At 43.9% G+C, this 52,764-nt stretch carries 32 protein-coding genes; 23 read left to right on the plus strand and 9 right to left on the minus strand.

What is annotated here, in order from left to right:
• From KTR06_RS19010 to KTR06_RS19040, 7 genes are all read left to right on the plus strand, one after another.
• The coding region (locus tag KTR06_RS19010; RefSeq protein WP_217290708.1) for a response regulator at positions 1 to 3,281 on the plus strand (3,281 nt) is incomplete at its 5' end.
• A 188-nt stretch (positions 3,282 to 3,469) separates the two neighbouring features.
• Complete coding sequence (locus KTR06_RS19015; RefSeq protein ID WP_120067064.1) at positions 3,470 to 5,443, plus strand: LamG-like jellyroll fold domain-containing protein; 1,974 nt, start codon at positions 3,470 to 3,472, stop codon at positions 5,441 to 5,443.
• An 18-nt stretch (positions 5,444 to 5,461) separates the two neighbouring features.
• Positions 5,462 to 6,709, plus strand: coding sequence for a SusE domain-containing protein (locus KTR06_RS19020; protein ID WP_008018369.1), 1,248 nt, complete (start codon positions 5,462 to 5,464; stop codon positions 6,707 to 6,709).
• A 14-nt stretch (positions 6,710 to 6,723) separates the two neighbouring features.
• Complete coding sequence (locus KTR06_RS19025; RefSeq protein ID WP_004313036.1) at positions 6,724 to 8,115, plus strand: glycoside hydrolase family 76 protein; 1,392 nt, start codon at positions 6,724 to 6,726, stop codon at positions 8,113 to 8,115.
• Between the two features lie 36 nt (positions 8,116 to 8,151).
• The gene (locus tag KTR06_RS19030; protein WP_004313037.1) at positions 8,152 to 11,397 is read left to right on the plus strand and encodes a TonB-dependent receptor; all 3,246 of its coding nucleotides are present in this window, start codon (positions 8,152 to 8,154) and stop codon (positions 11,395 to 11,397) included.
• Between the two features lie 13 nt (positions 11,398 to 11,410).
• Positions 11,411 to 13,339 (plus strand): RagB/SusD family nutrient uptake outer membrane protein, encoded by a 1,929-nt coding sequence (locus KTR06_RS19035; protein WP_004313038.1) that lies wholly within the window; start codon positions 11,411 to 11,413, stop codon positions 13,337 to 13,339.
• A 36-nt stretch (positions 13,340 to 13,375) separates the two neighbouring features.
• The gene (locus tag KTR06_RS19040) at positions 13,376 to 14,947 is read left to right on the plus strand and encodes a LamG domain-containing protein (protein WP_004310443.1); all 1,572 of its coding nucleotides are present in this window, start codon (positions 13,376 to 13,378) and stop codon (positions 14,945 to 14,947) included.
• 119 nt (positions 14,948 to 15,066) lie between these two features.
• Here KTR06_RS19040 and KTR06_RS19045 read toward each other — a convergent pair whose 3' ends face one another.
• From KTR06_RS19045 to KTR06_RS19055, 3 genes are all read right to left on the minus strand, one after another.
• Entirely contained in the window at positions 15,067 to 15,333 is a 267-nt protein-coding gene (locus tag KTR06_RS19045) for a hypothetical protein (RefSeq protein ID WP_004299920.1), read from the minus strand.
• Positions 15,334 to 15,607: 274 nt separating this feature from the next.
• Positions 15,608 to 17,164, minus strand: a complete 1,557-nt coding sequence (locus KTR06_RS19050; RefSeq protein ID WP_118419219.1) for a sulfatase — start codon at positions 17,162 to 17,164, stop codon at positions 15,608 to 15,610.
• Between the two features lie 215 nt (positions 17,165 to 17,379).
• Positions 17,380 to 18,753, minus strand: a complete 1,374-nt coding sequence (locus tag KTR06_RS19055; protein ID WP_217290709.1) for a sigma-54 dependent transcriptional regulator — start codon at positions 18,751 to 18,753, stop codon at positions 17,380 to 17,382.
• Between the two features lie 87 nt (positions 18,754 to 18,840).
• On the opposite strand from KTR06_RS19055, the gene KTR06_RS19060 reads away from it, so the two are divergent.
• From KTR06_RS19060 to rodA, 15 genes are all read left to right on the plus strand, one after another.
• Positions 18,841 to 19,680, plus strand: a complete 840-nt coding sequence (locus tag KTR06_RS19060) for a peptidylprolyl isomerase (RefSeq protein WP_117809424.1) — start codon at positions 18,841 to 18,843, stop codon at positions 19,678 to 19,680.
• A gap of 5 nt (positions 19,681 to 19,685) precedes the next feature.
• Positions 19,686 to 20,924 carry a pitrilysin family protein gene (locus KTR06_RS19065; protein ID WP_004299932.1) on the plus strand — a complete coding sequence of 413 codons (1,239 nt, stop codon included), beginning with the start codon at positions 19,686 to 19,688 and terminating at the stop codon, positions 20,922 to 20,924.
• A gap of 85 nt (positions 20,925 to 21,009) precedes the next feature.
• A complete protein-coding gene (locus tag KTR06_RS19070; RefSeq protein ID WP_004313043.1) occupies positions 21,010 to 22,368 on the plus strand; it encodes an MATE family efflux transporter in 1,359 nt (452 codons plus the stop codon).
• A gap of 34 nt (positions 22,369 to 22,402) precedes the next feature.
• Positions 22,403 to 24,721, plus strand: coding sequence for an ATP-binding protein (locus KTR06_RS19075; protein ID WP_117809425.1), 2,319 nt, complete (start codon positions 22,403 to 22,405; stop codon positions 24,719 to 24,721).
• Between the two features lie 114 nt (positions 24,722 to 24,835).
• Complete coding sequence (locus KTR06_RS19080; protein WP_165861860.1) at positions 24,836 to 29,347, plus strand: translocation/assembly module TamB domain-containing protein; 4,512 nt, start codon at positions 24,836 to 24,838, stop codon at positions 29,345 to 29,347.
• Positions 29,348 to 29,349: 2 nt separating this feature from the next.
• Positions 29,350 to 31,692: a BamA/TamA family outer membrane protein gene (locus KTR06_RS19085; RefSeq protein WP_217290710.1), complete on the plus strand. Its 2,343-nt coding sequence runs from the start codon at positions 29,350 to 29,352 to the stop codon at positions 31,690 to 31,692.
• 524 nt (positions 31,693 to 32,216) lie between these two features.
• Positions 32,217 to 33,128 (plus strand): hypothetical protein, encoded by a 912-nt coding sequence (locus KTR06_RS19090; RefSeq protein ID WP_004299937.1) that lies wholly within the window; start codon positions 32,217 to 32,219, stop codon positions 33,126 to 33,128.
• Positions 33,129 to 33,270: 142 nt separating this feature from the next.
• A complete protein-coding gene (locus tag KTR06_RS19095) occupies positions 33,271 to 35,226 on the plus strand; it encodes an ABC-F family ATP-binding cassette domain-containing protein (protein WP_004314402.1) in 1,956 nt (651 codons plus the stop codon).
• A gap of 209 nt (positions 35,227 to 35,435) precedes the next feature.
• Entirely contained in the window at positions 35,436 to 37,472 is a 2,037-nt protein-coding gene (locus KTR06_RS19100; protein WP_203462838.1) for a M13 family metallopeptidase, read from the plus strand.
• Between the two features lie 151 nt (positions 37,473 to 37,623).
• Positions 37,624 to 39,147, plus strand: a complete 1,524-nt coding sequence (purH, locus tag KTR06_RS19105; protein ID WP_008645257.1) for a bifunctional phosphoribosylaminoimidazolecarboxamide formyltransferase/IMP cyclohydrolase — start codon at positions 37,624 to 37,626, stop codon at positions 39,145 to 39,147.
• A 126-nt stretch (positions 39,148 to 39,273) separates the two neighbouring features.
• A complete protein-coding gene (locus tag KTR06_RS19110; RefSeq protein WP_004304915.1) occupies positions 39,274 to 40,296 on the plus strand; it encodes a rod shape-determining protein in 1,023 nt (340 codons plus the stop codon).
• 7 nt (positions 40,297 to 40,303) lie between these two features.
• The gene (gene mreC / locus KTR06_RS19115; RefSeq protein ID WP_004304914.1) at positions 40,304 to 41,149 is read left to right on the plus strand and encodes a rod shape-determining protein MreC; all 846 of its coding nucleotides are present in this window, start codon (positions 40,304 to 40,306) and stop codon (positions 41,147 to 41,149) included.
• Complete coding sequence (mreD, locus tag KTR06_RS19120; RefSeq protein WP_004304913.1) at positions 41,146 to 41,643, plus strand: rod shape-determining protein MreD; 498 nt, start codon at positions 41,146 to 41,148, stop codon at positions 41,641 to 41,643. The genes mreC and mreD overlap by 4 nt, the downstream gene beginning before the upstream one ends.
• Positions 41,644 to 41,645: 2 nt before the next feature.
• The gene (gene mrdA / locus KTR06_RS19125; RefSeq protein ID WP_004324644.1) at positions 41,646 to 43,508 is read left to right on the plus strand and encodes a penicillin-binding protein 2; all 1,863 of its coding nucleotides are present in this window, start codon (positions 41,646 to 41,648) and stop codon (positions 43,506 to 43,508) included.
• Positions 43,489 to 44,946 carry a rod shape-determining protein RodA gene (gene rodA / locus KTR06_RS19130; RefSeq protein ID WP_004304911.1) on the plus strand — a complete coding sequence of 486 codons (1,458 nt, stop codon included), beginning with the start codon at positions 43,489 to 43,491 and terminating at the stop codon, positions 44,944 to 44,946. The genes mrdA and rodA overlap by 20 nt, the downstream gene beginning before the upstream one ends.
• A gap of 2 nt (positions 44,947 to 44,948) precedes the next feature.
• Here the strand turns inward: rodA and gldH are convergent, their stop codons facing one another.
• The 6 genes from gldH to KTR06_RS19160 all read right to left on the minus strand — a co-directional run bounded on the left by gldH (position 44,949) and on the right by KTR06_RS19160 (position 52,050).
• On the minus strand, positions 44,949 to 45,422 hold the full coding sequence (gene gldH / locus KTR06_RS19135) for a gliding motility lipoprotein GldH (RefSeq protein WP_087322922.1): 474 nt from the start codon (positions 45,420 to 45,422) through the stop codon (positions 44,949 to 44,951).
• Positions 45,400 to 46,914, minus strand: coding sequence for a regulatory iron-sulfur-containing complex subunit RicT (locus KTR06_RS19140; protein WP_008776373.1), 1,515 nt, complete (start codon positions 46,912 to 46,914; stop codon positions 45,400 to 45,402). The genes gldH and KTR06_RS19140 overlap by 23 nt, the downstream gene beginning before the upstream one ends.
• A gap of 15 nt (positions 46,915 to 46,929) precedes the next feature.
• Entirely contained in the window at positions 46,930 to 48,054 is a 1,125-nt protein-coding gene (locus KTR06_RS19145; protein WP_004304908.1) for a DNA polymerase III subunit, read from the minus strand.
• A 1-nt stretch (position 48,055) separates the two neighbouring features.
• Positions 48,056 to 49,009 (minus strand): methylenetetrahydrofolate reductase [NAD(P)H], encoded by a 954-nt coding sequence (gene metF / locus KTR06_RS19150; protein WP_004304907.1) that lies wholly within the window; start codon positions 49,007 to 49,009, stop codon positions 48,056 to 48,058.
• Between the two features lie 186 nt (positions 49,010 to 49,195).
• Positions 49,196 to 49,708, minus strand: a complete 513-nt coding sequence (locus tag KTR06_RS19155) for a ferritin-like domain-containing protein (protein WP_004304906.1) — start codon at positions 49,706 to 49,708, stop codon at positions 49,196 to 49,198.
• 245 nt (positions 49,709 to 49,953) lie between these two features.
• Positions 49,954 to 52,050 carry a BT4734/BF3469 family protein gene (locus tag KTR06_RS19160; protein WP_217290711.1) on the minus strand — a complete coding sequence of 699 codons (2,097 nt, stop codon included), beginning with the start codon at positions 52,048 to 52,050 and terminating at the stop codon, positions 49,954 to 49,956.
• Between the two features lie 137 nt (positions 52,051 to 52,187).
• Here KTR06_RS19160 and KTR06_RS19165 point away from each other — a divergent pair, with 137 nt between their 5' ends.
• Positions 52,188 to 52,625 (plus strand): DUF6078 family protein, encoded by a 438-nt coding sequence (locus tag KTR06_RS19165; RefSeq protein WP_117809427.1) that lies wholly within the window; start codon positions 52,188 to 52,190, stop codon positions 52,623 to 52,625.
• The last annotated feature ends 139 nt before the right edge of the window (positions 52,626 to 52,764 follow it).

A 52,764-nucleotide genomic window follows, 5' to 3' on the forward strand; every position in this document is an offset into this window, starting at 1 on the left:
GTGGCAAAATTTCATCCATTGTTCATTATCATAACAGCTATTTTGTGGGCTTTTTGATGGACGGTATTCTGTTACTGGAGAAACAAAAGGACGCGAATCATTATCAGGTTCAACCGTTACCTGTCAACAGCGGTGTCTTCTGTCTCAAGAAAGATCGTTTTCAGGATGTTGTCTGGATTGGTACCGACGGACAGGGCGTTTATCTTTATTCGAACCCGCTTTATTCTATCAAGTCAATGGTGCTTAGCAACTATACCGAGAAAATTGAACGTCCCGTACGTGCCTTGTATCTTGATGATGACCGTACTTTCTGGGTAGGAACCAAAGGAAACGGGATTCTTAAAATCTATGATTACGAATTTGATAAAAACATCTCCGACTGTCGGGCGGAGGTGTTGACTACCTCTAATAGTGCTTTGAGTAGTAATGCCGTTTATTGTTTTGCCAAGAGCCACCGGAATTTGCTTTGGATAGGAGACGAAGAAGGATTAACTTATTATTCATATCGGGAAAAACGTATCAAGAGTATACCAATACGGATCGGTAACGAAGATTTCAAATACATCCATGACATTTACGAAACAGCAGATTCCGAACTGTGGCTGGCGAGTGTCGGCATGGGAGTGGTGAAAGCTCGTATTGCCGGAACACCGGACAATCCGGTGATTGTGGATGCGCAACGTTACATCATCAATGACGGCGAACTGGGATCGAACTATTTCTTTACTATTTATGCGGAGAATGAAGCCAACCTGTTGTTTGGCAATAAAGGATATGGGGTATTCCGCTATAACGAAACGACGAATGGCCTGGAACCGGTGTCTACTCACAAATACGAAAACATGACCCTGAATAATATTCTCGCTATCAGTAAAGACAGCAGCAATAACTATCTTTTCGGAACGAGCTACGGATTGATAAAGTACACATCGGAAACCTCTTATCAGCTCTTCAATGCCAAGAATGGTTTCCTGAATAATACCATTCATGCAATTCTTAGAAACTCGTCCGACGACTTCTGGTTGAGCACCAATCTTGGATTAATCAATTTCGATACGAAAAGGAATGTCTTTCGTTCATACGGTTTTGGAGATGGTTTAAAGGTGGTAGAGTTTAGTGACGGAGCCGCTTTTCGGGATTCCCAGACTGGTACTCTGTTCTTTGGCGGAATCAATGGAGTCGTAGCTATCCGGGCGGATGGCCGTCCGGAGCAGCTTTATATGCCTCCTGTTTATTTTGATAAGCTGTCTATCTTCGGTGAACAATACAATCTGGGCGAATTTCTCACCCGGAAAAAAGAAACTGAAGTCTTGAATTTGCAGTATGACCAGAATTTCTTTTCTGTTTCATTTGCCTCTGTGGATTATCTGAATGGTAATAACTGTACCTATTTCTATAAACTAAAAGGATTGAGTGACCAATGGGTAAACAATGGTTCGGAAAGCGGAGTCTCTTTTACGAATATGGCTCCCGGCGAATATACCTTACTGGTGAAATATTACAATAGTGTCTTTGATAAAGAGAGTGATGTCTATTCTCTGGTGATTCGTATAGGTGATCCGTGGTATGCTTCCTGGTGGGCTTATTTGATTTATGCCCTGTGTCTGCTTTTACTGGCAGCCTTGCTGATACGTTCCTTTATCCTGCGCTCCAAACGTAAAAAGCAGGAATTGCTGAACGAGATAGAGAAACGCCATCAAAAGAATGTCTTTGAGTCCAAACTTCGTTTCTTTACTAATATCGCACATGAATTTTGTACTCCGCTGACTTTGATTTATGGTCCTTGCGGACGAATCCTTTCATCGAAGGGACTTAGTAAATTTGTCGTGGACTACGTACAGATGATTCAGACGAATGCGGAGCGTCTCAACAACCTGATTCATGAGTTGATCGAATTCCGTCGGATTGAAACGGGAAACAGGGAAGTGCGGGTTGAGTCATTGAATGTGTCTTCCATTGTGAAAGGAATAGCCAAAACGTTTGTTGAAATGGCTAAATCCAGAAACATCACTTTCTTGAGCAAGATACCCGAGCAGGTGATGTGGAACTCGGACAAAGGATTCCTGAATACAATTATTATTAATCTGATTTCTAATGCCTTTAAATATACTCCCGACGGACAGAGTATCAAGATTGAAGTGGATACGAGCCGGGAAAATATGCTGGCTCTTCGTGTAGCAAATGAAGGAAGTACCATCAAGGAAAAGGATTTTCAGTATATTTTTAATCGGTATGCCATTTTGGATAATTTCGAGAATCAGGATGAAAAGAACTTTTCACGGAACGGACTGGGGCTAGCCATCTCTTATAATATGGCAAAGTTGCTGAATGGTACGTTGAAAGTGGAAAATACTCCTGACGGATGGGTGATGTTTACACTAACCTTGCCGGTCGTGGAACTGACTACCGGAGTGGTGGAAACCAAGCGGCTCACAGCGGAATACATCCCTAAGATAGATACTCAATCGATACTGAAACTTCCCCAGTATGAGTTTGATAAGATGCGTCCTACGCTTTTGGTTGTCGATGATGAAATCGAAATGCTATGGTTTATTGGAGAAATCTTCTCGGCTGACTTCAATGTGGTAACCTTGCAAGACCCTGAACGGCTGGATCAGGTGATGAATGAGGTTTATCCGAATGTGATTATCTGTGATGTCATGATGCCGGGAATGGGTGGCATTGAACTGACCAGGCGGATTAAATCGGTGAAAGAGACGGCGCATATTCCTATTATTGTGGTTTCCGGACGACACGAGATGGAACAACAGATGGAAGCCCTTTCTGCCGGTGCGGAAATGTATATCACAAAACCGTTTAGTGCGGAGTATCTTCGTATCTCTGTCTGTCAGGTGATAGAACGGAAAGAGGTGTTGAAAAATTATTTCAGTTCGCCGATCAGTTCTTTTGAAAAGTCGGACGGGAAGTTGACGCATAAAGAGTCGAAGAAGTTCCTTCAGTCGGTTTTGAAGATTATCAATGATAATATAACGAACAAAGATTTGACTCCGCGTTATATCGCCGATCGACTGGCAATCAGTCCCCGGAGTCTTTATCGGAAGATGGAAGAGATAGGAGAGGATAGCCCGACCGATCTGATTAAGGAATGTCGTTTGCACATAGCGAAAGATTTATTGCTGACCACTAAAAAGACGATTGATGAAGTTGTATTCGATTCGGGATTCTCGAACAAAGTTACTTTCTTTAAGGTGTTCCGTGAAAAGTATGAGTGCACGCCAAAAGAGTTTCGGATGAAACATTTGGAAGAGGTTCAGCAGTAGCCTGTGGCGGGAATTTTTAAAGAAAAAGAAGAAGTAAATATCCGTGTTAATATAGTAAATATCCGTGCCAAAAGGTAAAAAAGGATAGTTAATTTTCTTTTGGTAGAGTTTAGTGATTTTATCTTTGTCTCATCGAAGTTTTTAAGTAGATAAACTTGAAAAGTATTAATTTATTAATCTTTAATCTAATGAAAAGGAAACTTAGTTTTTTATTTCTTTCAGCATTGACCATTCCATTTTTTATGGGTTCGTGCAGTGATGATAAAGAAGAACAGGAAGTGAAACCGGCAACAGATCTGGTTGTCGATAATAATTCGGTGACACTACTACAAGGAGACGAAATTACGGTGAGTATCACCTCCGGTAATGGCGATTATTATGTGAAGCCATTTGATGAAAACGTGGCGACGGCTACAATCAATGGTAATAAGGTGACTATTAAAGCTACCGAAAATAGCCAGTTGGAAGAAAATAACCGTACGGAAACTACTATATTAATAGTAGATGGACGTAAGAAAGTGGCTAGAGTGCTGGTTCGGGTAGCAAAACTCTGGGATTTGACGGTAGATGCACCGGAAGAAGGTTTTGACCTTTTTATCGGTGAAAAGAGACTGGTGAAGATTTTGACCGGTAACGGAGATTATCAGATTTCCATACCGGAAGGTGCTGATAAGTTTTTGGAAGTGGGTGAACTATCCGGACAAGTTATTCCGTTGACTGCCAAGTTCGAGACTGGAGCCGATCCGGTAAATATTACGATAACAGATAAGAAAGGTAAGACAATCACTATTCCTGTGGTAGTGAACATCGTGGATCTGACACTGAAAAGTAATGAAGCCACTTTTGCCGAACCGGATGCCGAATCTCAATATATCTCTATTGAGAGAGGTAATGGCGGATATAGTTTCACTTATCAGGTGGGAGACAGCGAGCCTACTACGGATGCAACGATTGTGGAAGCTACTGAAAAAGAGAACTTGATTACCTTGAAACCCAAAGCTAGAGGTGATGTGAAAGTGATTGTGACAGACCAGAAAGGTTCTGTGGAGGAGATTTCGGTGAAAGTGAATCCATATAACCTTAAACTGGAAAATGAAGCAACTTCTTTAATCATCGGTGGTTATGAGGCATCTACAGAAATAGCTATTACCAGAGGAAATGGTGATTATAAGTTGGCACAACTCACAGATGATAATAAAACCTATTTGAAAACCGCAGAATTGATTACGGAAGACGGGGCTACCAAGTTAAAACTAACAGGAAAGAAGCTCGGGGCTACCACACTGGAACTGTCTGATGCGGCAGGTCAGAAATTGACGTTACCAGTTTATGTGAATCCGGTATGTTATCGTATGGAATATGACGTATGCTTTAAAATTGATATTAAAAAGTATGCCGAATCACATTCAGAGGTAAAAAGTATGAATCAGCTTACTTTTGAGGTTGTGTTCTACCCGACTTATACTCGTTCTATGCAATCGTTTATAGGTTTGGAAAGTGTATTCCTGCTTCGTGCAGAAGCTAAGGATGTGAATCCGCGTTTTGAAATAGCCACTAAAATTAATGGTAAGAGTGATCCCCGTTTCCGTAGTCAGCAAACTATTTATTGCGATGATTCGGAAGGTGGACGTAAGACTCCGGGTAAATGGTATCATATAGCCATTGTATATGATGGAACGAAATCAAGTACTAAAGAGGCTTATAAAATGTATATAAACGGGGTGAGAGAAACGTTGACTCCTGCAGATAACTCTTATGAGGATTGTGCCCCTAATTCATCTCTCAATCTGACAGATGTAGGTGGAAATGATAAAGCACTGTTGATTGGACGTTCCGGAGATTCATATCGGGTAGGATATTGCAAAGTTTATCAGGCACGGATGTGGAAGAGAGCGTTGGACGAAAGTGAAATTAAAGCGAATATGTGCAAAATCCTTAATGCAGAAGAACACTCTGACTTGATGGGATATTGGGTATTCTCGAAAGGTGTCGGAGGTACTACAGTTTTTGAAAATTGGGGAAATGGCGGCAACGGATTGGATGCGCAAGTTTGTTTGCAGAATATAAGCGAAAATAAACCTGCCTGGGGAGCGGAACTTCCTGCAACTTATAATGGAGATAAGAGCCGCTTTGAACCAATTGAATGTCCTCATTCATACTAAAACTAGGAATATAATAATATGAGAAACAATATGATAACAAAAAAACTAATCAAATTTGCCCTGCTGTTTTTTCTTATCGGACTGACGGCTTGTGACAATAAACTGAATCCGGGATTTGATCCGGATGATTATGAACCGATTGTTCCGCCTGAACCTGTTAGAACCATGGATGCAATGGCTAGTGGCGAGCGGGTAGTACTTTCGGGTGCTTCGTTGACAGATATTGTTCTGAAATGGACGCCTACCGAAAAACACGGAAATACAGTATATCGTTATGAAGTATTGATTGATACGATCGGGGGCGACTTTACCAAACCGGTAGAAACGATCTTTTCTGACAATAACGGTTTGGAATCACAGTTGACTTTAACCCATTATCAGGCAAACACAATAGGTAAACTGGCTAAATTCCGTTGCAATACCAACGGCACACTGCGTTGGAAGGTGCGTGCTTATTGCGGATTGGATCAGGCTCTTAGTAGTCTGGAAGGCTATTTCGTGATCTTCATGATGGATGGCATCGATGATATGCCTGCTGAAAATGACCCGGTTTACATCACGGGTGTGGGTACGGAAGATGATGGTGATGAAGCGGAAGCACAACAAATGCTCCGTCAGAATGAAGGAATCTATCAGACTTTCACTCAATTGAAAGCCAACCAGCCGTTTGTCTTTATGTCTACTGTCGAAGGTCGTAAGTGTTATTATTATGTAGACGATAATGGAGTGCTGCGTGAACGTAACGATGGTGAAGAATATACGGTGACTGTCCCTCAATCGGGTATTTATCGTATTACCATCAATATGGGTGAACAAACCATCAGTTATGATGAGATAGGAGCCGTATATCTTTATAACCAGTCTGGAGGGTACAGACAAAACTTCGACTATCTGGGATATGGCAAATGGGGCGTGAAGAATTATACAGCACGTAAGCAAAAAGAGGATTGGGCAGGAAGCGGTGAAACCCGTCATAGCTTTAAGATGGAGATCAACGGAACGACTTACCGTTGGGGACATAAGGAAAGAGATAAGGGACAGCCTAATTTGGATACCGATAAGAGTTATTATAATCTATATCAATTAGCATTGGGTACTGATGCCTGGGATTATAGTTTCCGTTTCTGCGACGAATTACTGCAGTGGGGTGCTATACAGGGAAATGTATATTATGCTACGGTGAAAACCGATGTAACCCTTTATTTCAACGCAGAGCTTGGAACGTATACCCACCGTTGGGTAGCTTCGGAAACGAATGAAGATTAAAACTTAATAATAATATGAAGAACTATATAGTATCATTATCAAAAAGAGTTTTGCTGTTAAGCGGTGCACTGGCAATATTCGCAGCTTGTGACGATGGCGATTTGGGAGACATCTACAAAGGTAACTCATCCGGCGAATATGTGTCGGATGTGAACTGGACGGATGCAGCCGACAAAAGTACAGGAACATATATCAAATATTTCTATGAGAATGCCAGTGGACGGAATACCTTTTGCGGAAGCATCTATTGGGAAAAACCGAATACACCGGAAACCGGAGAACCAACAAGTACAGGCGGTAGCGGTGGTTGGTCACAGGGACATGCATTGGATGTTATCACCGATGCTTATATCCGCCATGCGAACAATCCCGAATATCAGACTTATTTGTATGAAAACATCATGAAACCTTTCCTGCCGGCTTTTGATGACTGGAATGAGCATTGCGGTTATGGTGGCAAGGATTTTTGGAATAACTTCTATGATGATATGGAATGGATGGCACTAGCTTCCCTGCGGGTATACGAGTTGACTGGTGATCCTGATTATTACAGTGCATTGATGAAGATGTGGAATCATATCAAGGGAGCAAAGAATGACTACAAAGGGGCAGGAGGAATGGCATGGAAAACGGATGCGCCGGCTTCGCGTATGTCTTGTTCCAATGGTCCCGGTTGCCTGTTGGCTATGAAGTTATATCAGCTCACCATTAAGGAGGCTAAAGACGGTTGGGAAGAGCAGGCTGCTTATTACCTGAACTTCGCCAAAGAGGTATACAACTGGATGACGGCTTATCTGTGTGATATTTCCACCGGACAGGTATATGATAATTTGAGTATTAAAGATGACGGTACACCGGGAGATCCTGATAAAGTAGCTTTGTCTTATAATCAGGGAACATTTATGGCGGCTGCCTTGGAATTGTACAATGCTACCGGTGAGGAGGAATATCTTCGTAATGCGGTTGCTTTCGGCTCTTATCAGGTAAATAAGAAAATGGACTCTAACTATCCGGTATTCAGTGGTGAAGGAAATTCGGGAGATAATCTTTTATTCCGTGGAATATTTGTCCGTTACTTCCTGGATATGGTGAAACAGCCGACTAACAGCCTTTATCCGGAAAAGACCAAGAATAAGTTTATCGCTGCATTGCGCAGCTGTTCTGATGTGCTTTGGACGTTGGCTCATCCCGAAGGCTATTATGTGTGGGAGTACGACTGGGCAAAAGCACCGGCCTTTGGTAATCGCGACAACAGGGAAGATCGCCTGACAATCTCCTTGAATGCGGAAGTCCCGGGAGCAACAATGATTGAAATCCGTGCCCGTTATGAAGACTGGGTGCAAGGTAAAGCAACGGAAAAGGCCAACTGGGTCGGACCGGATTTCGGTAAGAAAGCAGAGGAATAAGATTGATTTATTACACATAGAAAATCGAAAAGAAAGATGATACATATAAAAAGAAATATTTGTCTGGTGGCTGTTTCTTGCACTCTTCTTGCAGGTATACCTTTGCAGGGTGTGGCGCAAACGGGAAGAACGGCAAAGGTGCAGGCCACACAAAGCAATAAGATAACAGTGTCGGGTACGGTATTGGACAAGACGACAAATGATCCGTTGATCGGTGTGTCTGTTGTCGTGAAAGGAGTAGCCAATGCAGGTACGATTACGGATATGGATGGTAAGTTTACGCTTAAACTGCCTTATGCGGAAGCTCCGTTGGTGTTTTCTTATCTGGGTTACCAGCCACAGGAGATTGTTCCCGGTGCAAAGAAAGAACTGACTGTCTTATTGCAGGAAGATACGAAAGCATTGCAGGAAGTGGTTGTAGTTGGTTATACCAAACAACGTAAAGAAACGATGATCGGTTCTGTTGCTACCATCACGACAAAAGATCTGACGCAAAGTCCTACTGCCAATATCAACAATGCGCTTGCCGGACGTCTGCCGGGGTTGATTGTAAACCAGTATGCGGGTGGTGAACCGGGTGTGGATCAAAGTGAATTGTTTATCCGTGGTAAGGCAACTTACGGTAACCAGAGTGCCATTGTCATTGTCGATGGAATCGAACGTGACATGAGTTACCTCGCACCGGATGAAATTGAAACATTCACTATCCTGAAAGATGCTTCCGCCACTGCCGCTTATGGTATCCGTGGTGCAAATGGTGTAATCGTTATTACTACCAAACGTGGTAAGGCAGCGGAAAAGGCAACCGTGAACCTGAAAGCCTCTATCGGTATTAACCAGCCGATCGGTTTCCCCGAATATTTAGGCTCTGCCGATTATGCAACTTTATATAATGAAGCCAGATTGAACGATGCCAAGATGACGGGCGCAGACATCAGCAGTTTGAACCTTTTCTCTCAACAGGCGATTGACAATTTCCGCCGTGCGAAAGGAGACAACTCCGATGGTTTGGGATATGACTGGGATTATTATGATTTTGCTTTCAAACCCGGTTTGCAGGAAGATGTCAGCCTCTCCATCCGTGGCGGTACGGACAAGGTACGTTATTATGTATTGGCCAATTACTTTTCACAAGGCGGTAACTACAAATATTCGAATGCCGGTGAATATGACTCGCAAACCAAGTTCACCCGTTACAACTTCCGTTCGAACATCGATATCAACATTAATCGTTATTTGAGTACCCGTTTGGATTTGGGGGCCCGTATTACCGACCGTAATGCACCGGGTACAACAGCCGGTCGCCTGATGACCATCTGTGCTACCCAGCCTCCATATCTGCCCATTCTGGTGGAAGAAAATGCGCATCCGCAGAATGAGGAATACATTCAGCAAAATCCTCGTGGTATGCTTTATGGTGACAATATCTACCGTTACAATCTTCTGGGTGAATTGAGCCGTACCGGTTATCTGAATGAAAAGAACACGTATCTGAATGGTAGTTTTGCCATGAATCTGGATATGGAATTTCTGACGAAAGGATTAAAAGCGGAAGTGATGTTCTCTTATGATGCTTCTGAAGGACGATGGATTAATCGCAAACTGGATACTTACAAAGACGGTTATCGTGAATATCCGAAATATGCGACGTTTATGCCGATCGAAGGTTCGGATGCTTATATGGCAGGCGGACACTATACGGGTGCTTACAAAACGGGTAACAAATATGATATTGACCAGACTATCGGCAACGGATTCAGTCATAACGCTTCTGACGGACGTACTTATATACAGGCACGTTTGGATTACAACCGTTTGTTTAGCAACCGCCACGAAGTGACAGCCATGTTATTGGCAAACCGTGGTAACCGTACTGTTAACAATGAATTGGCTTATCATAGCCAGGGTATCACCGGACGCTTTGCTTATTATTATAATCAGAAGTATCTGATGGAATTTAACTTCGGTTACAATGGTTCCGAGAACTTCGCTCCGGGCAAACGTTACGGGTTCTTCCCAGCTGGTTCAATCGGTTGGGTAGTCTCTGAAGAGGAATTTATGAAAAAGGCTTCCTGGATTGACTTCCTGAAAGTAAGAGCCTCCTATGGTTTGGTAGGTAGTGACAACGTCAGCAGCCGTTTCCCATATCTGGCTTTCTACGGTGGTGGTAGCGGTTATGATTTCGGTAATAACTTTGGTACGAATGTAGGCGGAACTTCCGAAGGTAATTTGGCTAATGCGAATCTGACTTGGGAAAAAGCACGTAAACTGAATGTCGGTATCGACTTTACTACCCTGAATCAACGCTTGGCATTGACGATAGATGCATTTTACGAATATCGTTTTGACATTATTACAGATATGAACAGTGACGGTATCATGGGATATCCGGACATTGTAGGTAAAGATGCAGCTTTACAGAATCTGGGTGAAGTAAGCAACCGTGGTGTGGATATCGAATTGAGCTGGAATGATAAGATTGGAAAGGATTTCCGTTACTATATTCGTCCGAACCTGACTTTCTCCCGTAACCGTCTGGAATATAAAGCGGAAGTTGCCCGCAAGAACTCCTGGCGTAAAGAAACCGGTAAACGTTTATACGAAAACTTCGTCTATGTGTTCGATCATTTTGTAGCCGATCAGGAAGAGGCTGACCGTTTGAACAAGATCGGTTATCAGCCGTGGGGACAATTAATTCCGGGAGATGTTGTTTATAAGGATTTGGATCGTAACGGAGTGATTGATGATGAAGACCGTACGGTAATGGGAAATCCGCGTAGTCCGGAACTGATGTTCGGTATTCCTTTCGGTTTCCAGTATAAGAACTTTGATTTTAGTGTATTATTGCAAGGTGCGACAAAATCATCTATTCTGTTGAATGGGGCTGCTGTATTTGACTTCCCGCAATTTGAACAGGATAAGATCGGACGTGTGAAGAAAATGCATCTGGACCGTTGGACACCGGAAACGGCTGCTACTGCCAAATATCCGGCATTGCATTATGGAACACATGATAACAACAAGAATGGAAACAGTAGTTTGTTTTTGTATGATGCTTCCTACCTGCGTCTTAAGAATGTGGAAATTGGTTACAATGTATCGCCCAAATTATTACGTAAATTCCATGTGCAACAGGCACGTATTTATGTGCAAGGTCTGAATCTGTTGACTTTTGATAAACTGGGTGATGTGGATATAGATCCGGAAACGAAATCCGGAGACGGAGCTTCTTGGTATCCTATTCAAAAGGTATTCAATTTTGGTATTGATATAACATTCTAAATAAGATAGAAATATGAAAAAGTTATATAGATTTTCAGCAATTGCTTTATTGGTCCTGCCGTTGGTCTTTACTTCATGTAGCGATTACTTGAATCGGGACGATGATGATAATATTACGGAAGCGGACGTTTTTGCCCGTTACGAAAAAGTGAACGGACTGGTTTCCGACGTATACGCGGCTGCAAAGAAAGCAGACCGTCCGCTGGTGTTTTTCGAGCACTTCAGCAACAGTGCCATTACGGACGAATGTGAAGGAACCAACGTCGAGGGAAACATTACGAATAACTTCAATAACGGTGCCTGGAACCCGAATTCTTTGCCCGGTAGTGTAGGGCAATATTGGGAAGCTCTTTATGAAGGGATCCGTAAAGCGAACCTGATTATAGAAAATGTACAGAAGTATAACACGCCCGACAACCCTCAACAGGATGGTGATCTTCGTAACCGTATCGGTGAGATGTATTTCATGCGTGGTTATTTCCACATGCTGTTACTGCGTATGTATGGCGAAGCTCCTTATATTGACCGTGTGATTAATGCCGGAGATAATATGGACTTCAAGAAAGAATCTGTTCATTCGATGGTTGAAAAGATTGTGACCGATGCGCAAACTGCTTATGGCATGGTTCCTAATAAGTATGTGAAAACTTCCGAGAATTTTGGGCGTGTGGATAAGGGAGCCTGTTTGGGATTGATTTCTTTTGTTCGCTGGGTAGCGGCTACTCCGTTGTGGAACGGTGCTTCTCAATATGGATACAACTTGCGTCGTGTGTTTGAAAATGAGTATGCTTATGATGCTACTCGTTGGAGAAAAGCCAAAGAAGCGGCTAAAGCCGTTCTGGATTTCGAAGTCGGCGGAACCAAGCGTTATTCTCTCTATACGAAACATGATGCAAATGATTTCAAGGATCCGGCTGACGGTAATCTGAATGACAGCCGTGTATATGCTCGTTTGTGGGATATGTTTTATGATATGGATGCCTTTGCCAATGAGTATGTGTTCTTTATGACGAAGAGCAAGGATCAGGCATGGCAGGGTGATATTTATCCGCCCAGCCGTGAGGGAAGTTCGCGCCAGCAACCGGTGCAGGAACAAGTGGATGAATACGAATATATCGTAGGTGATTATGGCTATCCGGTATATTCGGCAGAAGCCCGCAAAGGTGGCTATGATGATACTAATCCGTATGTGAAAGGTACTCGTGACCCGCGTTTCTATCGTGATGTAATTTATCACGGAGCTCCTTACCGTAATAATAAGAACGAGTCGAAAACGATCAATACGGCGAGTGGTTCCGATAAGATTGGTGCTACCAATGCAACTACTACCGGTTATTATTTACGTAAATTCCAACAGGAGTCATGGAACAAATCCGGTAACTTCAGTATCAATGCGCCCGCCATCTGGCGTCTTCCGGAGTTTATTTATATTTATGCAGAGGCTTGTAATGAATTGGGCGAGGATATCGATGAAGCTTATAAATTGGTGAATACGGTTCGTGAACGTTCTTTTATGAAACCGATGCCGCCGGAAGTAAAGACTAATCAACAGTTGATGCGTGAATACATTCAGCGCGAACGTCGCGTGGAACTTTTTTATGAAGGAAAACGTCCGTGGACTTGCCGCTTGTATCTGGAACCCACCAGTAAGGAAGAGCTAGCAAAGGAAAGCCTTTGGAAATCGAGCGGGAGTGACAATTCAAAACGTACACAGAAATACTGGGCTGCCAATAACGGTGCATTGCCCCGTTGCCAGCGAATGATTAACGGAATGCGTCCGGTGCAGGATGAGAATGGGGCCATTACGGTTGACGGTGTGAAATATAGAATGGAGCGTTTCTGCGTGGAAGAACGTACGTTCTCTATTCAGCATTATCTGTTCCCGATTCGCCAGAGTGAGTTGCAGAAGACACCGACCATTGAACAAAATCCCGGATGGTAAACCGGTAGGAATGTATAACTTTAAAAAGAAAATCAGATGAAACGAATCTATACATATATGTGTCTGTTGCTTTTGTCGGTATTATCGTTTGCCGTTACAGGTTGTGATGACGATGACGACGACGATGTGGCTAAAGACTTGATAGAGTTGATTGTGAACAAACCGGTAATACGTATCGGGCAGAATGAGGAAGCCAAAGTGAATGTAGTGGTTGGAAACGGAAACTATACCGTGAGAAGTTTCAACACTGCCATTGCAACGGCTACCGTTTCCGGCGAATTGATAACTGTAAAAAGTGGCTCACAGAATGGGGCCACTACCGTCGAAGTAATGGATGGAGAAGGAGTAGTTGCCAATATTTCTGTGAATGTAGGTGTATTTGAATTGGAAGTGAATGAACCGGAGGTGATCTTGGAAGTTGCCGGTGAAAAGCAACTGATTGTCAGCATGGGAAACTTTTCCAGCAATGATGAATTGTCTTATGAGGTGGAGGATGAAACGGTTGTCAGCATGGTTAATACAGATCAGTTCCGTCCTTTCTATACTTTGACAGGTTTGAAGAACGGACATACAACAGTGACTTTTACAGACCATAAAGGAAAACAGGCAGTGGTTCAGGTGACGGTAAATCCGATTTCTATCGATGTCTCCAATCTGACACCGAGAGTGGGAGTCAACAATAAGATCATGATTACGGTAGAAAAAGGAAACGGAGGTTATAGTCTGACAGCAGAGAATGAAGAGATTGTAGCTATTCAGCAGGTGGATGACACTCGTTTCAATTTAATAGGTAAGAAAGCGGGTATCACTACCGTGTTTGTCAGAGACGAAGCGGAACAGGAATTAAGTCTGACCGTAACGGTGGTACAGGCAGATAAAGTGGCAAACCTGGGTAGCGGTAATTACTTTAAAGTACCGTTTGAATATAATGGTACGGCAGATGAATCGCTAAAGAATTTGAGTACGCTCACATTTGAGGCTCGTTTCAACATTGAGTCGTTGAATGGCAATGACAATGGAAATGCCCGGATTAATACGGTGATGGGTATAGAGAAGAAATTCTTGCTGCGTGTCGATGTGCATAAGGGAGGAAGCAATGATGAGGAACGTTTCCTTCAGCTTGCTGCAGATGATAAAGGTAGTATTCGCTATGAGGGCTCTACTAAGATAGAAACCAATAAGTGGTATGATGTGGCTGTGGTATTGGATAATAGTAAGAGCGGAAGCGAACGGATTGCATTGTATGTAAATGGTGTCAGAGAAACGCTTCAATTATCAAACGGTACGCCGGATGATTTGAAAGAGATCAATCTTACTTCTGATTTCTACATCGGCCAGTCTGATGGTAAACGCCGGTTGAACGGAGCTATCAGTTATGCCCGTATTTGGACAAAAGCCTTGTCGGATCAACAGATCTCCGAGCAGAGCGGCAAGTTGTTGAGTGAGGATAAGGATGGAATGGTAGCTAATTGGTTATTCAATAATGGAAATGGTAATACCAAGACATTTGTGTCCTTGGCAGGAAAGAGCTTCGAAGCAGAGGCGGCAAATATTGTTTCAAGTTGGAAAACAGATCCGATATTGGAAACAAGTACTCCTACAGAATGATTGTAAGAAGATAGGATAATAAAAAAGCCATCCCCGGAATAGACGAAAGTAGGGATGGCTTTTTTTGTAGTGTGCTTACTATTCTTCGGCAGACTATGTCCTGCATGTTGTTGGCAAGGTTATTCCTTGACAGGCTCAGCCGGTTTGTCTTTTGATGTAGTGTCTGTGACAACTGTATCATTGACATTGGCGGCGAGTGCAACCAGTGATGCCTTTGCAGGCGCGTCTTCTTTAGTTACAGTATCTTTTACTACTGTATCATTGACAACTGTTGCATTGATTTCTGTCGGGGCTGTCACAGCTTCTGCAGAACTCTGAGCCTTTACAAGGAATGAACCACCACAAACAAACATAAACATTGCTACTACTAATACTAATTTTTTCATAATCGTTTGCTTTAATGATTATTAGACATATGTTTTCAATTCTCTACCTTTGTGTTAAGGAATCGGTTATTGCTTTTCGCTAACGTCTAATTAAAGATCAAAGCGCGTGCCAAAATTAGATAATGTATGATAAGTGATTGATAAATAAGGGAATGAGGAAGATGATGCCAATTAGGATAGTGGGGAAGTATGTGTGGAGTGTGTGGAAACTGTGGCGGGGAGTGTGGAATTATTCCACACTCCCCGCCACAGTTCTTTTATTTAGGTAATCTATTTACTTAATTTCATCCGGCCAGGGACAAGGTTTACCTGTCGCTTTGAAAGTCGGTCGTTGTGCATCTACTTTTCTTAGAAAGTTGCCCAGCTCTTTAGAAAGTTTCTTCACGATGTCCGGATGCTGTGCACTAAGGTCGTTGCTTTCTCCTATATCATCAGGTATGTTGAATAACTCTTTCTTTCCTGTTCCATAGTAATAAATCAATTTCCAGTCACCGTTTCGAACGGCACAATTAAAGTTGATTCCGGGACCGTCATTTCCCCAGTTGTTAGGCATATTCCAGAAAAGACTCCGACCCTTAGCTGGGTTGCCTGTCTGTTTCAGCAGAGGGATGAAACTGATACCGTCTATCGGTTGAACTGTCTGGTAGTTCTTGACACCTGCCATTTCAAGAATAGTAGGGTAGAAGTCTTCTATCAACAAGTAGTTGTTGCATTTGCTTCCCGGAGCTACTACTCCCGGCCAGCTGATAATCATCGGTTCGCGGATACCGCCTTCATAAGTAGAACCTTTACCACTGTTCAATGGATAATTCTGTGTATGCAGCTTGCCGTCACGCCATCCGGATTCGGATGCAAGTCCTCCGTTATCACTCATAAAAATGATAATAGTGTTGTTGGCTTCTCCATTCTTTTCCAGCCAGTTCATTAAATCACCTAAACTTTTATCCATTCCTTCAATCAGTGTGGCATAAGCAGCTTCATGGTCTGTCATTCCTTTTTTCTTGTACTTCTCATAGAAGCGCATATCTTTGTTCAAAGGAATGTGGATGGCATATTGCGACATATACAAATAGAAAGGCTGATTATACTTTTTCGCTTTATCCAGTGCTTTAATGGCTTCCAACGTCAATGCTTCAGTTACAAAGGTTTCCGTTCCCCAATATTTCTCTAATCCGGGAACAGACATCAGTGATACCGCTTTCCCATCTTTGGTATGTCCGTAGTTCTCTTCTCCCAGGTAACTGGCAAGTCCACCGGCCGCATGTCCGGCAATATTTACCTCGAATCCCCAATGATGCGGATCTTCCCCTGGAGTATCTATCGCTCCGAAATGGGCTTTTCCACAATGTATAGTATGATAACCGCTGTTCTTTAGCAGTTGCACGAAGGAGGTTCCTACGAAAGTATGATTAGTGCCGGACACTTGACTTACTCCATTGTAATTCCAGTCAGGGACTGCCAGAATGCTATCTTTACGGTCTGTCATTGTATTCTTTTGCAGCGTCCAGTTAGTTACTCGGTGACGTGCGGCGTTTGTTCCGGTGATGAGGCTGCACCGGGTAGGAGAACTGATACTGTTGGCATACGCTTGAGTAAACATCATTCCCTGTTTGGCTAACCGCTCCATATTGGGAGTCTCGTACAATTCGTTATAGTGTGTTTTCTGTGTCCAGAATGGGAGTGAAGTATCCTGCCATCCCATATCGTCTACCATAAAGAGAATGATATTCGGACGTTTGTCCGCGTGTTCTATTTGCATATTGCTTTGTGCTTGCAGATTGGTTGCAGCGAGTGGCACAAATGCAAGGGGTAATAATGTTTTTTTATTCATGGGGGTCATTTTATTCTATGGAATATGCATTAAAATTAATAATATCTGGTAATGCGATAGATTCGGTTAAAGATAAGTTCGAGCACTACAAAAAGGAATCATTTCTCACCGTGATGAGAATAAATACTCATAATAGTGAGAATCTTTTCTCATTGCATTGAGAAAATTTTCTCATAGGCATGAGAACACTTGAGAAAATGCAAGAATGTAACTTGTTACAAATCAATATTGTATAATTTCAATTTATTATATAAAGTCTTTCGATCAATATTCAGTAATTGCGCTGCTTTACTCTTATTGTTTCCTGTTTGGCGTAGCGCCTCCAAAATATGCTCTTTTTCAGTCTCTTCATTGCGTAATGCAATGCTCGTATTGCTGGATGCAGGAGTTTCTAAAAGCTCGGTCCCCAATTCCAATAAAGTAATGAAACTGCTTTGTGCCAATAAAGTTGCTCTTTTGACGATGTTCTTCATTTGGCGCAAATTTCCCGGCCAATGATAATTCATTAAAGCTTGCGATGCTTTTGCATCGAAACCAATCAGGTGTTTATCCAGTTCCTTGTTTGCCTGATCGAGGAAGAAATTGGCAAAGAGCAGAATATCTTCTTTCCGTTCTTTCAGATCGGGCATACGGAGGGTAAATTCATTGATACGATGATAAAGGTCTTCACGGAAAGTACCTTTTTCAATGGCTTGTTCCAGATTCTCATTGGTGGCAGATACCAGACGAATATCTACCGATATCTCCTGTGTAGAACCTACCGGACGTATTTTTCTCTCTTGCAAGGCACGAAGCAGTTGTATCTGCACTTCATAACTAAGGTTTCCGATCTCATCCAGAAAGATAGTACCACCGTTGGCTGCAACGAAAGCACCCGTTTTATCTGTCAGAGCACCTGTAAACGAACCTTTCACATGACCGAAAAATTCGGAAGCAGCCAGTTCTTTGGGGATAGAACCACAATCTACGGCAATAAACGGTTTATCGTTTCGTTTGCTAAGTTGATGAATACGGTGCGCCACATACTCTTTTCCTGTTCCGCTGGAACCGTTGATAAGTACGGACATATTGGTCGGAGCTACCAGACCTACATAATTGTAGAGTTGTTTGGCTGCATCACTTTCTCCTTCCAGATAAGCACGATGATTTTCTGTTGAATCTTTAGATGAAGTAGAAGCACCTTTTTTAGAAGAAGATTTAGCAACGTTATGAGTAGCAGGACTCTTTTCAGACTGTAGACATTCAGAAATTTTCTTCAGTAATTCTTCCGGATTTACCGGTTTGGCTATATAATCACGTGCTCCCAGTTTCATTGCCTGTACGGCGGATTGTATATCCGCATAGCCAGTCATGATGATTAAAGGAATGTCCATGCCTTGTTCATTCATCCATTTCAGCAGATCGATACCTTCGTGGTCGGGTAGCCGCAGGTCTGATAAAACCAGATCGACGCTTTGGCTTTCGATATGTTTCCGGGCACGGGCAATATTACTCACTGATGATACTTCAAAGCCTTTTTTTCCTAACCAGGTTTTTAGCATCATTCCAAAAGTGATATCATCTTCAACGATCAATATGGAGCTCATCATGTCAGGTTTTGATTCTTTTAAGTCACAAAGGTAAGAGGTTTTGGGTGAAAGTGGTATATTTGCAAACTTAAATTAAATAAAAGTGTTATGAAAAAGATTCTATTGATCATATTAACCATATCGTTTTGCGGACTTACTGCCTGCAAAACCGGAACAAAAAAAGGAGGAGACATGGATAAAGAAACGTTGGTAAAGATTGAAACAACTTTAGGAGACATTGAGGTGAAACTGTACAATGAGACACCGAAACATCGTGATAATTTTATCAAACTGGTGAAGGACGGAGTTTATGAAGGTACACTGTTTCACCGTGTTATCAAAGATTTTATGATTCAGGCCGGTGATCCGGACTCAAAAAATGCGCCGAAAGGAAAAATGCTGGGTACCGGAGACGTAGGTTATACCGTTCCCGCTGAATTTGTATATCCTAAATATTTCCATAAGAAAGGTGCCCTGTCCGCTGCCCGCCAGGGGGATAATGTGAACCCGAAGAAAGAATCTTCCGGTTGCCAGTTCTATATCGTGACAGGTAAAGTGTTTAACGACTCTACTCTGCTGGGAATGGAAAGCCAGATGAATGAGAATAAGATAAATGTTATTTTCAATACACTGGCACAGAAACACATGAAGGAAATCTATAAGATGCGGAAAGCAAACGATGAAAACGGTCTTTATGATTTACAGGAAAAACTGTTTGCACAGGCACAGGAGATGGCTGCCAAAGAACCGGAATTCCATTTCACTCCGGAACAGATTGAAGCCTACACCACGGTGGGTGGTACTCCGCATTTGGATGGCGAATATACTGTGTTCGGTGAAGTAGTGAAAGGTCTGGATATTGTGGATAAAATCCAGCAGGTGAAAACCGACCGTAGCGATCGTCCCGAAGAAGATGTAAAAATAACAAAGGTGACAATACTTGACTGAAATATATGAAAATCAACAGGCATATTCTTGATAATGGGTTACGTCTGGTACATTCGCAGGACGAAAGTACGCAGATGGTTGCCCTTAATATATTATATAATGTGGGAGCTCGCGACGAAGATCCCGAACATACCGGTTTTGCCCATTTGTTCGAACACCTGATGTTCGGAGGGTCGGTGAATATTCCCGATTATGATATGCCGCTTCAATTGGCGGGTGGAGAGAATAATGCCTGGACGAATAATGATATAACCAATTACTACCTCACTGTACCTCGTCAGAATGTAGAAACCGGCTTTTGGTTGGAATCCGACCGGATGTTGAGTCTTGATTTTAGCGAACGGAGTCTGGAGGTACAGCGGGGAGTAGTAATGGAAGAATTCAAACAGCGATGTTTGAATCAGCCTTATGGGGATATCGGACATCTTTTGCGTCCTCTGGCTTATCAGACGCATCCTTATCAATGGCCTACTATCGGAAAAGAGTTGTCGCATATTGCCAATGCTACGCTGGAAGAAGTGAAGGCATTCTTTTTCCGTTTTTATGCTCCTAATAATGCCATATTAGCTGTGACCGGTAATATCTCTTTCGAAGAGGCGGTTGCTTTGACAGAAAAATGGTTCGGCTCTATTCCTCGTCGGGAAGTTCCTCAACGGAACCTGCCACAAGAACAGGAACAGACGGAAGAACGGCGGCTGACGGTAGAGAGAAATGTTCCTCTCGATTCTTTATTTATGGCATACCACATGCCTGCCCATTGCCATCCGGATTATTATGCATTTGATATTTTGTCGGATGTGTTGAGCAACGGACGTTCCAGCCGGTTGAACCAGCGTTTGGTACAACAGAAACAATTATTTTCGAGTATAGATGCTTATATTTCCGGCAGTGTAGATGCGGGGTTATTCCATATTAGTGGTAAACCTTCGGCAGGTGTCACCCTGGAACAGGCGGAAGCGGCAGTGCGGGAAGAACTGGAACTGTTGCAGCAAGAATTGGTTGACGAACAGGAACTGGAAAAAGTGAAGAACAAATTTGAGTCCACCCAGATATTCGGCAACATCAATTATTTGAATGTGGCAACCAACCTGGCTTGGTACGAATTGCTTGGCCGGGCGGAGGACATGGAAAAAGAGGTCGATCGTTATCGGTCTGTCACGGCTGAACAATTGCGGGCGGTAGCTCAATCTGCTTTCCGTAAGGAGAACGGAGTAATACTATATTATAAGAAACAACAAAATTAAATTCTCCCTTTTTTATAATTTATCAGTGAAAGGGGAAAGTCCCTTTGCCTGAAAATGGAGATACGTTTAGGTAACGGAAAAGTAAATGAGACATATTTATAGTACATATAAAGAGCATTATAAAGCACTAATTTTTCTCGGACTACCGATTGTGATCGGGCAAATAGGAGTGATCGTTCTCGGATTTGCGGATACGTTAATGATCGGACATCATAGTACGATTGAGCTGGGAGCAGCTTCCTTCGTAAATAATGTGTTTAATCTGGCGATTATTTTCAGTACAGGGTTTTCGTATGGACTGACTCCCATTGTAGGAGGGCTGTATGGGACTCATCAGTATGCTCCTGCCGGACAGGCATTGCGCAACAGCTTGTTGGCAAATCTGATGGTTGCATTGCTGCTGACTATATGTATGACTGTTCTTTATCTGAATATCGAGCATCTCGGACAGCCGGAAGAATTGATTCCTCTGATTAAACCGTATTACCTTGTTTTGCTTGCTTCATTAGTGTTTGTCATGCTTTTCAATGGATTCAAGCAATTCACAGACGGAATAACGGATACCCAAACCGCCATGTGGATATTGCTTGGAGGAAATGTCTTGAATATCATAGGAAACTATATCCTGATTTACGGTAAACTCGGATTGCCCGAATTAGGTTTGTTGGGAGCAGGTATTAGTACGTTGTTTTCGCGTATTGTGATGGTGATTGTATTTATAATCATCTTTATGCGTAGTCCGCGTTTCGTCCGTTATAAGATTGGCTTTTTCCGTTTGGGATGGTCACGTGCAGTATTTGGACGCTTGAATGGACTAGGATGGCCGATTGCTTTCCAGATGGGAATGGAGACAGCCTCCTTTAGTTTGAGTGCTATCATGATCGGTTGGCTAGGTACGATCGCTTTGGCTTCTCATCAGGTGATGTTGGCTATTTCGCAGTTTACCTTTATGATGTATTACGGTATGGGGGCTGCTGTTGCTGTTCGTGTCAGCAATTTCAAAGGCCAGAATGACATCGTCAATGTACGCCGTTCAGCCTATGCCGGTTTTCATCTGATGATGACATTGGGTGTCGTGCTTTCCTTGATTGTCTTCCTTTGCCGGAATTACTTGGGAAGCTGGTTTACCGACAGCCAGGAAGTGGTTGCTATGGTGACATCTTTAATTTTTCCTTTCCTTGTCTATCAGTTTGGCGACGGGCTTCAAATCACTTTCGCCAATGCTTTGCGTGGAATTTCAGATGTAAAACTAATGATGGTTATCGCCTTTATCGCCTATTTCGTTATTTCGCTTCCCGTAGGATATTTCTGCGGCTTTGTAATGGGATGGGGGATAGTAGGTGTCTGGATGGCATTTCCTTTTGGTCTGACGAGTGCGGGACTAATGCTCTGGTGGCGTTTCCACTACATGACAAAACTCCCCGAACCCCACCCCAAAACCTAATACTTAATACTTAATACTTAAAACTTTTATCCCAATGGCTTCCTTCCGTTTTACAAAGTTGAAAATAACCGCCGGTTACACTTTGTTACTGGCGATCCTCCTTTTCTCGCTGGTGTTTGTACATCGTGAGATGGAAGCATTGTCGGCAGCCGACGATCAGCAGAACTTAAGAACTGATAGTCTATTGACCCTTCTCCACGAGAAAGATCAAAACACGATTCAGATGTTGCGGGTGTTAAGTGAAGCAAACGACAGCCTTCTCTCTGCTTCGGAGATTGAAGAAATCATTTCCGAACAAGATTCTGTCATTACCCAGCAACGGGTACAACATCGGGTCATTACCAAGCGTGACTCGTTAATAACTACTCCTAAAAAGAAGGGATTCTTCAAACGGCTCGCCGAAGTGTTTTCCCCTTCTAAACAAGACAGTGCCGTATTAGTTAATACATCGCTGGAAGTAGCCACTGATACCATTCTTCAACCGACTACTTCTAAAGATTCTCTTCAGCAGAAAATCCGCATGGCTACCGAAGAAAAACGGTTGCAACGGAAGAAAACCATCCGGCGTACCAGTACGAAGTACCAGCGGATGAATACACAGTTGACGGCACGAATGGATAGTCTGATTAAACAATATGAGGAAGAAATGACCCTGCGTGCCCGTCAGGATGCCGAGCTTCAGCAGGAGGTAAGAATGCGGTCGGCGCGTATCATCGGCGGTATCGCGGTTGGTGCCGTACTATTATCTGCTTTTTTCCTGATATTGATTATGCGGGATATCTCTCGCAGCAACCGTTATCGTCAGCAATTGGAGGTGGCGAATAAACGCGCGGAAGATTTGCTTGTTGCCCGTGAGAAATTAATGCTGGCCATTACCCATGACTTTAAGGCGCCGCTGGGGTCAATCATGGGATATACCGAACTTCTGTCCCGGCTGACAGAAGATGAACGGCAACGGTTCTACCTCGACAATATGAAAAGCTCTTCGGAACATTTGTTGAAACTAGTCAGTGACTTGCTCGATTTCCATCGGCTCGATCTCAATAAAGCGGAAGTGAACCGTGTAACCTTTAACCCTTCCCAGCTGTTCGACGAAATTTATGTCAGTTTCGAACCTTTGACCGCTGCCAAAGGTTTAGCCTTGCAATGTCACGTCGCCCCGGAACTGAACGGAAGATATATCAGTGATCCTTTGCGACTCCGGCAAATAGTGAACAACCTTTTGTCTAATGCCGTAAAGTTTACTCAAAAAGGAGAGATTAGCCTGACAGCCGGTTATGATTCTTCTAAGTTAACCATTGCTATCGCCGATACAGGAAAAGGAATGGCATCAGAAGATCGTGAACGTATCTTTCAGGAGTTTACACGTCTTTCCGGTGCGCAGGGAGAGGAAGGTTTCGGACTCGGACTCTCTATTGTGAAGAAACTGGTAACCTTGCTTGAAGGAACCATTGACGTGCAAAGCACATTAGGAAAAGGAAGCTGTTTTACTGTAACTCTGCCTCTTTATCCGGTAGGTAAATCCATTGCGGAAAGTGAATCTCCCGAAAGCGAAAATGTGGATATAACAGAGGAGTCGGCCGCGATTCCTCCGATGAAAGTCATCCGTGTTCTTTTGATCGATGACGATAAGATTCAGTTGAATCTGACTGCTGCCATGTTGAAACAACATGGTATCGATGCGGTATGTTGTGAACAGCTGGAGCAGTTGATCGAACAGCTTCGCTCTTCCGTCTTCGATGTATTGCTGACAGATATACAAATGCCTGCTATTAACGGTTTTGATTTGGTAAAATTATTGCGGGCTTCTAATATACCACAAGCAAAAACAATCCCCGTCATTGCTGTGACCGCCCGTAGCGAAATGGATAAGGCAGCTTTACATGAACATGGCTTTGCCGGTTGTCTGCATAAACCGTTTACAGTAAAAGAATTATTGATGACGGTAAATGAAGGGCAACTCTCCGCTGATGAAGCGCATATCACAGAAGATATGGCAACAGCCGGAATAAATTTCTCTGCACTTACTGCTTATTCTGAAGACGATCCGGAAGCAGCATCCTCCATTATTCAGACTTTTATTGAAGAAACAGGTAAGAATATCGAACGGATGCAACAAGCGCTGAACGATAAAGAGGTGGACGGGATAGCTGCTATGGCGCATAAGCTCCTCCCTCTCTTTACAATGATTGGAGCGGATGAAACCATAACTCCATTAAAATGGCTGGAAGCTTGTCGTGGAGAAAAATTCTCGGAAAAAATAGAAGAAACAACACTTAATATATTAGAGGCTGTCCATAAAATAATAAGTGAGGCAGAGCGCTATTTGATAGTGATGAAAAATACCCGATAAGCTATTTTCTTCTACTCCTTGGCTAGTATCTGTATCTTTCTTACTATTAGCCAAACCTTTTTTCAAAATAATTTGTTTACTTTGTGTCACCTTATTTACACTGACACATTTTACATGAAACGAAAATGGATACGCTGGGTAAGCTGGATACTGCTTACTCCTATAATACTCTTTGTAATACTAATGGTATTGCTTTATGTTCCTCCCGTTCAGAATCTTTTGCGTCGGGAGGTTACTGCATACGCCTCTAAGGCAACCGGTATGCAGATTCAGGTGGAACGGATAGACCTTCGTTTCCCGCTTAATCTGTTGGTTCGTGGCGTAGAGGTTATTCAACAGCCGGATACTCTTTTGTCTTTGGAAAGCCTGAATGTCCGTGTGCAGGCATGGCCGTTAATAAAAGGAAAAGTCGAAGTGGATGAAGTCACTTTGAGCCGGGTAGCCGTTAATTCAGCCAATTTGATGGAAGGAATGAAGATTAAAGGCGTTTTAGGACGTTTCTTCCTGCAAAGCCATGGTGTTGACTTGTCCAATGAAATAGCGATTATCAATCAGGCCGAACTGTCTGATACCCATGTGCAGTTGCTGATGAATGATACTACCACCACTCCTAAAGATACCACAGCCTCTGCTCCTGTAAACTGGAAAGTGGATCTTCATCAGTTGAAATTAAAGAATGTATCATTCAGTATGCAACTTCCTGTTGATTCCATGCGGATGGCAGCTCATATCGGGGAGGCTGCTATTGATGATGCACAGGCTGATTTGAAAAATCAGTTTTATGGTTTGAAGAAATTTCTGTTGTCGGGAACTTCCGCCAGTTACGATACAGGAACCGCGCAACCAATAGAAGGTTTTGATGCTTCCCATATTGCCGTTCGTGATGTTCGCATCGCTTTGGATTCCCTGTTGTATAAAGGCAGGGACATGAATGCGGTCATTCGTGAGTTTACAATGAATGAACGTTCCGGATTAAGTGTTGTTTCACTGACAGGTAGAGCATACTCTAACGATTCAATCATTAGTGTTCCCGGTTTAAAACTAAAAACCCCTCATTCTGAAATAGATTTATCTGCCCATACCTATTGGGAACTAGTCAACATCCCGACTACAGGACGTTTGTCCGCCAATCTCAATGCCTATATCGGCAAAGAAGATGTTATGTTATTTGCAGGAGGATTGCCTGATAGCTTTAAAGAAGCCTATCCATTTCGTCCGCTTGTCATTCGTGCCGGTACGGACGGTAACTTGAAACAAATGCAGATTTCCCGTTTTACGGTAGACTTGCCGGGTGCTTTTGCTTTAGAAGGCGGCGGTATGATAGAAAACCTGGCTGACAGCCTGACTCGTACCGGAACCATTGGGCTGAAAATGACAACTCAAAATTTGAACTTCCTGACCGCTCTGTCAGGAGAGGCTCCCAATGGTACGATTGTAGTCCCTGACAGCATGAATCTGGTGGCGAAAGTTGATATCAAAGGTCCTGAATATAAAGCAGGCCTCCGTCTGAAAGAGGGGAAAGGAGCTATGGACGTGAATGCAGCATTAAATACATCTACCGAAGTTTACAAAGCTGATCTGAAGATAGACAATCTGCAACTCCATAACTTCCTTCCGAAAGATTCTATCTACGAACTGTCTCTTTCGGCTGCGGCTAATGGTCGTGGACTGGATGTCATGTCTTATCATTCTTTTGCCAAACTGAATCTTTCATTAGATCAGCTTCATTATGCAAAATATCATCTCTCCAATCTTAATTTGACAGGAGACCTTAAAGGCGCACTGGTCACCGCACATCTGACAAGTGACAATGCTTTATTGAAAATGACAACCGATGCGGAATATAATTTGGCGCACAGTTATCCTGATGGTAAGATAACGGTTAATGTCACTCAACTGGATTTACATGAATTAGGAATCATGCCACAGCCAATGAAGCGTCCGCTTACTTTTAATTTAGCTGCCGAAGCTCGTCGGGATTTAGTCTCGGCACATTTCGTTTCCGGAGATATGAAACTCGACTTGAACGCACGTTCCGGCGTTAATCCTTTAATTCGCCAATCTACTCACTTTGTGGATGTATTGATGAAGCAGATTGATGAGAAAGCATTGAATCACGCTGAACTGCGTAAGGCGTTACCGACGGCAGTTTTCTCTTTCTCTGCAGGACAAGAAAACCCTTTGGCATATTTCCTGGCTACTAAAAAGATAGCTTATCATGATGCTTCTGTGAAATTCGGAGCAGCTCCTAATTGGGGAATTAATGGAAAAGCCGCTATTCATGCTTTGAAAGTAGACACCTTGCAACTGGACACGATTTTCTTTACAGTCAAACAAGATACCACACTCATGAAATTGCGTGCCGGTGTTATTAACGGACCGAAGAATCCGCAATTCTCCTTCTCTACTACACTGACAGGAGAGATTCGTGACCGGGATGCGGAACTGCTGGTAGATTTTAAGAATGGAAAAGGAGAAACGGGCGTACTGCTCGGTGTCAATGCGCGTCCTTTGTTTGAAGGGCAAGGAAAAGGCGATGGATTAGCTTTCACATTAATCCCGGAAGAACCAATTATCGCTTTCCAGAAATTCCATTTTAATGAGAATCACAACTGGATTTATGTGCATAAGAATATGCGTGTATACGCTAATGTAGATATGTGGGACGATGAAGGAATGGGATTCCGTGTACATTCGGTGCGGGGGGACACTGTTTCTTTACAGAATATTGATGTCGAAATCCGAAGAATCAGTTTAGCCGAATTGAGCAAAGTACTGCCTTACTTCCCGGAAATAACCGGTTTATTCTCTGCGGAAGCACACTATGTGCAGACTGAAAAAGATCTTCAACTCTCGGTTGAATCATCTATTGACGAGCTGACTTATGAACGTCAACGAATTGGTGATGTAACATTAGGAGCTACCTGGTTGCCGGGCGAACAAGGGAAACAATATCTTAACGCTTATCTGAATCATGACAATGTGGAAGTGATGGTGGCAGATGGCAAATTGGTTCCAACCCGGACAGGAAAAGATAGTTTGGAAGTAAATGCTACTTTGGAACACTTCCCGCTTCGTGTAGCGAACGTATTCATTCCCGATCAGATGGTTACATTAGCCGGTGATATGGATGGTAATCTGAACATTACCGGTAGCACCGAACAACCTTTGATTAATGGCGAACTGATATTGGATAGTGTTACTGTCCTTTCCCGGCAGTATGGTGCTAACTTCCGGTTCGATAACCGCCCGGTGCAGATAAAGAATAATCGTTTGGAATTTGATAAGTTCGCTATTTATACAACAGGAAAGAATCCATTTACGATTGACGGATCTGTTGATTTCAGAGATATGTCCCGGCCGATGGCAAATCTGAATCTGCTGGCGCAGAACTATACGCTTCTGGATGCCAAACGTACCCGTGAAAGTCTGGTTTACGGAAAAGTATATGCTGATTTCCGGGCAACGGTGAAAGGCCCGTTAGACGGATTGAACATGCGTGGAAACATGAGCTTGTTGGGCAATACAGATGTTTCTTATATATTGACCGATTCACCGTTGACTGTGCAGGACCGTTTGGGAAGTTTGGTAACCTTTACTTCATTTAGTGACACCACGACGGTTGTTCAGCAAGAAGTGCCGACCGTTTCTTTAGGCGGGCTGGATATGGTGATGATGGTACACATCGATCCGTCCGTTCGTTTGAAAGTCGATTTGGACGCAAGCAATGACAATCGTGTTGAATTGGAGGGAGGAGGTGATCTCTCAATGAAATACACTCCGCAAGGAGATCTGACATTGACCGGACGCTATACGTTGAGCGGCGGTTTGATGAAATATGCTTTGCCTGTCATCGCTGCCAAAGAATTTGCTATCGACAACGGCAGCTATGTGGAATGGACGGGAAATCCTATGGACCCGATGCTGAACTTCAAAGCAACCGACCGTATCCGTGCTTCTGTCTCCGAAGGAGAGAATGGCGGAACACGTATGGTTAATTTCGATGTGTCCATCGTCGTCAAGAACCGACTGGATAATCTGTCTTTCGCCTTTGACGTATCTGCCCCCGAAGACGCAACCATACAAAATGAATTGACGGCTATGGGAGCGGAAGAGAGAGGTAAACAGGCTCTATATATCATGGTTATGAAAACCTACCTTGGCACCGGACCGATTGGTGGCGGAGGTGGTGGACTGGGTAAACTGAATATGGGTTCTGCATTGAACTCCGTATTAAGTAGCCAAATCAACTCATTGATGGGGAACCTGAAAAATGCCAGTGTTTCTGTCGGTATCGAAGACCACGATCTGTCGGATACGGGTGGTAAGCGTACGGATTACAGTTTCCGTTATTCACAACGTCTCTTCAATAACCGTTTCCAGATTGTAATCGGAGGTAAAGTTTCTACGGGTGAGAATGCGACCAATGACGCAGAATCTTTCATCGATAACATCTCTCTGGAATATCGTTTGGATAGAACCGGAACCCGTTATGTCCGTCTGTTCTACGATAAAAATTACGAAAGTGTACTCGAAGGCGAGATTACGGAAACCGGAGTCGGTTTGGTACTTCGCAAGAAGCTGGATAAACTTAGCGAACTGTTCATCTTTAAGAAAAAGAAGTAAACATGAAAGGTATATATAGTAACATATTAATAAGTTGCCTGATGGGTATCATCTTATTCTCGGGTTGTTCGGTGACAAAGCATCTGCCCGAAGGGGAGGTACTTTATACAGGAGGAAAAACTGTCATACAGAATAAGTCGACAACACCGGTAGGAGGGACGGCTCTGACAGAGATTGAGGCGGCCCTTGATAAAACTCCCAGTACGAAGATGTTGGGAGGGCTTCTGCCTATTCCTTTTAAGATGTGGATGTACAATGACTTTGTGAAATATAAAAAAGGATTTGGAAAGTGGATGTTCAACCGTCTGGCTGCTAACCCTCCGGTATTTATTTCCACTGTCAATCCGGAGGTCCGCATCAAGGTGGCTACAAACTTGCTCCGTGATTATGGTTACTTCAATGGGAAAGTGACTTATGAAACATTGGTCGATAAGAAAGACAGCCTGAAAGCAAGTATTCTGTATACGGTAGACATGAAGAATCCTTATTTTATAGATACGGTCTATTATCAGCGTTTCACTCCTCAAACGTTGCGCATTATGGAACGGGGACGTCGAATGTCTTATATAAGTCCCGGCGAGCAGTTTAACGTGGTCGATCTGGATGAAGAGCGTACCCGTATCAGTACGCTGTTGCGTAACCGGGGATATTTTTACTTCCGTCCCGATTATATGACTTATCAGGCAGATACGACATTGGTTCCCGGTGGACATATCAGCCTTCGTCTGATTCCCGTTCCGGGATTACCTGCTGCGGCACAACGTCCTTACTATGTAGGAGATGCTTCTGTTTACCTGTTTGGCAAGAATGGTGAGGCGCCCAATGACAGCATGATGTATAAGAATCTGAATATACATTATTATAAGAAATTGCAGGTACGTCCGAATATGCTTTATCGTTGGTTGAACTATCAACAGTTTGTGCGGAATGCACAGATGCGGGCTTCCAATCGCACTCGTCTTTACAGTCAGTATCGACAGGAGCAGGTGCAGGAGAAACTTAGCCAGTTGGGAATCTTCAGTTATCTGGATTTACAATATGCTCCGAAAGATACGACAGCCGTTTGTGATACGCTGAACGTAACCATGCAGGCCACGTTTGCTAAGCCGCTGGACGCCGAACTGGAATTGAATGTCGTAACCAAAAGTAACGACCAAACCGGTCCCGGGGCATCATTCGGCGTCACCCGGAACAATGTATTCGGAGGTGGCGAAAGCTGGAACGTGAAGCTGAAAGGCTCTTATGAATGGCAAACCGGCGGAGGAGAAAAAAGCTCTTTAATGAACAGCTGGGAGATGGGAGTTTCTACCTCTCTGACTTTCCCGCGCGTGGTTTTCCCGCATTGGGGGAAAAGGGAGTTTGACTTCCCGGCTACCACTACATTCCGTTTATACATCGACCAGTTGAACCGTGCCAGGTATTATAAACTATTGTCATTCGGCGGAAATGCTACCTACGATTTCCAACCGACACGTACAAGCCGTCATAGTATTACCCCTTTCAAACTGACATTCAACGTCCTGCAACACCAATCGGAAGAGTTCAGGGAAATAGCCGATGCCAATCCTGCATTATATATCAGTTTGAAAGACCAGTTTATTCCTGCTATGGAATATACCTATACGTATGATAATGCCTCCGCACGCGGTATTAAAAATCCAATTTGGTGGCAATCGACTGTAACCTCTGCCGGTAACCTGACCTCGGTGATTTACCGTGCTTTCGGTCAGTCTTTCAGCAAAGAGGACAAGCGTTTGCTGAACGTCCCTTTCGCGCAGTTTGTGAAACTGAATACGGAATTCCGCCATTTGTGGAATATGGACAAGAATAATAAGATTGCTTCCCGTATAGCTTTGGGCGCTCTCTTCGCCTACGGTAATGCAACGATAGCCCCTTACAGCGAACAATTCTATGTGGGTGGTGCCAACAGCATCCGCGCTTTTACGGTACGTAGCATCGGCCCGGGTGGATACCATCCGGCAGAAAGCCGCTACTCTTACCTCGACCAGACGGGTACTTTCCGTTTTGAGGCAAATGTAGAATACCGTTTCCGTATCTTTAAGAGCATTTGGGGAGCCACTTTCCTGGATGCGGGAAACGTCTGGTTGATGCGCAAGGATGAGGCCCGTCCCAATTCACAACTCGAACTGAAAACGTTCCCGAAACAGATCGCTCTGGGCACCGGTGTCGGTATTCGTTATGATATGGATATTCTTGTGTTCCGTCTTGATTTCGGTATTCCTTTGCATCTGCCTTACGATACAGAACGAAGCGGATATTACAATGTCACAGGATCCTTTATGAAGAATCTGGGAATACATTTTGCTATCGGTTATCCCTTCTAACGTTCTTTCTTTGTCTTGAAACAAAGAAAGAACCAAAGAAAATTCAAGGCTGCGTTTTTCCGGCTACTCCGGTGTTCTCTCCGGCTAAAGGGCAGAAACTCGCTTCGCTCAAACAGTCTGCCCTTTTTAACGCTGGAGAAAACGCCTGCGCTTAACGCCGGAAAAACGAGGCCGATCCCCTTTCGGCGTGTTTGCTGCATAGGTTAATGAATTACCGGATTTCTTGATTTGTCATTGATGTACTTTTGATTCTGCATGGGTTTACATGCCGAAAGGTTTTCCGACCTACTTTTTTCTCCGTTAAGCGAACACCCGTAACGAAGCGTTAAAAAGGGCAGATTGTTTGAGCGAAGCGAGTTTCTGCCCTTTAGCGTAGTGAAGGGTGTGAGTAGGAGAAAAAAGTCAGTCTTGAATTTTTCTTTGTTTCTTTCTTTTGTTTCAAGACAAAAGAAAGAAAGTTTTTGTAAATTTGCAACGAAATCTGATGCCGTTGACATCACTAACCTTTTAATATTACACAATTTATGAAACCAACTTTATTCTTATTGGCAGCCGGTATGGGTAGCCGTTATGGAGGCTTGAAGCAATTAGACGGACTGGGTCCTAATGGCGAAACTATTATGGATTACTCAATCTATGATGCTATCAATGCCGGATTTGGCAAACTTGTATTTGTAATCCGCAAAGATTTTGAACAAGATTTCCGTGATAAAATTATTTCCAAATACGAAGGTCACATTCCTTGCGAACTGGTATTTCAATCAATCGACGATCTTCCGGAAGGCTTTACTTGCCCGGCAGACCGTACCAAACCTTGGGGTACTAACCATGCAGTAATGATGGGTGCTGATGTGATTAAAGAACCGTTTGCAGTGATTAACTGCGATGACTTCTATGGTCGTGATTCTTTCCAAGTGATGGGTAAATTCCTTTCTGCTCTTCCTGAAAATTCAAAGAACGTTTATTCAATGGTAGGTTTCCGTGTAGGAAATACATTGAGCGAAAGCGGTACGGTATCTCGTGGTATCTGTAGTACAGATGCTAAAGGATTGTTGACATCTGTGGTAGAACGTACGAAGATTCAACGTCTGGACGGTGAAGTGAAATATATCGGTGATGATGGCGAATGGACGGCTACTCCCGACACGACTCCGGTAAGTATGAACTTCTGGGGATTCACTCCTGATTACTTCGCTTACAGCCAGGAATTCTTCAAGACTTTCCTTAGCGATCCGAAGAATATGGAAAACCTGAAGAGCGAATTCTTCATCCCATTGATGGTAGATAAATTGATTAATGACGGAACTGCCACTGTTGAAGTACTGGATACTACCAGCAAGTGGTTCGGGGTTACTTATCCGGAAGACCGTCAGAGCGTAGTAGACAAGATTCAGGCATTGGTAGATGCCGGTGAATATCCTGCTAAGTTGTTCTAAAGAAGAGCCATTGATTAAGATAGAGAGCAGCCATTCATAAGAATGACTGCTTTTTTTGTTTTTCATAACGTATCATACTAAGTAGTATCTAATAAATATTCAGTATCTTTGCAGTCCAAAATGTTATAAATCAGAAGCAGAAGTGATTTCAGTAGAAGGATTATCAGTAGAATTTAATGCGACGCCGCTTTTTGAGGACGTCAGCTATGTAATTAATAAGAAAGACCGCATTGCGCTGGTCGGCAAAAATGGTGCCGGCAAATCAACCATGCTGAAGATATTGGCAGGTTTGCAGTCACCGACACGCGGAGTGGTAGCTACTCCGAAAGATGTAACCATCGGATATTTGCCACAGGTCATGATTCTTTCCGACAACCGGACGGTGATGGGAGAGGCAGAACTGGCATTCGAACATATATTTGAGCTTCAGGCGAAGTTGGAACGGATGAATCAGGAACTGGCGGAACGGACAGACTATGATTCGGAAGAATATCATCAGTTGATAGACCGTTTCACGCATGAAAACGACCGCTTCCTGATGATGGGCGGTACGAACTTTCAGGCGGAAATCGAACGGACACTTCTTGGATTGGGATTCAGCCGGGAAGATTTTGAACGCCCTACTTCGGAGTTTTCCGGTGGATGGCGTATGCGTATCGAATTGGCAAAACTGCTTTTACGACGCCCGGACGTGCTTTTGCTCGATGAGCCGACCAATCACCTTGATATTGAAAGTATCCAATGGTTGGAAAACTTTTTGTCTACACGTGCCAATGCAGTCGTATTAGTCAGCCATGACCGTGCTTTCCTGAATAACGTAACTACCCGCACCATCGAAATTACTTGCGGTCAGATTTACGACTACAAAGTGAAGTACGATGAATTTGTAGTCTTGCGTAAAGAACGCCGTGAGCAACAGCTCCGTGCTTACGAAAATCAGCAGAAACAAATACAAGATACGGAAGATTTTATTGAACGCTTCCGTTATAAAGCAACGAAGGCCGTACAGGTGCAAAGCCGTATCAAGCAACTGGAAAAGATAGACCGCATCGAAGTGGACGAGGAAGATAATTCCGCCTTGCGTTTAAAATTCCCTCCAGCCAGTCGTAGCGGAAACTATCCTGTGATTTGCGAAGATGTGCGCAAAGCGTATGGCAGCCATGTCGTTTTCCATGATGTCAACCTGACTATCAACAGGGGAGAGAAAGTGGCTTTCGTCGGAAAGAACGGAGAGGGTAAGTCTACCTTGGTGAAATGTATCATGGACGAAATTGATTTCGAAGGCAAACTAACGATCGGACATAATGTACAAATCGGTTATTTTGCGCAGAACCAGGCACAAATGTTGGATGAGAACCTGACTGTATTCGATACGATTGACCGAGTAGCGACAGGAGATATCCGTCTGAAGATACGTGATATACTGGGAGCTTTCATGTTTGGAGGCGAAGCTTCGGATAAAAAGGTGAAAGTCCTTTCCGGAGGAGAACGTACGCGATTGGCGATGATTAAACTTCTGCTGGAACCCGTAAATCTACTGATTCTGGACGAACCGACCAATCATTTGGATATGCGTTCGAAAGATGTTTTGAAGGAAGCTATCCGCGAATTTGACGGAACAGTGATTCTTGTCAGCCACGACCGTGATTTTCTGGATGGACTTGCGACTAAAGTATATGAGTTTGGCGGTGGACTTGTAAAAGAACACCTTGGAGGTATCTATGAATTCTTGCAAAAGAAAAAGATAGATAGCTTGAACGAGCTTCAGAAAGGAGCGGGATTGTCGGCTTCTCCCACGGCTTCAGCTAAAGGTAATGAACCTGAAACCGTTCAGCCTTCGGAGAATAAGCTCTCTTACGAAGCCCAGAAAGAACTTAATAAGAAGATTAAGAAACTCGAACGCCAAGTGGCGGACTGCGAAGCCTCAATAGAGGAAACCGAATCCGCGATTGCTATCGTAGAAGCGAAGATGGCAACTCCCGAAGGAGCTTCGGATATGCAGCTCTATGAACGGCATCAAAAACTGAAGCAACAGTTGGATGGCATTGTTGAAGAGTGGGAACGGGTTTCGATGGAACTGGAAGAAACGAAAAATTAGAACAAAACGCATACTTCCGGGCACTATGTGAGAGAAACGTTATACCTCGGTAGAAGGTATTCCTGGCGGGTATCTGTTTCTCGGTGTCGAAACAGGTGTTTCTCGTTGAGGAACGAGGCGTTCCTCGGTGTCGGTCACCTTCTTCCTCGGTGCCGGACTGCGGGTAGGATGATTGCTGATTAGAGAGACTATTTAATTATTTATACAATATGAAAGTAACCAAGTATTTACCAATTCTTGCCGTATGCCTTATGACAACAGGATGTAACAGTAAGAAAGAGGCCGTGCTGACGTCCGGTATCGACCTTGCTAATCTGGATACCACGGCTATGCCGGGTACAAGTTTTTATCAATATGCCTGTGGAGGTTGGGTGAAAGATCATCCGCTGACAGACGAGTATTCACGTTTCGGTACATTCGACATGTTGCGCGAAAACAGTCGTGAACAACTGAAAGCATTGATTGCCGAATTGGCAGCGAAGAAAGATAACGCACCGGGCAGTGCTGCGCAGAAAGTAGGCGATCTTTATAATATCGCAATGGATAGCGTGAAGCTGAACCAGGAAGGTGTAGCTCCGATCAAAGCAGAACTGGCAGCCATTGACGCTCTCAAGGATAAAGGAGAAATCTATGCATATATCGCCGAGAGCCAGAAGAAAGGCATCCGTCCTTACTTCACCATGTTTGTAAGTGCAGATGATATGAACAGTTCCATGAATATCGTACAGACCTATCAAGGTGGTATCGGAATGGGACAGCGTGACTATTATCTGGAGAATGACGAGCAGACTAAAAATATCCGTAATAAATATCAGGAACATATCGCCAAAATGTTCCAGTTGGCAGGTTATGATGAGGCTACTGCACAGAAAGCTGTGAAAGCAGTGATGAACATCGAAACTCGCTTGGCGAAAGCGGCTCGTTCACAAGTGGAATTGCGTGATCCTCATGCTAATTATAACAAGATGGATAGGGCGACGCTGAAAAAGAACTTCCCTACTTTTGACTGGGATACTTATTTCACCGTTTCCGGTTTGAAAGATTTGGAAGAAGTGAATATAGGTCAGCCTGCTGCCATGAAGGAAGTAGCCGATGTGATAAACACCGTATCATTGGACGATCAGAAACTGTACCTCCAATGGGGATTGATAGATGCTGCCGCTTCTTATCTAAGCGATGATTTTGAAGCACAGAACTTCGATTTCTACAGCAGGACAATGTCTGGAAAGAAAGAAATGCAACCTCGCTGGAAACGTTCCGTGAGCACCGTAGATGGTGTACTTGGCGAAGTGGTAGGACAGATGTATGTAGAGAAGTACTTCCCGGCTGCTGCCAAAGAACGTATGGTTACATTGGTGAAGAACCTGCAAACTTCTTTAGGAGAACGTATCAAAGGTTTGGAATGGATGAGTGAACCGACCAAGGAAAAAGCGTTGGAGAAACTGGCAACCTTCCATGTAAAAATAGGTTATCCTGATAAATGGAAAGATTACTCCGCACTGGAGATCAAAGATGATTCTTACTGGGCAAATATCGAGCGTGCCAACGAATGGGATTACAACGAAATGATTGCCAAAGCCGGCAAACCGGTAGACAAGGATGAATGGTTGATGACTCCTCAAACAGTGAACGCTTATTATAACCCGACTACCAATGAAATCTGCTTCCCGGCAGCTATCCTGCAACCTCCGTTCTTCGATATGAATGCGGACGATGCTATGAACTACGGTGCAATCGGCGTGGTAATCGGCCATGAGATGACTCATGGATTTGACGATCAGGGACGTCAATATGACAAAGACGGAAACCTGAAAGATTGGTGGACAGAAGAGGATGCTAAAAAGTTCGAAGAACGGGCACAGGTGATGGTTAACTTCTTTGACAGCATTGAAGTAGCTCCGGGCGTACACGCAAACGGTAGCCTGACACTTGGAGAGAACATTGCCGACCACGGAGGTTTGCAAGTTTCTTTCCAGGCATTCAAGAATGCAACAGAAGCCGCACCGCTGGAAATTATTGACGGATTTACTCCGGAACAACGTTTCTTCCTAGCTTACGCTAATGTGTGGGCAGGAAATATCCGTCCGGAAGAAATTCTCCGATTGACCAAACTTGATCCTCACTCATTAGGCAAATGGCGTGTGGACGGTGCTCTTCCTCATATTCAGAATTGGTATGAAGCATTCAAAATCACCGAACAGGATTCGATGTTCGTACCTAAAGAAAAACGAGTGTCTATTTGGTAATAGTTTTTGAATAGAGAACATATATGCGAAGAGGCGTTGATTTTCCGTTGAGGAGAGTCAACGCTTTTTTTTATTAATTCACACCTTATTTATTACGTACGATAAACAATATTTCGTAACTTTGCACACCAAATACTTAATAAGCAATTCAATGTCAGAGTCTAAAAGAATAAAAACTGCATTGGTATCTGTATACCATAAAGAAGGTTTGGATGAAATTATTACCAAACTTCATGAAGAGGGAGTAGAGTTTTTGTCAACAGGCGGAACTCGTCAGTTTATTGAATCATTGGGATATCCTTGCAAGGCAGTGGAAGATTTGACCACTTATCCTTCTATTCTCGGTGGTAGAGTAAAGACATTACATCCGAAAATTTTCGGAGGTATTCTTTGTCGTCGCGGTCTGGAACAGGATATGCAACAGATTGAGAAATATGAAATTCCCGAGATAGATCTGGTTATTGTTGATTTGTATCCGTTCGAAGCTACCGTAGCTTCCGGTGCATCTGAAGCAGACATTATTGAAAAAATCGATATAGGCGGAATCTCACTGATTCGTGCCGCAGCCAAGAACTATAACGATGTAATCATCGTAGCTTCTCAAGCTCAATACAAACCATTATTGGATATGTTGATGGAGCACGGCGCTACTTCTTCACTTGAAGAACGTCGCTGGATGGCTAAAGAAGCATTTGCCGTTTCTTCTCACTACGATTCAGCTATTTTCAACTATTTCGATGCCGGCGAAGGTTCTGCTTTCCGTTGCTCTGTTAATAGCCAGAAGCAACTTCGTTACGGTGAGAACCCACATCAGAAAGGTTATTTCTACGGAAATCTGGAAGCAATGTTCGACCAGATTCACGGAAAAGAAATCTCTTATAACAATCTTCTCGACATCAACGCAGCCGTTGACTTGATCGACGAATTCGATGACCTCACTTTCGCTATCCTGAAACACAACAACGCTTGCGGATTAGCTTCCCGTGCTACAGTTTTGGAAGCTTGGAAAGACGCATTGGCCGGTGATCCGGTTTCTGCTTTCGGAGGTGTATTGATTACGAATGGTGTCATCGACAAAGAAGCTGCGGAAGAAATCAACAAGATTTTCTTCGAAGTGGTTATCGCGCCGGATTATGATGTGGATGCACTCGAAATCCTGGGACAGAAAAAGAACCGCATCATCCTCGTTCGTAAGGAAGCTAAATTGCCTAAGAAACAATTCCGTGCTTTGCTGAATGGCGTATTGGTGCAGGATAAAGATACTAATATTGAAACGGTAGCCGACCTGAAAACCGTGACAGACAAAGCTCCTACTCCGGAAGAAGTGGAAGATATGTTGTTTGCCAACAAAATTGTAAAGAACAGCAAATCCAACGCCATCGTATTGGCAAAGGATAAACAACTTCTTGCAAGCGGTGTAGGACAGACTTCACGTGTAGACGCATTGAAACAAGCAATTGAAAAAGCCAAATCATTCGGTTTCGACCTGAATGGTGCAGTCATGGCTTCCGATGCCTTCTTCCCGTTCCCCGACTGTGTGGAAATTGCAGATAAAGAAGGTATTACGGCTGTTATCCAACCGGGAGGTTCGGTAAAAGACGATTTATCATTTGCTTATTGCAATGAGCACGGTATGGCGATGGTGACTACCGGTATCCGTCATTTTAAACACTAAAGCGATTTACTATTTGACAATTTACAATTTACTATTCAGCCGTTCGGCAATATGGATTTGATTGTCAGATAGTAATAAGTATGTATCAAATAGTAAATAGTAAATTGTCAAATAGTAAATAAAAAAATGGGATTATTTTCTTTTACACAAGAGATAGCAATGGACTTGGGCACAGCCAATACTATCATCATCACGAACGGAAAAATCGTGGTGGATGAGCCTTCGGTTGTAGCTCTGGATCGCCGTACAGAAAAGATGATTGCCGTGGGGGAAAAGGCGAAGTTGATGCATGAAAAAACCCACGAAAACATACGTACCATCCGTCCGTTGAGAGACGGAGTGATTGCCGACTTCTATGCTTGCGAGCAGATGATGCGCGGTTTGATAAAGCAGGTGAATACTCGCAACCATTTGTTTTCACCTTCTCTTCGCATGGTGATTGGCGTTCCTTCGGGAAGTACGGAAGTCGAACTCCGTGCTGTCCGCGACTCTGCGGAACATGCCGGTGGCCGTGACGTCTATTTGATTTTTGAACCGATGGCTGCGGCAATCGGTATCGGTATCGACGTAGAAGCTCCGGAAGGAAACATGATTGTCGATATAGGTGGTGGTTCTACGGAAATTGCTGTTATCTCTTTGGGAGGTATCGTTTCCAACAACTCCATCCGTACTGCCGGTGATGACCTGACGGAAGATATTCGCGAATACATGAGCCGTCAGCACAATGTGAAAGTCAGCGAGCGTATGGCCGAACGTATCAAAATCAACGTGGGTGCTGCTTTAACCGAACTGGGTGAAGACGCTCCGGAAGATTATATCGTTCATGGTCCGAACCGTATCACAGCTCTTCCGATGGAAGTGCCTGTATGCTATCAGGAAGTGGCTCACTGTTTGGAGAAATCTATTTCAAAGATCGAAACGGCTATCTTGAGTGCATTGGAAAATACGCCTCCTGAACTGTATGCTGATATTGTACACAATGGTATCTATCTCTCCGGAGGTGGTGCATTGCTTCGTGGACTGGATAAGCGTTTGACCGACAAGATCAACATTCCTTTCCATATTGCGGAAGATCCTTTGCACGCAGTTGCCAAAGGTACAGGTGTGGCATTAAAGAACGTAGACCGTTTCTCTTTCTTAATGAGATAAACCGGGAATGAGGAATTTATTAAACTTCCTTCTGAAATACAATTACTGGTTCCTCTTCATCGTATTGGAGGTAGCCAGTTTTGTTTTGTTATTTCGGTTCAACCGTTATCAGCAGAGTGCATTTTTCACTTCTGCCAATACGGTTGTAGGGGCAGTTTATGAAGTTTCGGGAGGAATTTCCTCTTATTTTCATCTGAAATCGGTCAATGACGATCTGCTGGACCGGAACATGGTGCTCGAACAACAGATTACTAATCTGGAGAAAGCATTAAAAGAGCGTCAGCTCGATTCTATGACCATCAACAGCATCCGGCAGGTATCGGAGACGGATTATGAGCTGTTCAAGGCTCATGTGATAAAGAACAGTTTGAATCTCGTTGATAATTATATCACGCTCGATAAAGGCTCTTCTTCCGGCATTCGCTCCGAAATGGGAGTGGTGGACGGCAATGGAATTGTAGGGATTGTTTACGAAACATCCCCTTCCTATTCGGTAGTGATTTCGGTATTGAACAGCAAGTCGAATATCAGTTGTAAGATTGTTGGTAGCGATTACTTCGGCTACCTGAAGTGGGAACATGGAGATTCGCGCTATGCTTATCTGAAAGACCTGCCTCGTCATGCAGAGTTTAATTTGGGAGATACAGTAGTCACCAGCGGCTTCTCGACTGTCTTCCCGGAAGGTGTTATGGTGGGAACGGTGGATGATATGTCCGACTCTAATGACGGACTTTCCTATCTGTTGAAGATTAAGCTGGCTACTGATTTCGGTAAATTGAGTGATGTTCGCGTGATAGCCCGGACGGGACAGGAAGAACAGAAGAAACTTGAAAACAAGGTGACGCAAGAATGATAATTACTTATATACATAGAATCGGATGGTTTATCGGCTTGGTGCTTCTTCAGGTATTGATTCTGAATAATGTGCATATTGCCGGATACGCAACTCCTTTTCTCTATATCTACTTTATTCTGAAGTTCAGCTCCGGTACTTCCCGCAATGAACTGATGCTGTGGGCTTTCTTCTTCGGACTGACCATTGACATCTTTTCCGATACTCCGGGAATGAATGCGGCGGCTACTGTGTTGCTCGCTTTTCTCCGGCCCTCTTTGCTTCGTTTGTTCACACCCCGTGATAATCCGGACAGCCTTATTCCCTCTTTCAAGACGATGGGAATCAGTCCTTTCTTAAAATATACTACTGCAAGTGTTTTTGTGCACAGTCTGGCATTACTCTCCATTGAGTTCTTCTCATTTACCAGCATTTGGCTGTTACTGTTGCGAGTGCTTCTTTGCACTATTCTGACTGTAACCTGTATCATAGCTATAGAAGGGATTAAGAAGTAACGATGGCAAAAGATTATATCTTAGAGAAGCGCAAATTTGTAATCGGAGGCATTGCTATCTCCATTGTTTTGATTTATCTGATACGTCTTTTTGTATTGCAGATCACGACCGATGACTACAAGAAGAATGCTGACAGTAACGCTTTTCTGAATAAGATCCAATACCCCTCGCGTGGCGCTATTTATGACCGGACCGGTAAACTATTGGTATTCAACCAGCCGGCATACGACATAACGATCGTGCCAAAGGAAATAGAGAATCTGGACACACTCGATTTATGCCAATCGCTGAATATCACCCGTGCACAGTTTCTCAAAATAATGAGCGATATGAAAGACCGTCGCCGCAATCCGGGGTATTCCCGCTATACCAACCAGTTGTTTATGTCGCAACTTTCGGCGGAAGAATGTGGTGTCTTTCAGGAAAAGCTGTTTAAGTTTCGTGGCTTTTATATTCAACGGCGTACCATCCGTCAATATTCGTACAATGCTGCCGCCCATGCTTTGGGAGATATCGGAGAAGTCTCCGCAAAAGAAATGGAAGCGGATGAAGAAGGATACTACATCCGTGGGGATTATGTCGGCAAGTTAGGAGTCGAGAAATCGTATGAAAAGTATCTGCGTGGCGAGAAAGGAATTGAGATTCTGCTTCGCGATGCGCACGGTCGTATCCAGGGACATTATATGGATGGTGAATATGACCGTCCTTCCGTTCCCGGCAAGAACCTGACATTGAGTTTGGATATTGACTTACAGATGCTGGGCGAACGTTTATTAAAGAATAAGATTGGAAGCATTGTGGCTATTGAACCGGAGACCGGAGAAATCCTTTGTCTGGTATCCTCTCCCAATTATGACCCGCATTTGATGATTGGGCGCCAGCGTGGCAAGAACCATCTGGCCTTGCAACGTGATATGACCAAACCGCTTTTGAATCGTGCCCTGATGGGAGTGTATCCTCCGGGATCTACGTTCAAAACAGCGCAAGGACTGACGTTTCTGCAAGAAGGAATCATCACCGAACAAAGTCCGGCATTCCCTTGCTCACATGGATTCCATTACGGAAGATTGACAGTAGGCTGTCATGCTCACGGATCTCCCCTGCCATTGATTCCGGCTATTGCTACATCGTGCAACTCCTATTTCTGTTGGGGATTGTTCCGTATGTTTGGCGATCGTAAATACGGTTCGCCACAAAACGCCATTACGGTCTGGAAAGACCACATGGTTTCGCAAGGATTTGGCTACAAACTGGGAGTTGATTTGCCGGGAGAGAAACGGGGCTTGATTCCGAATGCGCAGTTCTACGATAAAGCCTATCGCGGACATTGGAACGGACTGACAGTAATCAGTATCTCTATCGGACAGGGGGAAATTCTATCCACTCCCCTTCAGATTGCTAACCTGGGAGCAACGATTGCTAACAGAGGATACTTTGTGACACCGCATATTGTAAAGGAAATCCAAGATAATCAGTTGGACAGCATCTATCGCGTACCACGTTATACCACTATTGAGAAAAGACATTATGAATCAGTCGTAGAAGGGATGCGTGGCGCAGCCACCGGAGGAACTTGTCGTATGCTGTCAGTGATGGTTCCGGATTTGGAAGCCTGTGGAAAAACGGGTACTGCGCAGAACCGCGGACACGACCACTCGGTATTTATGGGCTTTGCTCCGATGAACAAACCGAAGATAGCTATTGCTGTCTATGTAGAGAACGGCGGATGGGGGGCTACTTACGGAGTTCCTTTCGGCGCACTGATGATGGAACAGTATTTGAAAGGCAAGCTCTCGCCGGAGAACGAGTTGAGGGCGGAAGAATTTAGTAACAGAGTGATATTATATGGTAACGAGGAACGATAGTTTGTGGAAAACGCTGGACTGGGTAACGATTTTTATTTACCTGCTCCTGATTGTTGGCGGATGGTTTAGCGTCTGCGGAGCCAGCTATGACTATGGCGAACGCGACTTCCTCGACTTCTCGACCCGTGCCGGCAAGCAGTTTGTGTGGATTATCTGTTCCTTCGGGCTCGGATTCGTGCTGTTGATGCTGGAAGACCGTATGTATGATATGTTCGCGTACATTATATATGTGGGGATGATTCTCTTGCTCATTGTTACCATCTTCATAGCACCGGACACCAAAGGGTCACGCTCGTGGCTTGTCATGGGGCCTGTGAGCCTGCAACCCGCCGAGTTTGCCAAGTTCGCTACGGCCTTGGCGTTGGCTAAATACATGAACTCTTATTCATTTAGTATCAAGAAAGAAAAGTGTGCCTTTATCCTGGGATTCATCATTCTTCTTCCGATGTTATTGATTATCGGTCAGCGGGAGACAGGGTCCGCATTGGTTTATCTTGCTTTTTTTCTGGTTCTTTATCGTGAAGGAATGCCGGGGGTAGTGCTTTTTGCAGGCGTATGTGCGGTAATCTACTTTGTGGTCGGCATCCGTTTTGATGAAGTCTTTATCGCCGATACTCCTACACCATTGGGAGAATTTATCGTATTACTATTGATCTTATTATTTGCCGGTGGTATGGTGTGGGTATATCGCAAGAAATGGTCTGCCACCCGCAATATCATTGGTGGAAGTTTGGCTATATTACTGATTGCTTATTTAATATCCGAATATTGGGTACATTTTAGCCTCGTTTGGGTGCAATGGGCACTTTGTATTGTGGTGATAGGCTATCTGATTTATTTGGCATTAAGTGAGCGGCAGCGTACTTATTTTCTGATTGCCCTGTTTACAATCGGTTCTGTCGGCTTCCTGTATTCCAGTAACTATGTATTTGATAATGTGCTCGAACCTCACCAGCAAGTCCGTATCAAAGTAGTGCTCGGTTTGGAAGAAGATTTGACCGGTGCCGGATACAACGTGAATCAGTCCAAGATTGCCATCGGTTCCGGTGGGTTGACAGGAAAAGGGTTCCTGAATGGTACGCAAACAAAATTAAAGTACGTGCCCGAACAGGATACCGACTTTATATTCTGTACAGTGGGTGAGGAGCAAGGATTTGTCGGTTCGGCTGCTGTCCTGTTGGCTTTCCTGATTTTGATTTTACGATTAATCTTCCTGTCCGAACGGCAGACTTCCAACTTTGGGCGGGTTTATGGATATTCGGTTGTCAGTATTTTCCTTTTCCACTTATTTATTAATATCGGTATGGTGCTGGGGTTAACTCCGGTTATCGGTATTCCATTGCCTTTCTTCAGCTATGGAGGTTCTTCTTTATGGGGATTTACGATATTGCTGTTTATCTTCCTGCGCATTGATGCAGGACGTGGCAGAAGACTCTAATCTTACTGCTTCTCAATACGGATACCTACATCGCTCAATCCTTGTAACTTTTCATCTTTCATTCCGCTCATAATTTTAATAGTATAATTTGCAGGATGTAAAGGGCGAACAGATGTAATAAAAGTTTCCGATTGGTAAATGCTTCCCCATCCGTGTCCCGTCCATCTTCCGGTAGAGTCAGCCAGGCAGAAAGTAATGGTATCAGTGCGCCATACCGTAGAATCCTGTAGATTCTGACTGATAAATAAATGGAGGTCATGATAAGGATATTCGATACTGTTGCGGACTTCCGCAAAAAGCCGGAGAGTAGTGGGAACGCTGTCAGTTATGGGAATCTGAAAAGAGAGTGTATCACTCTTTCCCCATCCCTTGTTGGGAAGGGATTGATAAGAGTGATACACTGTATGTTCATTGCAGGCTGTCAGTAAGCAAGCGCTGAATAGACTCAATATACTATTCTTGAGTAGGCTTTTCATTAGTTGACTGTTTCTCCTGATTCTGATTTCTTTCCGGCCTAGAAGGACGCTCGTGGTTGGGACGACGTTCTTGACGTTCCTGTCCTTGCTGTTCGCGTTGACGGTCTTGTTGCTGCGGACGTTCCTGATTCGACCGTTCCTGTCCTTGTGGACGTTCCTGATTTGATCCTCTTTCCGGACGTCTGTTTTCGTTGTTCCGTCCTTGGTTCTGTCCTCTGTTCCGGTTGTTGTTATTGTTATTTCTCGGGCGGTTGTCTCTTTCCCCTCTGTTGCCGTTTTCTGACTGTTGCGGGCGGTTTTCATTTTCCCGTTGAGGTTGTTGCGGACGATTGCCGCCTTCTGCTTGCTGTTGCGGGCGGTTTCCGTTATTATTGTTTCCTTTCTTCTTCTTTTTATTATTCCGGTTAGCGTTATTGCCGCCCTCTTTATTATTCCGGCTGCGGTCGAAACGGGTAACACTTTCCTGTTCCAGCAAATCAACTGGTTTTCTCGGTTCCGGTTTCTTTTCTTCTTCGAGCAAGCTGTCCGGTTTCATCCCTTTCTTATTCATGGAGATTACTTCGAACGCACGTTTGCCGCTGATGGTGACCAGGTTGGCTGGGAAGTTTTTATCCGTAGAATAAGAAACCTGATTGCTTAGAATATCTGCTTTGAAGAAATAGAAAGTACCATCCTTCGTTTCCAGTTCTATCTCTCTCGAAGGGAGACGTTTTTGAGCTTCCACGTAACAGTCCACCTCATAATTCAGGCAGCATTTTAGCTTGGCACATTGTCCGGCAAGTTTCTGCGGATTTAATGAGATGTCCTGAAAACGGGCTGCACTGGTAGAAACAGAGACGAAGCTCGTCATCCACGTAGCGCAGCAAAGTTCGCGTCCGCAAGGGCCGATACCGCCGATGCGTCCTGCTTCCTGACGGGCACCGATTTGTTTCATTTCGATACGTACGCGGAATGCTTCGGCCAATACTTTAATCAGTTGCCGGAAGTCTACCCGCTCATCGGCAATATAGTAGAAAATAGCTTTGTTGCCATCCCCTTGATACTCCACGTCTCCGATTTTCATATCCAGATTGAGATTCAACGCAATCTGACGCGCACGAATCATCGTAGCGTGTTCTTTGGCTTTGGCTTCGTTGAATTTTTCCATATCTACCGGCTTGGCTTTCCGATAGACACGCTTGATTTCCGTATCTGCTTTGAAGTTTGCTTTCTTCATTTGTAGGGGAACGAGCCGGCCGGTCAATGTAACCACGCCGATGTCATGGCCGGGAGCCGCTTCAACGGCAACTACATCTCCTTTTTCCAGTTTAATCTTGTTGCTGTTCCGAAAATATCCCTTCCGGGTATTTTTGAATTGCACTTCCACCATGTCACTCTCTTCCGCATTGCCCGGAATGTCCGCCAGCCAATCGTAGGTGTTCAGCTTTTTATCTTGTCGGGAGCATCCTTTGCAGCAAAGGCCACCGCTTCCATTATGAAGTTTATATTCCATAAGTTTATATATTTATTATTGCTTCAACAGTACAATCATCTTCAGCGAGAAGTCGAAGAATACCATTTTAGCATTTACATTCTGTTCTATATGTAGTTGCGCTTCGCTTAATTCGTCCATGATCCCCATCACGTTACGTTCGTTGACAAAAGGCGCAAAGCGGGTTGCAAAATTCTGTTCATTAATCGTCATATACGTCAAATTGCGCTGGTGCAGGTTGAAGATAAAATTCTCCCGAATCATGCGCTGGCAATATTCCAGGAAGTTCTTCTGACGTTCACGTCCCATGCCCGCCACTTGCTCGCTCCACATTTTCATCTCCCTGATTTTCCGTTGGTAAGACAACCGCATCAGGCTGACAAACAAGTCAAAAAACAACTGGTTCTCTTCATTCAAATGAATTGTTTCGAGTGCCTTGATAAAATTCCCGTTTGCCAGATGGGCAATGGAAATACTGTCGGCAGGCAAAATGTTATATTTCGTCTGTAATACCCGGTCGATGCTGGCTTCATCAATCTTCCGTACATTCATGCGCTGGGTACGGCTTAGGATAGTGGGCAGAATCATGTCCGGCGCTTCCGATACCAATAAGAAAACCGTTTTTTCGGGCGGTTCCTCAAGCAACTTCAGCAGTTTGTTGGCACACACCGGATGCATTTTTTCCGGCAGCCATACAATTGTAATTTTAAATCCCCCTTCACTGGATTTCAAACTAAGTTTTTTCAGAATCTCGTCACTCTCTTTGGCATAGATCAATGCTTGTGAGTTCTCCGCATCCATCTCTCCTAACCAGTGATTGAGATTAAAGTAAGGATGATTGATAACAAACGGTCGCCAGTCGGCTATATAATCATCGCATACTTCCTTTTTCCCCTTTGCGCTTTTCACGATAGGGAATACGAAATGTACGTCGGGATGCACCAGTTTATTGAATTTCACGCAGGACGGACATGTTCCGCAGGCATCAGTCTCCCCCCGATTGGTGCAACTGATGTAACGTGCGTATGCAATAGCCAACGGCATTTTCCCGACCCCTTCCGGTCCGCAAATAAGCTGGGCATGTGGAATACGCCCCTCATTCACTTCCTGAATGAGCCGTTGCTTGATTTCTTCTTGTCCGATTACGTCTCTGAAAAACATATCAATAAATGATTTTGGCTACTTCTTTGATACTGTCTACTGCTCCGATAGAGTAGAAATGAATACTTGGTACTCCATGAGCCATCAACTCCTTGCACTGGGCTACACACCATTCGATACCTACTTGCTCGGCTTCCGCGTCATTCTTGCATTTCAAAGCCTCTTTCACTAAGTCTTCCGGCAAGTCCACTTTGAAAGTCTTTGGAATCATGCTCAATTGAGACAGCTTCTTGAACGGTTTGATTCCCGGAATGATAGGTATATTGATACCTGCCGCCTTCGCCTGCTCCACAAATTCAAAATATTTCCTGTTATCGTAGAACAACTGTGTCACGGCATATTCCGCCCCGTTCTCCACTTTTTTCTTCAGCCAGTAAAGGTCAGTCTCGATATTAGGCGCTTCTTCGTGCTTCTCCGGATAACAAGCCACCCCGTAAGAAAATGGCGTACTGCTGACTTTCATCTCCGAACCATCCACAAAAATACCTTTATTGAAATTATTGATTTGCTCCTGCAACTCGATAGCATGATGATAACCGTCACCTTCCGGTGTAAATACCGACTCATGTTTCGCTTTGTCACCACGCAACACCAGTAATTCCGTGATATTCAGAAATTGCAGGTCGAGCAACACATACTCGGTTTCTTCACGTGTGAATCCGCTGCACAAAATATGCGGGACTACCGTAATATTGTATTTGTTCTGGATGGCGGCAGCCACGGCAACCGTTCCTGGACGCCTTCTCAAGCGGTTTCTCTGAAACAATCCGTTACCGAGGTCTTTATACACATATTCGCTGCGGTGAGTAGTGATATTGATATATTTCGGGTCAAATTCCCGAAGCGTATCGATTGTTTGATATAACTTTTCTATTCCCGTTCCTTTCAGCGGTGGAAGTATCTCGAAAGAAAAAGCAGTTTTCTTGTTGCTATGTATTAAATCAATTACTTTCATTCTTTTTTTGCTAATGTTCGTTATCTATTTGGATTAAACGTGCATATTGGGACAAAAATACGAAAAAAGAAAGATTTCTTCTTGATTTACTCTAAAATAGTTTTGTTTTTATCGTACTATAATAGATAAAAGAGGGAATATCCCCTGCAGGATACACCCTCTTTTGCCTAATTATTATATTAGAATTTACTTGTCGAGGAATGATTTCTTCATTCTGGCGATGTCCGTCAGATAATCTTGTAAATCCTGTTCATGTTCTTCCTCTTCGGCAAGAATATGTTTGGCGATGTCGCAGGTAGTGAAATCTTTCCCATTGGTAAAATCTGCAATTTCCTGATAACGAAGGATTGCGCAGCGTTCGGAAGCTACATTGTCTTTCAGCAAACTGACAGAGTCGAACCCCTGCGGAGCATCATATTTGCATCTTGCCAACTCAAACCATTGCTTAGGGTCGAGCACCGGAACTCCTTCCAACTCAATGATACGGTCAGCGAGCAGTTGCGCATGTCTGCGCTCTTCTTCGGCATGTTCCTCAAATTCACCCTGTACATCGGCACGCATGGCACCTTCCACTACTAATGCACCTACCCAATATTGATAGTATGCCAACCATTCTTCAGCTAATGCTGCGTTCAACTGTGCGATTAAACTTTCTACATCTAGTTTCCCTTGTAGAATTTTTACACTTTCTCTAGCCATAATTTTTATGTTTAGGTTACTATGTTTAAGTTGCCAATGTAACAGACAGGCGGGATTTTTGTTTATGGCTCATTGAGAATTTAACAGAAAGATAGCTTTACCTACACATAAGTTTGTAAAGTGCTGTTTTATCTGCCACCTGCAACGAAATTGAATTATCTTATTGAAAATAAACGTATTACAGCGTTGCAGATACCTGTTGCAGATACGTTGCAGATGTAGTATCTGCAACGCATCTGTTGGTCTTATAAAACTCGTACAACATGGTAGACAGTACCTCTGTGTACACGTTTCGACGGGATTTCATGTTTACGGAGAACTCGCCCGAACACACTTACCCGCTTGTTTGACAACGGTATGGCACTGCTTTTCTTTATATCTTCCAAAATCTCCGCCGGTGAGAGCCATTCGCCATCCTCTTTCTCTTTGGCCGGACGGAAATAACGGTAAAACAACTGTTCTTCGAGCGAAACTTGTTCAAATTCACGGTTGCTTCTGGTCATAATCTGCTCTTCGGACTGGTCGAACCAGTAACGTTCGCCGTGGTCGAGCTCATACATGGCCTGCGCGTAAAGCTGTTCATAATCTATCGCCTTGTTTGTATCTATCGTTCCGGTTACTTCGATACAGATAAAGCGGCGGCTGCCCGTAGGGTCGGTCAGCAAATCTTTTTGGTTGCTCGTTGCGATGAATGAAGCATAACGGCGCATTTCAAGTACGGCGTTTCCATAAGGTTTGCGCATATTTACAATCGGTTTTTGCAGGATATGTTTCAGGTATCCTTGTTGGGTGGCGCTGATCTGGTCGAACTCGTCAATGTTGATGAGCGCAAAACGATTGAGATACAATTCGGCATCCGTCTTTCGTGAGAAATCGATGCTGTCCGTATAGTATGCACGCATGGCGGGCGGGATGAGGCTGCGGCAGAATGTCGATTTACGGCAACCTTGCGGGCCTACCAGCAGGGGCGAAACATTATTCGCATATTTCTTATCTGTCCCACGCCAGTGCATGACCATGTTGAGAAACCAGCGGTGAAACAAGTCTACCCAATGCTTGTTTTCGCAGGGAACGGTTTGTGCCAGTCCGCGGATACGGTCTTTGCCGTCCCAGACGGGGAGATGGTAGAGGAAATCTTCCAACGGATTGAATACGGGGATGCGGTTGGAGTAGATATACCGGCTTATGTCCCTGTCCCATAGCGGAATACCCTCGGCTTGCGCATCTAGTGCGATACTGTTCAGCACCCGTTTGTTGATAGGATTGAAGTAAAAATGGAATGAGTTCCGCTCGCGGTATTCCACTTCTCCCACTTGGGTGTTGTAACGGAATTCGTAGCGCCTGTTCATAAACTCCTCTGTCTGGAGTGACAGGTACTGTTCTTTCCCTAAGCTGCTCTTCTTTCCGAACCCTTTTTGTTCTTCATATACATTCTTGACCAGCTGGCGGATGAGCACCTCTTGACGGCGCAGGTAATAGTGGAAAATAGTACGTTTCACCGTTTCCTCTTCGGGAATGCCCGAATGGAAGCAGTTGACAGCCAGTTGTGTCACCATAGCCTGAAAGTCTTCCCCTCTTTCGGGGGCACCTTCATCTTCCGCTTCGTAGATTTCTTCATGGGTCTTTCTCAAAGCCGCTTCGAAAAGCATGAATACAGCGCGCTCCGTGTCATATCCCGGCACGGCCCGTGTCAACGGTGACTTTTCCGAGCGTACTGCTTCCCGATAAGTCAGTTCTTCGGGCATCCCTGACGGTTGTGACAGATAAAACGGAACGGAATCCGGTCTGTACATAAGTTCCGGGTCGTATGACAGCCGTGAGTACTGTTCCAGACTAGGCTCTTTGGGTAAAATGCTGAACGGAATTTGCGGCTGATAGCATTTCACGGCCAAACGATAGGCATGCGCATGAAATATCTCCGCTTCTTCTCTTTTCTGTGGAAGCGAATTGTCTGGGCGGGTAAATTTCGCCCATATTTTCACTGACCGTCCGCTCGAACCGGTAAAGACGCAGTGAGTCTGCGGCTGTTCCCATGCCAATTGTTTTACTAATGCAATCTCCGGGCCGCCTGACAACGGCCCGACGGTCAGTTCTACTATTCCGTTATAACTTTTCATTTGTTTCCCACCTTCCGTCCTGCGGAATTCCGCAGCCGGAAGAATCTTCGGAAGCTTGTCTGCTTCATAGCAGCGTGAGTCGGGCAGGGAATATCGCAACACTTCTCTGAAGGCGGACACAGGCTGTGTCTTTGTTTCTGTCCGTGTTTTTCCTATCCACGTTTCCATATCCATTGTAGTCAGCGCAGTAGTTTTGTCCTTGTCTCTTAATTGAGTAATTTTCATCTTTTGTTTTGTTAATAATATTCTGCTAAGTTAGTCATATTTGCCCGTTCTTGCAAATAAACATGGATATTTTATCTGTTTATCCTTTTTATCCGTACATTTGTAGAATTTAATAACAATAAAACCGATAAACAGCAATGAAAGAACCATTCGATTATTCCATCGTTCCTTATACTTTCGGCTTGTGTGCAGCCGAAGAATGTCCGCGTGCCACGACTTGTCTGCGGCATATCGCCTTAGAGTATGCTCCGGCGGAGCGGGTTTTCCTGTCAATAATGAACCCCAACCGGCTGAAAGCGATGAAAAGTGCTTGTGATTATTACCGTTCCAATGAGAAAGTGCGTTATGCACGCGGCTTTATGCGTACGATTAGTGCTCTTACGGTTCGTGTGGCAGATGCCTTTCGCTATCGTATGATTGAATATATGGGTAGAAAGAACTATTATTTGAAACGTAGGGGAGACATGAACCTTAGTCCGGTCGAACAACGGCGGATTATTGCCGTAGCCAAGGAACTTGGCGTTAGTCTGGATGAGTATTTCGACGGTTACGTGGAGGATTATAACTGGGGTTAGTCTTGTATATCTCCTTCTCTGAAAATCTTTAGCTACGGTTTCGCTGTCGTTTCTGTAGTGTACTAAATAAGTTGACACTTCTTAAATGCGAAATTCCCATGAAAGAATTAAAAAAGAAGTACACTCCTTACACAGAATC

The sequence above is a fragment of the Bacteroides sp. MSK.20.12 genome (genome assembly GCF_019052435.1).
In the GTDB taxonomy this organism is placed as follows: Bacteria; Bacteroidota; Bacteroidia; order Bacteroidales; family Bacteroidaceae; genus Bacteroides; species Bacteroides xylanisolvens.

What these genes read in the sequence shown, in the direction of transcription:
- KTR06_RS19015 (WP_120067064.1), top strand. Translation starts at nt 3,470, where the DNA reads ATGAAAAGGAAACTTAGTTTTTTATTTCTTTCAGCATTGACCATTCCA.
- KTR06_RS19020 (WP_008018369.1), top strand. Translation starts at nt 5,462, where the DNA reads ATGAGAAACAATATGATAACAAAAAAACTAATCAAATTTGCCCTGCTG.
- KTR06_RS19025 (WP_004313036.1), top strand. Translation starts at nt 6,724, where the DNA reads ATGAAGAACTATATAGTATCATTATCAAAAAGAGTTTTGCTGTTAAGC.
- KTR06_RS19030 (WP_004313037.1), top strand. Translation starts at nt 8,152, where the DNA reads ATGATACATATAAAAAGAAATATTTGTCTGGTGGCTGTTTCTTGCACT.
- KTR06_RS19035 (WP_004313038.1), top strand. Translation starts at nt 11,411, where the DNA reads ATGAAAAAGTTATATAGATTTTCAGCAATTGCTTTATTGGTCCTGCCG.
- KTR06_RS19040 (WP_004310443.1), top strand. Translation starts at nt 13,376, where the DNA reads ATGAAACGAATCTATACATATATGTGTCTGTTGCTTTTGTCGGTATTA.
- KTR06_RS19045 (WP_004299920.1), bottom strand. Translation starts at nt 15,333, where the DNA reads ATGAAAAAATTAGTATTAGTAGTAGCAATGTTTATGTTTGTTTGTGGT.
- KTR06_RS19050 (WP_118419219.1), bottom strand. Translation starts at nt 17,164, where the DNA reads ATGAATAAAAAAACATTATTACCCCTTGCATTTGTGCCACTCGCTGCA.
- KTR06_RS19055 (WP_217290709.1), bottom strand. Translation starts at nt 18,753, where the DNA reads ATGATGAGCTCCATATTGATCGTTGAAGATGATATCACTTTTGGAATG.
- KTR06_RS19060 (WP_117809424.1), top strand. Translation starts at nt 18,841, where the DNA reads ATGAAAAAGATTCTATTGATCATATTAACCATATCGTTTTGCGGACTT.
- KTR06_RS19065 (WP_004299932.1), top strand. Translation starts at nt 19,686, where the DNA reads ATGAAAATCAACAGGCATATTCTTGATAATGGGTTACGTCTGGTACAT.
- KTR06_RS19070 (WP_004313043.1), top strand. Translation starts at nt 21,010, where the DNA reads ATGAGACATATTTATAGTACATATAAAGAGCATTATAAAGCACTAATT.
- KTR06_RS19075 (WP_117809425.1), top strand. Translation starts at nt 22,403, where the DNA reads ATGGCTTCCTTCCGTTTTACAAAGTTGAAAATAACCGCCGGTTACACT.
- KTR06_RS19080 (WP_165861860.1), top strand. Translation starts at nt 24,836, where the DNA reads ATGAAACGAAAATGGATACGCTGGGTAAGCTGGATACTGCTTACTCCT.
- KTR06_RS19085 (WP_217290710.1), top strand. Translation starts at nt 29,350, where the DNA reads ATGAAAGGTATATATAGTAACATATTAATAAGTTGCCTGATGGGTATC.
- KTR06_RS19090 (WP_004299937.1), top strand. Translation starts at nt 32,217, where the DNA reads ATGAAACCAACTTTATTCTTATTGGCAGCCGGTATGGGTAGCCGTTAT.
- KTR06_RS19100 (WP_203462838.1), top strand. Translation starts at nt 35,436, where the DNA reads ATGAAAGTAACCAAGTATTTACCAATTCTTGCCGTATGCCTTATGACA.
- purH (WP_008645257.1), top strand. Translation starts at nt 37,624, where the DNA reads ATGTCAGAGTCTAAAAGAATAAAAACTGCATTGGTATCTGTATACCAT.
- KTR06_RS19110 (WP_004304915.1), top strand. Translation starts at nt 39,274, where the DNA reads ATGGGATTATTTTCTTTTACACAAGAGATAGCAATGGACTTGGGCACA.
- mreC (WP_004304914.1), top strand. Translation starts at nt 40,304, where the DNA reads ATGAGGAATTTATTAAACTTCCTTCTGAAATACAATTACTGGTTCCTC.
- mreD (WP_004304913.1), top strand. Translation starts at nt 41,146, where the DNA reads ATGATAATTACTTATATACATAGAATCGGATGGTTTATCGGCTTGGTG.
- mrdA (WP_004324644.1), top strand. Translation starts at nt 41,646, where the DNA reads ATGGCAAAAGATTATATCTTAGAGAAGCGCAAATTTGTAATCGGAGGC.
- rodA (WP_004304911.1), top strand. Translation starts at nt 43,489, where the DNA reads ATGGTAACGAGGAACGATAGTTTGTGGAAAACGCTGGACTGGGTAACG.
- gldH (WP_087322922.1), bottom strand. Translation starts at nt 45,422, where the DNA reads ATGAAAAGCCTACTCAAGAATAGTATATTGAGTCTATTCAGCGCTTGC.
- KTR06_RS19140 (WP_008776373.1), bottom strand. Translation starts at nt 46,914, where the DNA reads ATGGAATATAAACTTCATAATGGAAGCGGTGGCCTTTGCTGCAAAGGA.
- KTR06_RS19145 (WP_004304908.1), bottom strand. Translation starts at nt 48,054, where the DNA reads ATGTTTTTCAGAGACGTAATCGGACAAGAAGAAATCAAGCAACGGCTC.
- metF (WP_004304907.1), bottom strand. Translation starts at nt 49,009, where the DNA reads ATGAAAGTAATTGATTTAATACATAGCAACAAGAAAACTGCTTTTTCT.
- KTR06_RS19155 (WP_004304906.1), bottom strand. Translation starts at nt 49,708, where the DNA reads ATGGCTAGAGAAAGTGTAAAAATTCTACAAGGGAAACTAGATGTAGAA.
- KTR06_RS19160 (WP_217290711.1), bottom strand. Translation starts at nt 52,050, where the DNA reads ATGAAAATTACTCAATTAAGAGACAAGGACAAAACTACTGCGCTGACT.
- KTR06_RS19165 (WP_117809427.1), top strand. Translation starts at nt 52,188, where the DNA reads ATGAAAGAACCATTCGATTATTCCATCGTTCCTTATACTTTCGGCTTG.